The organism is Streptomyces sp. NPDC031474 (assembly GCF_055581185.1).
In genome coordinates, this window is record NZ_JBVIJX010000016.1 from 55,977 (window position 1) to 111,034 (window position 55,058).

At 70.3% G+C, this 55,058-nt stretch carries 54 protein-coding genes (2 of these 54 cut by a window edge); 21 read left to right on the forward strand and 33 right to left on the reverse strand.

The window, feature by feature from the left end; all coding sequences use genetic code 11:
* Positions 1 to 386: the 3' portion of a hypothetical protein gene (locus ACZ5SK_RS31820; RefSeq protein WP_334574170.1), read on the forward strand. It extends 100 nt beyond the left edge of the window; the window shows 386 of its 486 coding nt (coding positions 101–486); its start codon lies beyond the left edge, outside the window; it ends in the stop codon at positions 384 to 386.
* Between the two features lie 539 nt (positions 387 to 925).
* Here ACZ5SK_RS31820 and ACZ5SK_RS31825 read toward each other — a convergent pair.
* Positions 926 to 1,492, reverse strand: a complete 567-nt coding sequence (locus tag ACZ5SK_RS31825) for a TetR/AcrR family transcriptional regulator (RefSeq protein WP_334574171.1) — start codon at positions 1,490 to 1,492, stop codon at positions 926 to 928.
* Positions 1,493 to 1,592: 100 nt separating this feature from the next.
* Between ACZ5SK_RS31825 and ACZ5SK_RS31830 the strand changes: the two genes are divergently transcribed.
* Positions 1,593 to 2,489, forward strand: coding sequence for an alpha/beta fold hydrolase (locus ACZ5SK_RS31830; protein WP_334574173.1), 897 nt, complete (start codon positions 1,593 to 1,595; stop codon positions 2,487 to 2,489).
* A 98-nt stretch (positions 2,490 to 2,587) separates the two neighbouring features.
* Here ACZ5SK_RS31830 and ACZ5SK_RS31835 read toward each other — a convergent pair whose 3' ends face one another.
* The 5 genes from ACZ5SK_RS31835 to ACZ5SK_RS31855 all read right to left on the reverse strand — a co-directional run bounded on the left by ACZ5SK_RS31835 (position 2,588) and on the right by ACZ5SK_RS31855 (position 9,475).
* Positions 2,588 to 3,256, reverse strand: coding sequence for a glycoside hydrolase family 78 protein (locus ACZ5SK_RS31835; RefSeq protein ID WP_334574174.1), 669 nt, complete (start codon positions 3,254 to 3,256; stop codon positions 2,588 to 2,590).
* A gap of 64 nt (positions 3,257 to 3,320) precedes the next feature.
* The gene (locus ACZ5SK_RS31840; protein ID WP_468576760.1) at positions 3,321 to 6,482 is read right to left on the reverse strand and encodes an alpha-L-rhamnosidase; all 3,162 of its coding nucleotides are present in this window, start codon (positions 6,480 to 6,482) and stop codon (positions 3,321 to 3,323) included.
* A 31-nt stretch (positions 6,483 to 6,513) separates the two neighbouring features.
* Positions 6,514 to 7,782 (reverse strand): ABC transporter substrate-binding protein, encoded by a 1,269-nt coding sequence (locus ACZ5SK_RS31845; RefSeq protein WP_468576761.1) that lies wholly within the window; start codon positions 7,780 to 7,782, stop codon positions 6,514 to 6,516.
* A 32-nt stretch (positions 7,783 to 7,814) separates the two neighbouring features.
* Positions 7,815 to 8,636: a carbohydrate ABC transporter permease gene (locus ACZ5SK_RS31850; RefSeq protein WP_468576762.1), complete on the reverse strand. Its 822-nt coding sequence runs from the start codon at positions 8,634 to 8,636 to the stop codon at positions 7,815 to 7,817.
* On the reverse strand, positions 8,633 to 9,475 hold the full coding sequence (locus tag ACZ5SK_RS31855; RefSeq protein ID WP_334574178.1) for a carbohydrate ABC transporter permease: 843 nt from the start codon (positions 9,473 to 9,475) through the stop codon (positions 8,633 to 8,635). The genes ACZ5SK_RS31850 and ACZ5SK_RS31855 overlap by 4 nt, the downstream gene beginning before the upstream one ends.
* A gap of 435 nt (positions 9,476 to 9,910) precedes the next feature.
* Here ACZ5SK_RS31855 and ACZ5SK_RS31860 point away from each other — a divergent pair, with 435 nt between their 5' ends.
* On the forward strand, positions 9,911 to 10,948 hold the full coding sequence (locus ACZ5SK_RS31860; protein WP_334574179.1) for a LacI family DNA-binding transcriptional regulator: 1,038 nt from the start codon (positions 9,911 to 9,913) through the stop codon (positions 10,946 to 10,948).
* 388 nt (positions 10,949 to 11,336) lie between these two features.
* Here ACZ5SK_RS31860 and glpK read toward each other — a convergent pair whose 3' ends face one another.
* Both glpK and ACZ5SK_RS31870 read right to left on the reverse strand, forming a co-directional pair.
* Positions 11,337 to 12,854, reverse strand: coding sequence for a glycerol kinase GlpK (gene glpK, locus ACZ5SK_RS31865; RefSeq protein WP_099935141.1), 1,518 nt, complete (start codon positions 12,852 to 12,854; stop codon positions 11,337 to 11,339).
* Positions 12,855 to 13,072: 218 nt separating this feature from the next.
* Positions 13,073 to 13,969: an MIP/aquaporin family protein gene (locus tag ACZ5SK_RS31870; RefSeq protein ID WP_334574182.1), complete on the reverse strand. Its 897-nt coding sequence runs from the start codon at positions 13,967 to 13,969 to the stop codon at positions 13,073 to 13,075.
* A gap of 354 nt (positions 13,970 to 14,323) precedes the next feature.
* Between ACZ5SK_RS31870 and ACZ5SK_RS31875 the strand changes: the two genes are divergently transcribed.
* The 3 genes from ACZ5SK_RS31875 to ACZ5SK_RS31885 all read left to right on the forward strand — a co-directional run bounded on the left by ACZ5SK_RS31875 (position 14,324) and on the right by ACZ5SK_RS31885 (position 15,520).
* Positions 14,324 to 14,539 (forward strand): NAD(P)-binding domain-containing protein, encoded by a 216-nt coding sequence (locus ACZ5SK_RS31875; RefSeq protein WP_334574183.1) that lies wholly within the window; start codon positions 14,324 to 14,326, stop codon positions 14,537 to 14,539.
* Positions 14,540 to 14,680: 141 nt separating this feature from the next.
* Positions 14,681 to 15,142 (forward strand): pyridoxamine 5'-phosphate oxidase family protein, encoded by a 462-nt coding sequence (locus ACZ5SK_RS31880; protein ID WP_334574185.1) that lies wholly within the window; start codon positions 14,681 to 14,683, stop codon positions 15,140 to 15,142.
* 222 nt (positions 15,143 to 15,364) lie between these two features.
* Complete coding sequence (locus ACZ5SK_RS31885) at positions 15,365 to 15,520, forward strand: response regulator transcription factor (RefSeq protein WP_443041182.1); 156 nt, start codon at positions 15,365 to 15,367, stop codon at positions 15,518 to 15,520.
* Between the two features lie 380 nt (positions 15,521 to 15,900).
* Here ACZ5SK_RS31885 and ACZ5SK_RS31890 read toward each other — a convergent pair whose 3' ends face one another.
* The 3 genes from ACZ5SK_RS31890 to ACZ5SK_RS31900 all read right to left on the reverse strand — a co-directional run bounded on the left by ACZ5SK_RS31890 (position 15,901) and on the right by ACZ5SK_RS31900 (position 17,667).
* Entirely contained in the window at positions 15,901 to 16,590 is a 690-nt protein-coding gene (locus ACZ5SK_RS31890; RefSeq protein ID WP_334574186.1) for a hypothetical protein, read from the reverse strand.
* On the reverse strand, positions 16,583 to 17,179 hold the full coding sequence (locus tag ACZ5SK_RS31895; protein WP_457495331.1) for a SigE family RNA polymerase sigma factor: 597 nt from the start codon (positions 17,177 to 17,179) through the stop codon (positions 16,583 to 16,585). The genes ACZ5SK_RS31890 and ACZ5SK_RS31895 overlap by 8 nt, the downstream gene beginning before the upstream one ends.
* A gap of 248 nt (positions 17,180 to 17,427) precedes the next feature.
* Positions 17,428 to 17,667, reverse strand: a complete 240-nt coding sequence (locus tag ACZ5SK_RS31900) for a hypothetical protein (protein ID WP_468576763.1) — start codon at positions 17,665 to 17,667, stop codon at positions 17,428 to 17,430.
* Positions 17,668 to 17,986: 319 nt separating this feature from the next.
* Here ACZ5SK_RS31900 and ACZ5SK_RS31905 point away from each other — a divergent pair, with 319 nt between their 5' ends.
* The 6 genes from ACZ5SK_RS31905 to ACZ5SK_RS31930 all read left to right on the forward strand — a co-directional run bounded on the left by ACZ5SK_RS31905 (position 17,987) and on the right by ACZ5SK_RS31930 (position 24,585).
* The gene (locus ACZ5SK_RS31905) at positions 17,987 to 18,328 is read left to right on the forward strand and encodes an ArsR/SmtB family transcription factor (RefSeq protein WP_334574191.1); all 342 of its coding nucleotides are present in this window, start codon (positions 17,987 to 17,989) and stop codon (positions 18,326 to 18,328) included.
* A gap of 3 nt (positions 18,329 to 18,331) precedes the next feature.
* Positions 18,332 to 18,838 carry an SRPBCC family protein gene (locus ACZ5SK_RS31910; protein WP_334574193.1) on the forward strand — a complete coding sequence of 169 codons (507 nt, stop codon included), beginning with the start codon at positions 18,332 to 18,334 and terminating at the stop codon, positions 18,836 to 18,838.
* Positions 18,838 to 19,473: a dihydrofolate reductase family protein gene (locus tag ACZ5SK_RS31915; protein WP_334574195.1), complete on the forward strand. Its 636-nt coding sequence runs from the start codon at positions 18,838 to 18,840 to the stop codon at positions 19,471 to 19,473. The genes ACZ5SK_RS31910 and ACZ5SK_RS31915 overlap by 1 nt, the downstream gene beginning before the upstream one ends.
* Positions 19,474 to 19,778: 305 nt before the next feature.
* Complete coding sequence (locus ACZ5SK_RS31920; protein ID WP_468157389.1) at positions 19,779 to 22,181, forward strand: Orn/Lys/Arg family decarboxylase; 2,403 nt, start codon at positions 19,779 to 19,781, stop codon at positions 22,179 to 22,181.
* Positions 22,182 to 22,609: 428 nt separating this feature from the next.
* The gene (locus ACZ5SK_RS31925) at positions 22,610 to 23,488 is read left to right on the forward strand and encodes a methyltransferase domain-containing protein (RefSeq protein ID WP_334574198.1); all 879 of its coding nucleotides are present in this window, start codon (positions 22,610 to 22,612) and stop codon (positions 23,486 to 23,488) included.
* A 464-nt stretch (positions 23,489 to 23,952) separates the two neighbouring features.
* Positions 23,953 to 24,585 carry a hypothetical protein gene (locus ACZ5SK_RS31930; protein WP_334574199.1) on the forward strand — a complete coding sequence of 211 codons (633 nt, stop codon included), beginning with the start codon at positions 23,953 to 23,955 and terminating at the stop codon, positions 24,583 to 24,585.
* A 218-nt stretch (positions 24,586 to 24,803) separates the two neighbouring features.
* On the opposite strand, the gene ACZ5SK_RS31935 is transcribed toward ACZ5SK_RS31930, so the two are convergent.
* Together ACZ5SK_RS31935 and ACZ5SK_RS31940 are read right to left on the reverse strand one after the other, a co-directional pair.
* On the reverse strand, positions 24,804 to 25,664 hold the full coding sequence (locus ACZ5SK_RS31935; RefSeq protein WP_334574200.1) for a thermonuclease family protein: 861 nt from the start codon (positions 25,662 to 25,664) through the stop codon (positions 24,804 to 24,806).
* A 229-nt stretch (positions 25,665 to 25,893) separates the two neighbouring features.
* Positions 25,894 to 26,316, reverse strand: coding sequence for a VOC family protein (locus tag ACZ5SK_RS31940; RefSeq protein ID WP_334574202.1), 423 nt, complete (start codon positions 26,314 to 26,316; stop codon positions 25,894 to 25,896).
* A 160-nt stretch (positions 26,317 to 26,476) separates the two neighbouring features.
* Between ACZ5SK_RS31940 and ACZ5SK_RS31945 the strand changes: the two genes are divergently transcribed.
* A complete protein-coding gene (locus ACZ5SK_RS31945) occupies positions 26,477 to 27,475 on the forward strand; it encodes a helix-turn-helix transcriptional regulator (protein ID WP_468576764.1) in 999 nt (332 codons plus the stop codon).
* A gap of 89 nt (positions 27,476 to 27,564) precedes the next feature.
* Here ACZ5SK_RS31945 and ACZ5SK_RS31950 read toward each other — a convergent pair whose 3' ends face one another.
* Complete coding sequence (locus tag ACZ5SK_RS31950) at positions 27,565 to 28,350, reverse strand: SDR family NAD(P)-dependent oxidoreductase (RefSeq protein WP_457494839.1); 786 nt, start codon at positions 28,348 to 28,350, stop codon at positions 27,565 to 27,567.
* Between the two features lie 85 nt (positions 28,351 to 28,435).
* Between ACZ5SK_RS31950 and ACZ5SK_RS31955 the strand changes: the two genes are divergently transcribed.
* Positions 28,436 to 29,287, forward strand: coding sequence for a helix-turn-helix transcriptional regulator (locus ACZ5SK_RS31955; protein ID WP_334574207.1), 852 nt, complete (start codon positions 28,436 to 28,438; stop codon positions 29,285 to 29,287).
* Positions 29,288 to 29,480: 193 nt separating this feature from the next.
* Here ACZ5SK_RS31955 and ACZ5SK_RS31960 read toward each other — a convergent pair whose 3' ends face one another.
* Positions 29,481 to 31,169 carry a glycosyltransferase gene (locus tag ACZ5SK_RS31960; protein ID WP_468576765.1) on the reverse strand — a complete coding sequence of 563 codons (1,689 nt, stop codon included), beginning with the start codon at positions 31,167 to 31,169 and terminating at the stop codon, positions 29,481 to 29,483.
* 68 nt (positions 31,170 to 31,237) lie between these two features.
* On the opposite strand from ACZ5SK_RS31960, the gene ACZ5SK_RS31965 reads away from it, so the two are divergent.
* On the forward strand, positions 31,238 to 32,437 hold the full coding sequence (locus ACZ5SK_RS31965) for a helix-turn-helix transcriptional regulator (protein WP_361703764.1): 1,200 nt from the start codon (positions 31,238 to 31,240) through the stop codon (positions 32,435 to 32,437).
* Positions 32,438 to 32,718: 281 nt separating this feature from the next.
* Here ACZ5SK_RS31965 and ACZ5SK_RS31970 read toward each other — a convergent pair whose 3' ends face one another.
* A complete protein-coding gene (locus tag ACZ5SK_RS31970) occupies positions 32,719 to 33,258 on the reverse strand; it encodes a MarR family winged helix-turn-helix transcriptional regulator (protein ID WP_334574213.1) in 540 nt (179 codons plus the stop codon).
* Positions 33,259 to 33,432: 174 nt separating this feature from the next.
* On the opposite strand from ACZ5SK_RS31970, the gene ACZ5SK_RS31975 reads away from it, so the two are divergent.
* Both ACZ5SK_RS31975 and ACZ5SK_RS31980 read left to right on the forward strand, forming a co-directional pair.
* Entirely contained in the window at positions 33,433 to 34,233 is an 801-nt protein-coding gene (locus ACZ5SK_RS31975) for an SDR family NAD(P)-dependent oxidoreductase (protein ID WP_361703767.1), read from the forward strand.
* Between the two features lie 46 nt (positions 34,234 to 34,279).
* Positions 34,280 to 35,029, forward strand: a complete 750-nt coding sequence (locus ACZ5SK_RS31980) for an SDR family NAD(P)-dependent oxidoreductase (RefSeq protein WP_334574217.1) — start codon at positions 34,280 to 34,282, stop codon at positions 35,027 to 35,029.
* Positions 35,030 to 35,100: 71 nt separating this feature from the next.
* Here ACZ5SK_RS31980 and ACZ5SK_RS31985 read toward each other — a convergent pair whose 3' ends face one another.
* The 17 genes from ACZ5SK_RS31985 to ACZ5SK_RS32065 form a co-directional block, all read right to left on the reverse strand.
* On the reverse strand, positions 35,101 to 36,153 hold the full coding sequence (locus tag ACZ5SK_RS31985; RefSeq protein ID WP_361703771.1) for an MBL fold metallo-hydrolase: 1,053 nt from the start codon (positions 36,151 to 36,153) through the stop codon (positions 35,101 to 35,103).
* Positions 36,150 to 37,682 carry a class I adenylate-forming enzyme family protein gene (locus ACZ5SK_RS31990; protein ID WP_361703774.1) on the reverse strand — a complete coding sequence of 511 codons (1,533 nt, stop codon included), beginning with the start codon at positions 37,680 to 37,682 and terminating at the stop codon, positions 36,150 to 36,152. Before ACZ5SK_RS31990 ends, ACZ5SK_RS31985 begins: the two co-directional genes overlap by 4 nt.
* 56 nt (positions 37,683 to 37,738) lie before the next feature.
* Positions 37,739 to 38,059, reverse strand: coding sequence for an EthD family reductase (locus tag ACZ5SK_RS31995; protein WP_334574223.1), 321 nt, complete (start codon positions 38,057 to 38,059; stop codon positions 37,739 to 37,741).
* 26 nt (positions 38,060 to 38,085) lie between these two features.
* Complete coding sequence (locus ACZ5SK_RS32000; RefSeq protein WP_361703777.1) at positions 38,086 to 38,466, reverse strand: hypothetical protein; 381 nt, start codon at positions 38,464 to 38,466, stop codon at positions 38,086 to 38,088.
* Positions 38,463 to 38,813 (reverse strand): nuclear transport factor 2 family protein, encoded by a 351-nt coding sequence (locus ACZ5SK_RS32005; protein WP_361703780.1) that lies wholly within the window; start codon positions 38,811 to 38,813, stop codon positions 38,463 to 38,465. Before ACZ5SK_RS32005 ends, ACZ5SK_RS32000 begins: the two co-directional genes overlap by 4 nt.
* A gap of 131 nt (positions 38,814 to 38,944) precedes the next feature.
* Positions 38,945 to 39,574, reverse strand: coding sequence for a TetR/AcrR family transcriptional regulator (locus ACZ5SK_RS32010; RefSeq protein ID WP_361703783.1), 630 nt, complete (start codon positions 39,572 to 39,574; stop codon positions 38,945 to 38,947).
* Positions 39,575 to 39,674: 100 nt separating this feature from the next.
* Positions 39,675 to 40,508, reverse strand: coding sequence for an enoyl-CoA hydratase/isomerase family protein (locus tag ACZ5SK_RS32015; RefSeq protein ID WP_361703786.1), 834 nt, complete (start codon positions 40,506 to 40,508; stop codon positions 39,675 to 39,677).
* Positions 40,505 to 41,284, reverse strand: coding sequence for an SDR family NAD(P)-dependent oxidoreductase (locus ACZ5SK_RS32020; protein ID WP_361703788.1), 780 nt, complete (start codon positions 41,282 to 41,284; stop codon positions 40,505 to 40,507). The genes ACZ5SK_RS32015 and ACZ5SK_RS32020 overlap by 4 nt, the downstream gene beginning before the upstream one ends.
* Positions 41,281 to 42,057: an SDR family oxidoreductase gene (locus ACZ5SK_RS32025; RefSeq protein ID WP_334574235.1), complete on the reverse strand. Its 777-nt coding sequence runs from the start codon at positions 42,055 to 42,057 to the stop codon at positions 41,281 to 41,283. Before ACZ5SK_RS32025 ends, ACZ5SK_RS32020 begins: the two co-directional genes overlap by 4 nt.
* Positions 42,054 to 43,268: an acyl-CoA dehydrogenase family protein gene (locus ACZ5SK_RS32030; protein WP_361703792.1), complete on the reverse strand. Its 1,215-nt coding sequence runs from the start codon at positions 43,266 to 43,268 to the stop codon at positions 42,054 to 42,056. Before ACZ5SK_RS32030 ends, ACZ5SK_RS32025 begins: the two co-directional genes overlap by 4 nt.
* Positions 43,269 to 43,280: 12 nt before the next feature.
* Entirely contained in the window at positions 43,281 to 44,252 is a 972-nt protein-coding gene (locus ACZ5SK_RS32035) for a phosphotransferase family protein (RefSeq protein ID WP_361703795.1), read from the reverse strand.
* Positions 44,249 to 45,460 (reverse strand): acyl-CoA dehydrogenase family protein, encoded by a 1,212-nt coding sequence (locus tag ACZ5SK_RS32040; RefSeq protein WP_334574241.1) that lies wholly within the window; start codon positions 45,458 to 45,460, stop codon positions 44,249 to 44,251. The genes ACZ5SK_RS32035 and ACZ5SK_RS32040 overlap by 4 nt, the downstream gene beginning before the upstream one ends.
* 44 nt (positions 45,461 to 45,504) lie before the next feature.
* Positions 45,505 to 46,653, reverse strand: a complete 1,149-nt coding sequence (locus ACZ5SK_RS32045; RefSeq protein WP_334574243.1) for a thiolase family protein — start codon at positions 46,651 to 46,653, stop codon at positions 45,505 to 45,507.
* Positions 46,650 to 47,021, reverse strand: a complete 372-nt coding sequence (locus ACZ5SK_RS32050) for a Zn-ribbon domain-containing OB-fold protein (RefSeq protein ID WP_334574245.1) — start codon at positions 47,019 to 47,021, stop codon at positions 46,650 to 46,652. Before ACZ5SK_RS32050 ends, ACZ5SK_RS32045 begins: the two co-directional genes overlap by 4 nt.
* Positions 47,006 to 47,794, reverse strand: coding sequence for an enoyl-CoA hydratase/isomerase family protein (locus ACZ5SK_RS32055; RefSeq protein WP_334574247.1), 789 nt, complete (start codon positions 47,792 to 47,794; stop codon positions 47,006 to 47,008). The genes ACZ5SK_RS32050 and ACZ5SK_RS32055 overlap by 16 nt, the downstream gene beginning before the upstream one ends.
* 103 nt (positions 47,795 to 47,897) lie before the next feature.
* Positions 47,898 to 49,031 carry an acyl-CoA dehydrogenase family protein gene (locus tag ACZ5SK_RS32060; protein WP_468576766.1) on the reverse strand — a complete coding sequence of 378 codons (1,134 nt, stop codon included), beginning with the start codon at positions 49,029 to 49,031 and terminating at the stop codon, positions 47,898 to 47,900.
* 134 nt (positions 49,032 to 49,165) lie between these two features.
* On the reverse strand, positions 49,166 to 49,963 hold the full coding sequence (locus tag ACZ5SK_RS32065) for an SDR family NAD(P)-dependent oxidoreductase (RefSeq protein WP_334574250.1): 798 nt from the start codon (positions 49,961 to 49,963) through the stop codon (positions 49,166 to 49,168).
* Positions 49,964 to 50,024: 61 nt separating this feature from the next.
* On the opposite strand from ACZ5SK_RS32065, the gene ACZ5SK_RS32070 reads away from it, so the two are divergent.
* The 4 genes from ACZ5SK_RS32070 to ACZ5SK_RS32085 form a co-directional block, all read left to right on the forward strand.
* Entirely contained in the window at positions 50,025 to 51,122 is a 1,098-nt protein-coding gene (locus ACZ5SK_RS32070; protein WP_361703802.1) for an NAD(P)-dependent alcohol dehydrogenase, read from the forward strand.
* 118 nt (positions 51,123 to 51,240) lie between these two features.
* The gene (locus tag ACZ5SK_RS32075) at positions 51,241 to 52,683 is read left to right on the forward strand and encodes an FAD-dependent oxidoreductase (RefSeq protein WP_457494832.1); all 1,443 of its coding nucleotides are present in this window, start codon (positions 51,241 to 51,243) and stop codon (positions 52,681 to 52,683) included.
* Between the two features lie 161 nt (positions 52,684 to 52,844).
* Positions 52,845 to 53,714, forward strand: a complete 870-nt coding sequence (locus tag ACZ5SK_RS32080; RefSeq protein ID WP_334574256.1) for a branched-chain amino acid ABC transporter permease — start codon at positions 52,845 to 52,847, stop codon at positions 53,712 to 53,714.
* A 12-nt stretch (positions 53,715 to 53,726) separates the two neighbouring features.
* Positions 53,727 to 55,058: the 5' portion of an ATP-binding cassette domain-containing protein gene (locus ACZ5SK_RS32085; RefSeq protein WP_361703809.1), read on the forward strand. Its footprint extends 1,224 nt past the window's final position; only the first 1,332 of its 2,556 coding nucleotides appear in the window; it begins with the start codon at positions 53,727 to 53,729; its stop codon lies off the right edge, out of view.

The following is a 55,058-nucleotide window of genomic DNA, read 5'->3' on the forward strand; positions in this document are numbered from 1 at the left end:
TCCCTTACTCCGCACGCCTGCTGAATGACGATTGGGACAACGAGCGCGCCTGGCTGTGGGTTTTCGGACTGCTGTTGACGGCGAAGCACGTCAGTATGTGGCCTGCCTACGCGCACAGTACCGGCTTGCATGCACGCAAGGTGCTGCAGTCGGCGGACAGGGTCTTTGGCTCCCGCCCCTGCGCACACGACGTGCACCCCTACGAGTCAGGGCTCAACGAGGACCTGGAGCGACTTGCCTCGTATCTGCCTTTGCTGGGCAATGGCCTTCCGACCGGCCAGGATCTGCATTGGTCGCACAGCGCGTCCAAGGAAGCCTGGCTGTGCCCACGTAACCTCGCAGGCTGTGCCCGCGAGGCGGTCAGCATCCTCACACCACGTCGGTGATCCCAGCCTCGGCCCGTAGCCCATCCCACACCGGCACGCCCCCGGTCGGCATGCCGGCTGCAGCAGCAGGTCCTGAGCGAGGGCCATAACCGGCCTCGAAGAAGGCCGCAGTGACTCCCGAAGCCGCGTACAAACGCCTCGCGTTCTCGGTTCTGGCACACATTCCGTGGGAGCAGTGGACGGGTCTTTCCTGGTCGGCAGACTGGAGCGATGCGGATAGAGAGCGTGCTCGGGATCCAGACAGTCCGGCTCGCCGTGACGGTCGGTGCAGTCGTCGTTGCTCCGGTTCTGTTGGTCGCTGGGACTCCGTTGCGGCGCCGCATGTTGAGCCCCTACTACCACGAGGTCGGTCGGCGGACGCCCTGCCTCAGAAAGTGCTCCGGGAGCTGCTGGCACGCGCCTGGCGTGGCGAGACACCGGTTCTCGTCCCGCTCACCAGAGCAGCGATCAGGCTCGGCGGGAACGCCAGGTGACGGACCAGGTCGTCGCGAGCTTCGAGACGGCTGAAGTGCGTGGGGCGTGGGGTCTGTCGGCAGGGTTCAGGTGTGCAGGCCGTGGAGCATGACGCTCAGGTAGCGGCGGCCGGATTCGAGGCGGGCTTTCTGGTGGTCGGCATGGATGGTGGCGGCGTAGGCGACCCCGCACATGAGCGGCAGCAGGCCCTCCCAGGTCACCACACCGCGCACGACCCCGGCAGCGTGCGCACGCTCGAGTAGTCGCCCGGCGAAGGCATCCATCGCACCGGCAAGTTCCGCGGTGCGAGGCAGGACGTGGTCCGGCGCGGAGCGCACGGCGGTTATGGAGGGATCGGTCAGCTGCGCCTCCAGGGTGGTGTGCAGGAAGTCCGTCAGGGCCTGCCACGGGTCGTCGTCGGCCAGCGCCGCTTCCGCCCGGCCGACCAGCGCTTCCAGGCCGGGGGCGGCCACGGTCTCCATCAGGGCTTCCGGCGTCGGGAAATGCCGGTAGACGGTGGCCACCCCCACCTTGGCGAGGCGGGCAACCTCGTTGAGCTGCAGCGGAGTGCCGTCGTCGACGAGCTGCCGGCCCACGTCGACGATGCGCTGCCAGTTACGGGCAGCGTCCTTGCGCATCGGTGCTGTGGTCATACCCACAGCATAACCGGATAGGTCATCCACTTGTGCTACGGTGAAATGGATACATCATCCGTTTCGATGCTGCGGCTCCGCGCCGCGAGGAGAAACCACCATGACGTTCACCGTCACCGACGTGCCCGGGCTGGCCGCCGGGTTCACCGACACATTCACCAGCCGCACCGTCAAGACCCGGGAGCTGACCCTGCACGCCGTGGTCGGCGGCGACGGGCCGCCGCTGCTGCTCCTGCCCGGCTGGCCCCAGTTCTGGTACAGCTGGCGCCTGGCCATGCCCGCCCTCGCCGAGCACTTCACCGTCATCGCCCCCGACCTGCGCGGCATGGGCGCCAGCGACAAGCCCGCCAGCGGCCACGACGCCGCCACCCTCGCCGATGACATGGCCGAGCTGATGACCGCCCTGGGTCACGAACGCTTCGCCGTCGTCGGCTACGACCTGGGCATGCTGGTCGCCTACGCCCTGGCCGCGAACCACCGCGACCGCGTCACCCGCTTCGTCGGCGCCGAGTCGATCCTCCCCGGCCTCACTCCGTTCCCGCCGATGCTGACGGACCCGACCACCAACGAGGTGATGTCGCACTTCGTCATCAACCGACTCGCAGACCTCAACGAACGCCTGATCGCCGGCCGCGAGGAGATCTACTTCGGCCACCAGTTCGCGTCCAAGACCGCCACCCCCGACGCCATCCCGCAGTACGCCGTGGACCTGTACGTCGACCACCTGCGCGACCCGGCCGCCCGGCGCGCCAGCTTCGAGTACTACCGCACCCTCGACACCACCGCCGACGACGTCCAGCGCTGGCGCGACCAGGGACCGCTGACCATCCCGGTCCTGGCCATCGGCGGCCAGTACAGCACCGGCACCATGCCCGCGGAGACCATGCGCCTGGTGGCCACCGACGTCACCGAACTGGTCATCCCCGGAGCCGGCCACTTCCTGCCCGAAGAAACCCCGGAACAACTCACCACGGCAGTACTGAACTTCCTGCGCTGACCCGCAAGACAGAGACCGCCCCCCGCTAGCACCACCACGGATCGTGACCGCGGCCCACGCGCACTTCACGACCTAGCGGTGGAGACCGTCACCGCCACTCACAGGGTCGTGCTCTGCCCTGGCTCCAGTCGCAGGTGCTGCGCACCGCCGAAAGCGCCGATCCGGTCGCTGTAGACGGGGTGGGCGAGGTCGTTGATGAGGGCGTCGTGGACGTCGATGGTGCTGCGCGGTTCGACTTCGCGGACGTAGTCGATGACCTCGGAGATCTTGCTCCAGGGGGCCATGACCGGGACCAGCAGTGTGTGGACGGGCTGGTCGGGGACGGTGAGGGCGTCGCCGGGGTGGAAAACGCGGCCGTCGTCGACGAGGTAGCCGACGTTGGTGATGCGGGGGACGTCCGGGTGGATGACGGCGTGCAGTTCGCCGTTCATGGTACGGGCCGTGAGCGCGGCGGAGAAGGGGATGCCCGTGGACGCTGACGAGACGACCTTGCCCGTTCGCCAGACGTCTGCCCGGCCCTCGCGCAGCGCGTCCGCCGATGGGGCCGCCCTGATCTCATAGACGGTCCGCGGACTGCCCGCCGAACGCCAGGAGAGCAGGGGCGCGCGCTCGTCGATGCCGATCGGGTCGACCTTGTTCTCCGTCTTCAGGTCGACGGCGTACGGATGGGTGGATCTGTGCGTCCCGGGCGCGGCCTGGGCCACGCCGGAGACAGTGAGTGCCTGTGCGGCCGCGAGCACGGCGGCACTGGTGCGGCTGCCTCTCACAAGGGCTTCCCTTCGAGTGGTGTGAAGCGTTTCAGTCCGGCCGGTGGAAGAGGGCCGCACGGGGTCACCGCAGTCCGCTCGTCAGGCGGTACGTGCCGGAGGGCAGCAGGTAGGAGGCGATGCCGTCGGTGTGGCCGAGGAACCGCACGCCGCCCACCCGGGCCAGCGGGGTGCGTCCCTCGCGGACGGTGTCTGCGGAAGTCGCCGGAAGGCGCAGCGTGGCCTCGCTGTTCGCGGGCACGACCGCCTCGTACGTCAGCGAGGCGCCGTCGTCCGTCACCCGCCACTCGCTCCTGATCTCGCCGTAGGGCGACTCGTGCGAGCCGACCACGTGGGCGATCTTCCCGGTGGGGTCGATGTGCGGTTGCAGAAGGAAGTGCTTGAACCCGGGGCTGTCCGGGTCGCGGGCGATGCCGGCCATGTAGGCGTACATCCACTCCATGACCGCGCCGTAGGCGTAGTGGTTGAAGGAGTTCATGCCGACCGGGCCGAACCCGTCCGTCCTGGAGTAGGAGTTCCAGCGCTCCCAGACCGTGGTGGCGCCGCCTCGCACCGAGAACAGCCAGGAGGGCAGCGCGTCCTGGTGCAGCAGCTTGTACGCCAGGTCCGCGCGACCCTCGTCGCTCAAGACCGGGGCGAGGACGTTCACGCCGAGGAAGCCGACGGAAAGGGTGTTCTCTGCGTACTTGACCCGGCTGCTGTTCGGGTGGGCCGCCTTGTAGGCGGCGTCATTGCCGATGTTGTCTGCCAAGTGGCCCACGAGGGCGTGGCGTTGGGCCTCGGTGTCGTAGAGGCCGAGTTTGAGGACCCACAGCAGGGCGGTCTGGGTGTTGTCCTCGGTCTTCTGGTTGGGGTCGGAGCCGGGTTCGATCGGGGAGGCGTCGCCGAGGCTGGACCTGAGGGTGACCGTGCCGCCCTCGGTGCTGAGGTACTTGGTGATGAACGCCCTCTTGATGTCGGCGAACAGCTGCTCGTACGTCGGGGCCTCGGCGGGGCGGCCGACGGCTCGGGCCATGCGGCCCATGAGGTGGGCGACGTAGCCGTAGTAGACGTCGCTCATGAGCTGGGCGCTGGTCTTCTGCGGGGCGAGCCAGTCGCCGGTGAGGGAGCCCTGGCCGGCGTAGGTGTCGCCGGTCTGCCGGCGGATCCAGTCGAGGTAGCGGGTCATGGCGGGCCAGCTGCGCTCGATGACAGCCGGGTCGCCGGTCATCTGCCACAGCGTCCAGGGGAGGATGATCCCGCAGTCCGCCCAACCGCTGCCGCCGCCGGGGAAGTTGTAGCGGCCGCTCGGGGCGACGCCGGTGAACTGGGCCTGGTCCTGGCCGTAGATGGTCTGGGAGTCGATGACGGTGTCCTGGAAGTGCCCCAGGAAGGGCCCGGCGTCGGCGTTGTACAGGCCGGTGGTGGAGAAGACCTGGGTGTCGCCGGTCCAGCCGAGCCGCTCGTCGCGCTGGGGGCAGTCGGTGGGCACCCAGAGGTAGTTGCCGCGCTGGCCCCAACGGATGTTGCTGATCAGCTGGTTGGTGTCTGGGTCGTTCGTGGTGACGGTGCCGGTCTCGTGGATGGCGGAGGTGGCGACCTTGCCGGTCAGGCCGGCGATCGTGACCGTCTCGGTCGCGGTGACGGACGCGTAGCGGAACCCGTAGAAGGTGAGGGAGTCCTGGTGGGTCTCCCCGTCCCGGTCGCCCTTGAGGATGTAGGTGCTCGTGGCCTTGGCGCTGCGGAGGTTGGCTCGGTAGAGGGAGCCTTCGGGTCCGTCCGCTCCGGCGCTGCTGTCGTTGAGTATCTCGCCGAACTGGAAGGTGACTTGAGCGCCTGCCGGTCCGCGCAGGGTGTAGCGGGGTACGCCGACCATGTTCTGGCCCAGGTCGAAGACGGCGGTGTCGCCGGCGGCGAGCGTCGTGCGCGCGGTGGCCGCGCGGTGCGGGTCGGTCACCGTGCGGTCGGGATCGACGACGATGCGGCCCTTGCCGTCGCCGGTGACTTTGGTGTAGACGGTGATCGACTGCGGGCGTCGGTCCCAGCGGCTCATCAGGCGGGCGGTCTCGGCTGGATAGGCGAGGAGTTGGACGCCCTGGTACCTGGTCTCGAAGGGGACCTGCTCGGTGTCCGACCAGGCGGAGTCGTCGAAGCGGGAGGACGTCCAGCCGGGCAGTTCCTTACGGGCGTCGTAGGTCTGGCCGTCGTAGATGTCGTCGGCCCGGTAGGGGCCTGTGTCGGTGGCCTTCCAGGAGCCGTCCGGCCGGGTGACGACGGACTGGGCCGTCCCGTCGGTGTAGCGGATCAGCAGTCTGGCCTTGAGGGCGAGGGCGTTGCCGTCCTTGGAGTAGTACGAACTGCCGTCGGAGATACGGCCGTTGTACCAGCCGTTGCCGAGGACGGCCGCCAGGGTGACGACCGGTTCCCGGGCCACGAGATGGCTGACGTCGTAGGTGAGGTAGTTGACGCGCGCGTCGTAGTTCGTCCAGCCCGGCGGCAGGAGTTCGAGGGTGGCGTCGCCGTCCTGCGGTACGGTCACGCGCCGGCCGCTGACATAGGCCTCGTAGACCCCGAGGGCGGAGACATACAGTCGCGCCTCGCGGACCGGGCCCCGCAGCCGTGCCTCGGTGCGCAGCATCGGCGCGCCGGGCGAGTTCGGGGCCTTGCCCTTCATCCCGATCCACTGGGCGCCGTCCCAGCCGGTGACGCCGTCCATGCTCATCAGGCCGGTCTCGAACCAGGCCACCGGGCCTGTGCCGACCAGGCGGCCCTCGGTGTCCCAGACGGTGACGGTCCAGTAGTAGCGGGTCGAGGCCGTGAGCGGTGTGCCGCTGTAGCGGACGGCCACCGAGTCGGCCGAGCGGACCCGGCCGCTGCTCCAGACGTCGGCCCGGCCGCCGGTCAGTTTCCCCGGCGAGGTGGCGACGACGATCTCGTACGCCCCCTGGTTCCGCCCGCGTCCGGCGGCCCGCATCCGCCAGCCGAAGCGGGGGCGCGCGGCGTCCACGCCGAGCGGGTCGGTGCGGTGCTCCACCGTCAGTCCGAACACGGCGCCGTCCTCCACGGGGTGATTCGGTGCGGCCTGTGCCGTCGTGCCGCCGGTCAGGGTCGCCACTACCGGCACCGCCCCCGCGGTCGCCGCGAGCAGGGTCCGGCGGCGAAGTCCTGTCGTCCGCTGTCCGCCCTCGTCCCCGTTTGCTGTTCCGGCGGGCCGCCCGCCTCCCGTGTTCCGCTCGTCATGGCTCACTCCGTCGTCCTCTCGATCGCCGGCGCCGTGCTCACGAGCCGGCCTTGTAGTCGGTGTCCATCTCCTTGAGGACCTTGTCGGGCGTGGACTGCCCGCTGAAGATCTCCTGGAGGCCGCTGAGCATGGTCTGCTGCACCTTGGGGTTGGGCCACCGCTGGTCCATGAACGGCACGGTGCGGTTCGTCCGGATGAACTGCGACAGCTCGGTGAGCGAGGGATCGACCTGGAAGCCCGTGTCCGGGAGGGAGGGCAGACCGCCCTGCTTCTTGACGAACAGGTTCATCCCCTGCGGTGACATCACGAAGTTCACGAATTTGAGGGCCAGTTCGGGGTTCTTGGCCTTGGCGTTGACTCCGTAGCCGGCGCCCGCAGCGGCCGGGATGAGGGTCTGGGAGGGATCGTCGGTGGCGGGGAGGGGCTTGAGGGTGAACGTGCCCTGCGGGTTCTTCTGCTTGAGGAGGGCGATGACCCAGTTGCCCTGGATGATGCCGAGCGTCTTACCGGTGGCGGCGAGCTGCTGGCTGGCCTCGTAGTTGGTGCCGAGCGGGTTCTTCTGGAAGCAGCCGGTCTTCTGCATCGTCACGTACTTGTCCAGCGCGGTGGTCCACGGCGAGGACGCGAAGGTGGCTTTCCCGGCCTGCATCTTCGCGTCGAAGTCACGGTCGGGGCCGTAGACGGTCGTGGCGACCATCGAGTAGAGCACGAGCTGGGTGACCCAGTTGTCCTGGATGCCCAGCGCGAAGGCGGGGGTTCCCTCGGCCTTGGCGTCCTTGCAGAAGGCCAGCAGCTTGGTCCAGGTGTCGGGCGGGGTGAGACCGGCTTTCGCCAGGGCCTGCTCGTTGTAGACCGCGCCGATGCCGTTCTGGCCGAAGAGCGCGTTGTAGGTCTTCCCGTTGTACTGCGCGACGCTCTTGATCGCCGCGGGCGTCTTCGCGGCCCAGGGCTGGTCGGAGAGGTCGCGCAGATAGCCCGGCTTGGCGAGGACGTAGGTGGCGCCGGGGTTGCCGTTGCCCGGCCACACCGACATCACGTCCGGCGCCGTGCCGGAGGAGAGCTGGGTACGGATCTGCTGCTGGTACTGGTCGGCGCCGCTGGTGGTGTAGCGGACCTTGACGCCGGGGTTGGCCTTCTCGAACGCCTTGACGACGTCCTCGATGGAGCCCTGGTCGATCGAGGCCAGCGTCAGCGTCTTGGAGCCGCCGCCACCGGAGCCTGACGCCTTGGTCCCTCCGCTGCAGGCGGCCAGCAGGGCGGCGGCCGTCGTCGCGGCGACCACGGTCGTGAGCGTGCGTGTCTTCATGGTGTCTCCCTTGCGGGGAAAGGGGGCGGGGCTCATCCCCGCAGCCCTCCGGCGAAGCCGTTGATGATGCTGCGCTGCAGCAGGAAGTAGACGAGCAGGACGGGCAGGATGCTGATCACCAGGGCGGCGAAGATGAGGTTCCAGTCGGTGACGTACTGGCCGACGAAGCCCGCGATGGCGACCGGCATGGTCTGCTGGGCGCTGCCGCTGAGGTACAGCAGCGGGGTGAAGAAGTCGTTCCAGACCGCGACCGCGTTGAGCACGAGCGCGGTCACCGTGACGGGTTTGAGCATGGGCAGGACGACGTACCGGAAACCCTGCAGCGGGGTGCAGCCGTCGATGAGCGCGGCGTCCTCGAAGTCGCGGGGCAGCGCGCGCAGGAAGCCGACGTAGAGGAAGACGGTGAACGGCACTTGCAGGCCCGCGTAGAAGAGGACGAGGGCCCAGGGGGTGCCGAGCAGGCCGAGGTCGCGCATGGTCTGGTACAGCGGGAGGGAGGCGAGCTGGAAGGGCAGCACCAGGCCGAGGAGGACGAGCAGGTAGGTGCTGCGTGACCAGCGGGCCGTGATGCGGGCCAGCGGGTAGGCGGCGAGGGAGGAGACGGCCAGCACGATCACCACGCTGCACGCGGTCACCAGCGCGCTGTTGGCCAACGCCCCGCCGAGGGCGCCCTGTTGCCAGGCGTGGGTGAAGTTGCCGAGGGTCGGCGAGGTGGTGGGGTGGAGCGGGGACGAGGTGTCCGAGGCGGGTCGTACGGCGAGGTTGACCAGGACGTACACCGGGAAGCCGACGACCAACGCGACGGCGATCATGACGAGTTCGAGGGCGAGGGTGCGCGGACGGTAGCGGTTCACGAGGCGGCCCTCTCGCTGCGGGACAGCACGACATACTGTGCGGTGGACGCGATGGCGACGATGATCGTCAGGACCACCGCGAGGGCGATGCTGTAGCCGAACTCGCCCAGGGTGAAGGCGTCTTTGTAGATGAGGGTCGACAGGGTGTCGGTCGCGTGCCCGGGGCCGCCGCCGGTCAGCGCGTAGACCTGGTCGAAGAGTTTGATCCCGCCGATGATCGACAGCATCAGGTTGATGGTGAAGGCCGGGGCCAGCAGGGGCCTGGTCACCGACCAGAAGCGCCGCACCGGACCGGCGCCGTCGAGTGCCGCCGCCTCGTGGACCTCCTGGGGCACCGACTGCAGTCCCGCGAGGAAGATGACCATCGAGTAGCCCGCGAACTGCCACACGATGACTGCGACCACCGCCCAGAGGGCCAGGTTCGGACTGCCCAGCCAGTCCTGCCGCCAGCCGCCGAGCCCGACGGCCTCGAGCAGGCTGTTGACCGCCCCGTCCGGACCGAGCAGGTTGCGCCACAGATAGGCGGTCACGATCGGGGTGATCACGGCGGGGGCGAACAGCAACACCCGGAGCAGGTTGCGGGACTTGATGGCCGAGTTGACGCCGAGGGCCAGCAGCAGGCCCACCGCGTTCTGCACGACCGTGATCGACACGGCGATCAGCAGTGTGTGCCAGACGGCCTGCGTCGCGTCCGCGTCGCGGAACATGTCGGCGAAGTTGTCCAGGCCGATGAAGCGGAAGTGCGGGTCGAGGCCGTCCCAGTCGGTGAAGGCGTAGTACACGCCACGTGCGCTCGGGACGAGGACGACGAAGGCGAACAGGAGCAGAGCCGGCGCCATGAACCACCACGGGGGCGCGGTACGTGGACGGCGAACGGAAGTGACGGGCCTGGAGTCCGGAAAGTCGTCGCGATCCGGGAGTTGGGCGTTCGGGGCGAGGGTCACGGGCGGACCTGCTTCCTTGAAACGTTTCAAAGAGAGCCCGGTGATGGGTGCACCGGCCAGACAGGGTCAGGCACCTGCCGATTCTTGGGTTGTGGAGTGCGGACGACGTCGAAGGGGAGCCTCCGGCGGACCAGTGGGTAACGTTTCCCACGGGTGTTGCCAGACCCTAGAGAGCGCTCTGCGTGACGTCAAGATGCCGCGCACGCTGCACGAATGTTACGGAAAGGCCTCGAACCGGCCCGCCCTCCGCCCGTGATCACCCCTTACCGAACCGGAGGTTCATCCGTACACTTTCCGCCAACGTTGCCCACGACGTCGAAGGAGAGCCGCATGGAGCCGCCCGTCTCGCCCCGTCGCGTCACCATCGTCGACGTCGCCCGGCACGCCCAGGTGTCCACCACCGCCGTGTCGAAGGTGCTGCGCAACGCCTACGGGGCGAGCCCGGAGATGCGGGCCAGGGTGCGCCGCGCGATCGACGAGCTGGGCTACCGGCCTCTGGCGGCGGCGCGGGGGCTGCGCGGGCAGACGTACACGATCGGTGTGATGCTGCCCGACATCCGCAACCCGTTCTTCCCGGAAATCCTCGACGGCGTCACCAGCTGCCTGGCCGACACGGACTACCAGGTCCTCCTCGGTCCGGGGTGCGGCGTGAACGAGGAGGCCGGTGTCATCGAGGCCATGATCGACCGCGGGATGGACGGCCTCGTCCTGGTCGCCCCCGTCTCGCCGCGCGCTCGCCTCGAACGGGTCGCCGCCGACGTACCGACCGTCGTGGTCGGCCGTCACGGACACTCCCCCGCCTACGACACCGTCGCGGACGACGACGTCGCCGGCGCGGCCCTCGTCGTGGGCCACCTGGCAGGGCTCGGCCACCGCCGGATCGCCCACATCGAACACCACGAGGCCGACCCCACGCGCAGGGTCGAAATGCCCAACGCGCAGCGCGCCGACGGCTACCGGCAGGCCATGCGCGGCCTCGGCCTCGAGGCGGAGATCGACGTCGTCTCCACCAGCTACACCCAAGAGGGGGGGTACAAGGGCGCACAGCAGCTGCTCGCACGCCCGACCAGGCCCACGGCCGTCTTCGCCGGAGCGGACATCGTTGCCATGGGCGTGCTGGAGGCGGTGGCCGAGGCCGGGCTGTCGGTACCCGGGGACGTGTCCGTGGCGGGATACGACAACACCACGTTCGCCGCGCTCGGCCCGATCTCCCTGACGAGCGTCGACCAGGCGGGGCGCGAGATCGGCAGGAACGCGGCCCGCCTGCTGCTGGAACGGATCGCGGACCGCGGCAAGACCTCGGTCCAGATCAAGCTCTCCCCCACGCTGGTCCCGCGCCGCACCACCGCTGCCCCGCCGTCGGCGTAGGCCCGGACCCCCTCGCCCCTGGCGGGAACCGGCGCGATCGACTTGTACGGCCCTGCGCGAAGAAGCGTGGCTCCAAGTTCGGATACGCGGCCGCCGGCCTGGGCGTGGCACTCGTCCCCTCGCTGGCCGCCTGGGCGGTCCCGGCCGAACTCGCGCTGTGCCGGCTCACCGACCCGCTCTGCGACGGACGCTCCACCTGGCCCTGCCCGCCGCCCCACTGCCGGCGGGACTCACACTGCAGTGCTTTCGACCGCCCTCCTTCGGAAGGCGTCATGGAACATGCGCGCGACCCCCTGGGCCGGCGATGCCCCGAAGCCGATGAGGCGCTGTTCCCGGTCTCTGCCGTAACCGGGGGAAGGTGCCCTTCGAGGGAAGCAGGTACCGGTCATCAGGTGACCTTGACCCAGTCCAGGGTGCGCTCCACGGCACGCTTCCAGCCCTCATAGCCGTCCTGGCGCTGCTCCTCGCTCCACTCCGGGCTCCAGCGCTTCGACTCCTGCCAGTGGGAGCGCAGTTCGTCGGTGTCGCGCCAGAAACCCGTGGCGAGGCCGGCCGCGTAGGCGGCGCCCAGCGCAGTGGTCTCGGCGACCACCGGTCGGCTGACGGGCACGCCCAGCACGTCGGCCTGGATCTGCATGCACAGGTCGTTCGCGGTCACACCGCCGTCGACCTTGAGTACGTCCAAGTGCACGCCCGAGTCCTGCTCCATGGCGTCGACGACGTCGCGGCTCTGGTAGCAGATGGCCTCCAGTGTGGCCCGGGCCAAATGCCCGTTGGTGTTGTAACGGGCGAGACCGACCATCGCGCCACGAGCGTCGGAGCGCCAGTACGGGGCGAACAGACCGGAGAAGGCCGGGACAAAGTACATGCCGCCGTTGTCGTCCACCGAGCGGGCGAGTTGCTCACTCTCCGCGGCGGTCCTGATCACCTTCAGCTGGTCGCGCAGCCACTGCACGGCCGCGCCGGTGACAGCGATGGACCCCTCCAGCGCGTAGACGGCGGGGCTGCCCGCGAACTGGTACGCCACTGTGGTCAGCAGACCGTGCTGTGAACGCACCAACTCCGTACCGGTGTTGAGGACCAGGAAGTTGCCGGTGCCGTAGGTGTTCTTCGCTTCGCCAGGGGCGAAGCAGACCTGCCCGACGGTCGCCGCCTGCTGGTCGCCGAGGACACCGGCGATCGGGACGGCGGCGTTCAACGGCCGGGACGTGCGAGCCTGGCCGAACGCCTCAGGATCGGACGAGGGGTGGATGGCCGGCAGCATCGCGCGTGGGATGTTGAAGATTCCCAGCAGTTCGTCGTCCCAGTCCAGGGTCTCCAGATTCATCAGCATGGTGCGGCTGGCATTGGTGACGTCGGTGGCGTGCACACCGCCGTTGGGGCCGCCGGTGAGGTTCCACAGCACCCAGGCGTCCGTGTTGCCGAACAGGGCATGGCCCGCTTCGGCGGCCTCGCGCAGGCCGTCCACGTTCTCCAGCAGCCATTTGATCTTGCCGCCGGAGAAGTAGGTGGCCGGCGGCAGGCCTGCCTTGTGGCGGATGGTCTCGCCGTGGCCGTCGCGTTCGAGGGCGGCGGCGATGCTGTCGGTGCGGACGTCCTGCCAGACGATGGCGTTGTAGTAGGGGCGGCCGGTGCGCGGGTCCCAGACCACGGTCGTCTCACGCTGGTTGGTGATGCCGATCGCTTTCAGATCGGTGGCCGAGAGCCCTCCGCTTCGCAGGGCACTCTGGATCACCGTGTTGGTGCGCTCCCAGATCTCCACCGGGTCGTGCTCGACCCAACCGGACCGCGGCAGGATCTGATGGTGTTCGAGCTGGTGCTTCGCCACCTCGTTGCCTGCGTGATCGAAGATCATGAACCGTGTGCTGGTGGTCCCCTGGTCCACCGCTCCGACGAATTCGGGCATCGTTGCCGCCTCTTCTCCTGGTCCTGGTGTCATGACGCTCTGGGGGTGACGTTCCGGGTCGGGCAGTGCTGTCGCCCGCCCCGAATCATCAGGTCAAGCTGGTCCGTACGCCTGCGGAGCACGGTCATCCGGGAGGGCCGGGGCGCGGAGTGCGCAGGCGTCGTTCCCTCAGCGGGCAACTGCCACTGCCGGATGCGTGACGGAGCCTGCTGCTGCGTCTAGGGCTCTTCGGTGGCGGGGCCTTCTTCGGCGGCCTCCCCGGCCCCGGCCCTGGCCTTGACCAGCGGAGTGATCAGCAGGTCATACACGCCCACGCCGACGACTCCGCCGATGAGCGGGCCGACGATGGGGATCCACCAGTAGCCGCTGAACCACCCGAACGTACCGGGCAGAGCAATGGAGCCCCAGCCTTCGAAGAAGGTGAACAATCGGGGGCCGAAGTCACGTGCGGGATTGATCGCGTACCCGGCGTTCGTCCCGAAAGTAAGGCCGATCGCGACGACCACCAGGCCGATGATGAACGGGCCGAGGTTGGACAGCGGAGCCGTATTGCGGGTGTCGGTGAGTGCGCAGATCAGCAGAAGCAGGATCCCGGTACCCACGATCTGGTCAAGCAAGGGACCCCACCAGGAGTCTCCGAAGTATTCGGCAGGGAATGTGGCGAAGATCGAGTATGTTCCCAGCGATTTGTCTCGCGGAGTACCCGTCTTTGTGTTGGCCGCGTCGATGGCCCACCTGTAGGTCGCGTAGACGAGAGCGGCCGCGACGAAAGCGCCCACAACCTGTGCCAGCCAGTAGGGCAGGACCTTCCGCCAGGGGAAAAGCCGTCGAACCGCGAAGGCGAGGGTGACCGCGGGATTGAGGTGGGCGCCGCTGATGCCGCCGGCCACATAGACGCCGAACACTACGGCGAGGCCCCATCCCCACGAGATGATGAGCCAGTTGGCGGGCCCGAACTCCACGACTTGTCGACCTGATCCCGGCAGACCGACGACTGCGACAGCCACCGACCCGATACCCAGCAGAAGCAGTACGAACGTTCCCAGGAACTCGGCAATCATCTCACCGCCGAGACCTTCGCGATAGCCGCGTCGACGCACAGTGCTTTCAGCCATTGTTCCTCCTTGATTAGAAAGTAACGGAACTTTCCATTCCTTGCCCGAAACGTACGCGGAGGGAAGCGCATCTGGGTGAACGTGTACGTGTATCCGCAGCTTTTCCCCTCTATGGAGCAATCCACAGCGCCACTGAACCTGAATGTGTGCTATCGGTCCGACGTCCACGAAAACAGACCACTTCGGCAAGCCGGCGCTCTCCCGTGTGTGGGGCAACGAGATCCCCGCGGACACGTGCGACTGAGCACTTCCGCGGGGTGTGACCGCGCTTCCGTGATGGTTACGGCTGACACGTCGTCGGGCCGTACCTCAATTACTTCGAAGAAGCCGGTCAGCGCCTGTCAGGGGTCCTCGGTGGCGGTGGCTTGCTACCCGATGCGCGACCGGCACATCGAGGCCCTCGACTCGGGCAGGACCACCACCAGCGAACTCGTCCAGGAACACCTGACCGTCGCGAAACTCATCAAGGCGTTCAACAACATCAGCGACTTCCACATCCCCGCACTCGCCCGCCCCACAGACGCCGCCGACCGCACCGCCCTGCCCATCGCCGACCACGTGGTCGCCTGACCCCCCTGACGAGTCCTCACCGCTCCGGCGCACCCGCTCCGCCCTGGACAGAACCCGGCCGAGCACGGACCTCATCGGTCGCTGGGAGTAGGTCCTCAGCCTCAGGCGCGCTTCGCGCCTGCTTGGCTAGGGTCGGTCCTCATGGAGACCACGGGAATCGTTGGCCGCCGCACGGCGGAGCGTATGCGCGACGCTCTGGCGCGGCTCGTCACCGAGCGGGATGTATGGGTGTCGACGGCTCACCCTGATCACGGGCCGCACCAGGTGCCACTGTGGTTCTTGTGGGATGGGTGTGCGGTGTGGCTGTGCACCGGCGCCACTTCCGTGACCGCGCGGAACGTCCGCGAAGAGCCGCGCGTGCGCCTGTCGCTACCGGACACCTTCGACGTGGTGCTCCTCCAGGGGGAGGCGGAGTGCTTCCCGGACCAGGAGGTTCCCTCAGGCGCAGCGGAGGCGTTCGCCGACAAGTTCGGGTGGGATCCACGCGTGGAAGAGGGTTCCTTTCTGTATGTACGTGTGGTCCCGAGGACTGTGCGCGCTTGGCGCGGCGAGCCGGAACTACGCGGGAGAGTCATCATGCGCGACGGGGTGTGGCTGGGATAACGGAGTCCCCGTCCAGCCGGTCCCGCGACTCGACGCCTACTGGGCCCGCATCCGGTCGACTCTCACATACGGCGTCCGACTCGGCGACCCCTGCCATCTGTTTCCCGCCTGGGAATCGGTGCCCGGCAGCGAGAAGTCGTTCCGGTATGCGGAGCCGACGGCGGTGGAGCCCAGTGTGATGGCAGCCACGACGGCCACCCAGAGCACGATGGCGGCCCAGCGATGAGGGAAATCGCCGCACGACTGGTGGTCTCCCCGCTGACCGCGAAGACGCATGTCAGCCGCATCATGGCCAAACTCGGCGCCCGGGACAGATCGCAAGTCGTGGTCATGGCCTACGAGTACCGCATGGTCAGCCCCGGCCGGCTCACGGACTGACCCCCGGCTGCTGCTGCCGGGTTTGCATGCGAGGGTGAGACTGGCCGGTGGGCTCAACGTGTGTGGCGTCGGTCGCTGTTGGCCTCGTCCCACGGCGTCCTCAGTGGCTCATCGTGGGTGTCGGCCGGTCAGCCGCGTTGTGGGCGAGCACGCAAGGCAGCCCAGTGGCGCAGGTGCGCCGTGATCTGGGCCTCGTAGCCGTTGCGGACGGCGCCGGAGAAGCCGTCGGCGGTGTCGGGCTAGGCCGAGCCGGCCGGGCAGCCTGCCGCGCCTCCGGCTGCGTCGTACGGGCGGACGGGCTCGAAGTGGCCCATGCCGCTCAAGGCCATCAGGATCGAGTCCAACTCACCGGCGCAGGGGCGTGGCGCCTTCTGGCGGGGTCAGGGCCGGGCCAGGCAGTCACCCCACAGTGGGGCCAGCCCTGCCGGGATCTCCGGGATGGCAGCGCAGCCCCGGGGACTGCGTGGGAACCCGTCACTGGCCACATAGGTCCAACCGCCGTCTCGGGCCTTCATGAAGTACTTCTCCGCACTCCCCTCGTCCTGAAGCTGGACCAGCTCGTTTCCGGTGGCGTCGGCCGTCGCTGTGAAGGAGGCTCCCGCGTAGAAATCGCTGTCGCACTGGCCGTAGTAGAAGGTGCCCTTCACGGGGGTGATGTGCACCAGCCCCGGCTGCGATCGACGGTAGGCCTGAGTCACGGCGTCCTTGATCTGCTGGGGCACCACCAGGGAACGGCACGTGGGTGAAGAGCTTGATGGGGGTTTGGTCTCCGGGTCCGGCACCGCGGTGTGGGATTTCGGGGTCGCGGTCGGTGGGGACGCGGACGTCGCAGGTGTGGCCGGGCTCACGGCCCCTTCGGGCGGGGAGGCATGGCGGGACGGGCCGGTGACGGCGAGGGCACCGCCGCCGACCGCGGCGACCAGGGCGACGGCCAGCGCGGCGGTGGTCATCCGGTGACGTCGACGCAGCTCGTCGCCGCGAGCCCGGACGGCCGCGACGGGCCGGACGCCGGTTCGTGCGGCGAGTTCCTCAGACCCTGCCTTGAGGACGGCCTCGAAGTCCTCAGTCATGGTGGTGCACCTCCTGGTCGGTCGAGCCGAGGACGTCGGTGGCAGCAGCGGGAGCGATGCCGGGCGCCGCGAGGGCCGACCGCAAGCCGCTCGGCGGGGCGGGACCGTCGCCCGCGCTGTCGGACAGATACGGTGCCATCGCCTGGCGCCCACGCGAGAGCCGGGCCTTGACCGTTCCCGGCGCGACATCGGTTTCACGTGCGGTCTCCTCGACGGACAACCCGACCAGGTGATGCAGCACGATCGCCCGCCGTTGCTCGTAGGGGATGCGCCGCAACGCCGCGACGATCGCGACGTAGTCAGGGCTGACGCCGGGCACCTCGTCGGGTACGCCGTGGCGGCGGTGGGCCGTGAGCCGGTTGACCGCCTTCCGCCAGACACTCACCCGGATACGGCAAGCCACCGAACGCACCCAGGCCTCCGGGTCGGCATAGCCGGACACCTTCTCCCAGTTCTGCCAGGCCCGGGCGAAGGCCTCCTGCACCAGGTCCTCGGCTTCGGCGAGGCTGCCTGTCATCGCGTATATCTGGCTGGTCAGCCGGCGTACATGGCCGGCGTAGAAATCGTCGAAGACGCGTGGGTCGCGCATTGCCCCCTCCACATCACGGGTTGAGGGGTCGTGCCCTCACCACCTTGTCACGCCCGAAGAGGGTGCGAGGTTGCACGGCAGCAGGCACGCGATGTCAAAGAGGCAACCGCCAACCCGTCTCCTACGACGCCGATACGTATACGCCGCTCGAGGAATCCAACACCAGTAATGCTTGGTCAGGTTGGTATCGCCGTGGGTACGTCACGGTGACAGCTGGGGCAGGCGCCGGTGGATGCCGAACTCTCAGATTAGTGCTGCCGAGCCTTGCTCGTGGCCACGACTTCGATGGCGACTTGTAGGGGTGTCTCCGCATTCCCCAGTAGTGCCCGGGTGATGACGATCGCCTGGATGATGCTCATGCCGCGCTCGACCAGGAGGGCTTGGACCGCCTCCATTCCATCGCGCTCGAGGACTGGCCGGGACTCCTCGACCAGCGCGGCCCAAAGTGCGGCTTGTTCGGGACGTAGTCCCGTCATGTAGTCAAACACGACTGCTTCCTTCCCGTGCCGAGCCGATGGGTTGTGCTCCCGTGAGTGGGATCGCGTCGATACACGGGACGACTTCGAGCACGCCACGATCAGCGTGGCGTCGGCACTCGAAGCGGAACTCATGGCTGATCATATTCTGATCGTCGCAGCTCAGTCCCTCACTGCAGCTGATCGCCCTGTCCTCGACTCCGGCTGTACATCTGCCGTCTCCGGGATACGTGTTTCCGCCGCCGCTCACAAAGGTCACCCTCGTCATCGGTCCGGACCCGCCTGATTCCTCTCGGGTTGACGTATGCCCATATCGGAATACGATGGTCCCATGGCACGAGCAGCGACGACGTCGGACGTCTTCAACGCGATCGCCGAGCCGCAGCGCCGGGAGATCCTGATGCTGCTGCGGGCGGGCGAGCGGCCGGTGACCGAATTGGCCCAGGAGCTGGGGATGACCCAGCCGGGGGCATCCAAACACCTGCGGGTGCTCCGCGAGGTCGGACTGGTGCGGGACCGCAAAGCAGGCAAGCAACGCCTGTACGGCCTTGACGCCCGCGGGCTGCGACCGGTTCACGAGTGGACCGGCGGGTTCGAGCGGTTCTGGAACGAGAGCTTCGACCGGCTGGACGAGTACGTCCAGGACCTCAAGCAGGCAAGTCAGGAGGAGTAGCCGATGAGCGCGACGGGACAAGGAGCGGCGGCACAGTCCGCGGCGGCCGACCGCGAGATCGTGATCTCCCGGGTCATCAGTGCCCCACGGAAGCTGGTGTTCGAGGCGTTCACCGAGGTGCGGCACCTGTCGCGGTGGTGGGGACCGGAGGGGTTCACCACCACCACGCGGGCGTTCGAGTTCCGCGTCGGCGGGGTGTGGGACTTCGTCATGCACGGACCGGACGGGACGGACTACCAGGAGTGGATCTCCTGGACCGAGATCGCCCCGCCGGAGCGGATCGCGCTGCTCCACGGTGAGTCCCGCGACGACCCGAACGCCTTCGAGTCGGTCTTGACGTTCGCGCCCGACGGCGCGGCCACCCGGATCGAGATGCGCACGGTGTTCCCCACCAGGGAACTGCGCGACGAAGCGGTCGAGAAGTACCACGCGATCGAGGGCGGCCGGCAGACACTGAGCAATCTGGCTGCCTACGTCGCCGACATCGTTCGGAAGGGAGGTGAGGACTGATGGCCGGGAAGGTTTTCTTCAGCGTGACGATGTCGCTGGACGGGTTCGTCGCGCCCGAGGAGCGCGGGGACGACCCGGGTGCGCAGCGCTGGATGGCGCTGTGGATGGAGCTGCAGCAGTGGATATTCCCGCAGCGGTTCTTCCGGGAGAACCTGAAGCTCGGCGAGGGCGGCGAGGAAGGGCGCGAGAACGACATCGTGCGCGAGACGTTCGAGCGCACCGGCGCGAGTGTGATGGGCAAGCGCATGTTCGACCTCGGCGAGCAGGCGTGGCCGGAGGAGGCGCCGTTCCACACCCCGGTCTTCATCGTGACGCACGAGAAGCGTGACCCCTGGGAGCGGCCGGGCGGGACCACCTTTCACTTCGTCAACGACGGCATCGAGCCCGCGCTCGACCAGGCCCGCGAGGCCGCCGGCGACCGGGACGTCCGCATCGCGGGCGGCGGCGCAACGATCCTGGAGTACGTGAACGCCGGCCTGATCGACGAGTTCACGATCGGCCTGTCACCCGTGCTGTTCGGCTCCGGAATCCCCCTGTTCGAGGGCGTGGACGCGGGCCGCGTGGCCTTGGAGCCGGTCCGCGCGGAGCCGACGCAGCGGGTGACCCACCTGACCTACACCGTCCACGAGCGCTAGCCGCACGGCGTACACGAAGGAGCACCCGCGCGGTGGGCACGGGAAGAGCCCGCGTGCGGCGTACGTCCGCGTTCCACGCCGTCGGCCGGTGAAGAAGAGGGTCGGCCGGTTCAGCGGTCCGGATCCCGCAGCGGCCGGGCCTTTGGCCGGCTCTCCCCCTCCCCTGCGAACCTCTGTTGTCACGTCAACGAGCGGTCCGGGCTGTGCGCCGATGGGGTGGTTTGGCCGGCTGTCGGCCGATCGTGCGTGCGGAGTCCGCGAACACTGGTCGGGGGTGGCGCGGGCCACCGGGGAAGGGGGACGGTATGGCCGAGGGCACGGTTCTGGTGGCGGTGGCGGAACATCCGGAGGACGGGGGCGCCGCCGCTGAGCAGTTGGCGCGCATCGCCGAGGGTATCCGGGCGCGCGGCTTACCGGTCCGGTGGGTGGTGAGCGCCGGTGACGCCGAGGCGGTGCTCAGGACGGAGGCCGGTTTGGCCGCAGCGGTGGTCGCCTGGGACCTTCCGCCCCGAGCCGAGGACGGGCCGGGCGGCGCTACGGTGCTGCGCCGGATCGGGCACCGGTTCCAAAACCTGCCGGTGTTCCTGGTCATGGCGGACGAGGGGCTGCGTGAGCTGCCGCTGTGGGTGTCGCAGTCGGTGGTGGGCTATGTGTGGCCGCTGGAGGACACGCCGGCGTTCATCGCGGGGCGCATCACCACCGCCGCGCGCGCCTATCAGGACGCCCTGCTGCCGCCGTTCTTCAAGGCGCTGCGGCGCTTCGAGGACGCGCACGAGTACTCATGGCACACCCCGGCGCACTCCGGCGGTGTCGCCTTCCTCAAGTCGCCCGTGGGCCGGGCGTTCCACGACTACTTCGGGGAGCGGCTGCTGCGCAGCGACCTGTCGATCTCGGTGGAGGAGCTCGGCTCGCTGTTCGAGCACACCGGCCCGATCGGCGAGGCGGAGCGCAACGCCGCGCGGGTCTTCGGCTCCGACCACACGTACTTCGTCCTGCACGGCGACTCCACCTGCAACCGTCTGGTCGGCCACTTCAGCGTGACCCGCGACGAGATCGCCCTGGTGGACCGCAACTGCCACAAGTCGGTGCTGCACGGCTTGGTCGTCTCCGGCGCCCGGCCGGTGTACCTGGTGCCCACCCGCAACGGCTACGGCCTCGCCGGACCGCTGCCGCCGGCCGAGATCGCGGCGGACTCGGTGGCGGCGCGGATCGCGGAGAGCTCCCTCACACAGGACGCGGTGTCCTCGCGTGCCCAGTACGCGGTGTTCACCAACTCCACGTACGACGGGCTGTGTTACGACGCGGTGACGGCGGCCCGGGCCTTCGCGGCCGGCGCACCCCGGCTGCACTTCGACGAGGCGTGGTTCGCATACGCCCGCTTCCATCCGCTCTACGCGGGGCGCTACGGAATGTCGGTGGACGAGGATGCCTTCCCCGGCCCCGACCGGCCGACGGTCTTCGCGACCCAGTCCACCCACAAGCTGCTGGCCGCGTTGTCCCAGGGCGCCATGGTGCACGTCCGGTCCGCGCCGCGGGCGCCGGTGGAGCATGAGCGGTTCAACGAGGCGCTGATGATGCACGGCACGACGTCGCCGCTGTATCCGATGATCGCCTCGTTGGACGTGGCCACGGCGATGATGGACGGTCCGCAGGGGCGGTGGCTGGTCGACGAGGCGGTGACGGAGGCGGTCCGGTTCCGCCAGGAGATGGTGCGGATCGGGCGGCGGATCGAGGCCGCCGGGGACCGGCCGCCCTGGTTCTTCGGGGTGTGGCAGCCGGGCGAGGTGACTGACCCTGCGAGCGGGGCGCGGCTGCCGTTCGACGAGGCTCCGGCGGACCTGCTGCGGACCGAGCCGTCCTGCTGGCACCTCGCACCCGACGCGGACTGGCACGGCTTCCCCGGTCTGACCGACGGCTACTGCATGCTCGACCCGATCAAGGTCACCCTGACCTGCCCGGGGCTCGGCGCGACCGGTGTGATGTCCGACTGGGGCGTCCCGGCGCGGGTGCTCACCGCCTATCTGACCACGCGTGGCATCGTCGTGGAGAAGACCGACAGCTACACCGCGCTGGTGCTGTTCTCCATGGGCATCACCAAGGGCAAGTGGGGCACGCTGCTGGACGCCCTGATGGACTTCAAGGAGCTCTACGACGGCGACGCCCCGCTGGAGCGGGTGCTGCCCGCGCTGATCGCCGAGCACCCACGGCGCTACGCCGGACTGACGCTGCGCGACCTGTGCCAGGAGATGCACGATCACTTGCGCGAGGCCCGTCTGGTCGAACTGCTCGACACGGCCTTCCAGCAACTCCCGCAGCCGGTCGCCCCGCCCCAGGCGTGCTATCAGAGCCTGATCCGTGGCGGCACGGAACGGATCCGTCTGAGGGACGCACCGGGCCGCATCGCGGCGGCGATGGTCACGGTGACGCCGCCCGGCATCCCGGTCCTCATGCCGGGCGAGAGCGTCGGCGAGGAAGAGGGCCCTCTCCTGCGCTACCTCAGCGCCCTGGAGTCCTTCGACCGCCATTTCCCGGGCTTCGGCAGCGAGACCCACGGCGTGACCCGTTCCCCCGACACCGGCCACTACCTGATCGAGTGCCTGCGTCCGGACGAGCAGGAGGGCCTCGCCGGTGCCCTGACACCGGCGCAGCGGCAGGGGCGAAGGGCGCCAGATCGGGGAGTTGAGTCCGAGGGGGAGCGGGTGGGGTGACGGTGGGGCGGCCGGGGCCGGAGATGGTCGGCCCCGGCGGAAGTACGCGCGTCACGGCGAGTTCAGACCCACGGGGTGCGGTTGGCCAAACCATGCCTGCCTGCCGGCCGGTAGAGGTCGCCGCTGATGACTGCTCCGTCAGGCCCGCTGCGGGGCCGACCGATGGAGATGGCCCTATGGCCCTATGGCCCTATGGGACGGGCTTCGCCCATGCTCGTAAACTCATGACATGGCATTCATGAGCACCCCGCACTGCTGCTTCCTGTGATCGGAAGGTGTTGAGGGCGATGCCGGACGGCGTCGCCCTCCTTGGTGTGCCTGCTGCGTGAACCTCATTCCCTACGCTGCCCGTTCCTTCCTGAGGCAGTGACGTTCTGAGCGCGCGTGCAGGCACGGTCTCTTCCCTTCGCCCTTGCCAGGAGTGCCTCGTGCCCGTGTCGCTTCCCCCTGCCCTCGAACTGTCCCTCGACCTGCTGTGCTGCCCGACGTGCCGCACGCCCCACCTGCACCCCGACCGCGGCGCACTGCGCTGCCCGGTGGGCCACACCTTCGACATCGCCCGCCACGGCTACGCCGGCCTGCTGACGGGCACCCGCGCCACCAGCGGCGACGACGCAGCCATGGTCCAGGCCCGGGACCGATTCCTGTCCACCGGCGCCTACACGCCCATCCGCGAAGTCGGGGCCCGCCTGGCGGCCGGCGCCATGGCCGAACGGGCCACGGTTGTGGACGTGGGATGCGGCACGGGCTACTACTTGGCCGGCGTACTCGACCAACTGCCCGGCGCCCGTGGTCTGGGCCTGGACACATCGGTACGTGCCTTGCGCTCGGCAGCCCGAGCCCACGACCGGGCCGCCGCGGTTGCCTGGGACGTCTTCCGTCCCTTCCCGCTGGCCGATGGAGTGGCCGACGTCGTGCTGAACGTGTTCGCCCCGCGCAACCCGGCGGAGTTCCACCGCGTGCTGCGCCCGACCGGCCGGTTGATCGTGGTCCGTCCCACCAGCCGGCACCTGGCCGAGTTGCGCGGCCGGGTGTCTGCGATGGTCACGATCGACCCGGCCAAGGAACAGCGCCTGCACCGGGCGCTGGATCCCTACTTCGAGGCAGCCGTCACCGAACAGGTGGAGTACCGCGCGACCCTGGCCGGGCCGGATGCCCTGGACCTGGTGGTGATGACGCCGAGCGCACGCCACGTAAGCCGTGCAGACCTCTACGATGACGGCCTCCTGCCCGATCAGGTCACCGTTTCCGTGCTGGCCACCGCCTACCGGCCTCGGCGACCACGAGCGGACGCATGCGCCTGCTGACCGACGAGCAGTGGGCACACCGGGCGCCCTGCCCTCCCAGCGGGCCGGCGAACGAACACGGTCTCCGTGCTGACGTCTTGCCCATCACCGTCCCGACCCTTCACCCGCCTCGAACAGGTGAATCCGGTCGGCCGGAATCCCGGGCTCGTATCCTGCTCCTGCTGCACACGGACCGACATCCACGGGTCCGCTGCACCCGGCCGTCCGGCATCGTTCACTGGCTGGCGGGCGCCGTCACCCGTCGGGCACCGTGCATGATGACAGTCCTGAGACCGGCTCCGGGCAAGAGAGGACATCCCAGGGCTGGAACAAACAGCGCTGTTTGTCCGTACCATCTGTACGCCAAGGCATCTTGCGGCACATGCCGCGTCCCTACCGGGCGCCGGTATCTCGCCCAAGAGGGGCCTCACCCTCATCGGTGCAGCCCCGTAGCACGGTCATTCGCCGAGGAAAGGTCAGCATCCATGCCCGAGACAACAACCCCCGTCACCGAACTGACATCGCAGTACGTCGCTCAGGTGACCGGTGATCTCGAACGCAACGTCAAGGAGCAGGAACGCATCACGGCGGAAATCGCCTTGCTGCAGGGACAGCTCACCGCCCTGCAGCACGACCACGGCGTGCTGGTGAACATGCGGCAGGCGCTCGGCATCGCCGAAGCCTCGGCCGAGCCTGCGGAAGAGTCCGAGAGCGCCGCGGTGCCCGCTCCCCGGCGGAAGGCCGGTGCCGCGCGCGGCGGGAAGCGGAGCACACGACAGCCCGGCGCCACGCCGGGAGAGGCAGCAGCCAAGAAGCCCGCGCCCGAGACGGCGACTGTCACGAAGGGGGCCCAGCCCACCCTGGTCGAGCTCATTCGCCGCCACCTTACCGAGCTGAAGGAACCGCGCTCCGCCGCGGAGATCTCTGCGGCGCTCGGCCAGGCACACCCCGAGCGCCAGATCGCGACCAAGGTCGTGCGGGTCACCCTCGAGGGGCTCGTGGCCAAGAGCCAGGCTGAGCGCAGCAAGCAGGGCAAGTCCGTCTTCTACAGCGCCCCCGCACCCGAGCCGACCACTACGTCCGAGGCCGAGACGCAGCCCGAAGCCGCTGACCACTGACCGCTGACCGCCTGTGTGGGTGGCGCTGTCCCCCGCGCTGTCAGCGGGGGCGCCGGGTGCGGGCCCCGAGGTGGCTGATCTGAGCGTCGGGCCGGATGCGCCCGGTCTCGAGCAGCCAACTGGTGCACGGCGGCGGTGACGTCGCCGCGCGCGGCGTCCACCCACGGGCGAAGTCGCCACGAACTGGCCCACGCTGACAGCGGGTCGGCCGCCCGCCGTCATCCCTCGTCGAAGACGAGGTCTTCGGCGGGGTGCGTCATCCGGACGGTGTGCCCGTTGGTGATCTTGACGACGTAGTCCAGGCCGATGGTGGCGTGGCCGGTGGACAGGATGAAGAAGCGATCCTGCTTCTGGGCGAGGAAGGCGGGGAACCCGGTCAGCGACGGGTCGCCGAGGCGCAGGTAGTCGACGAGGCGGCGGAACAGCTTGGGCAGGATCACCACCTGGTCGGTGATCGACGTCATCCCGTTGACCTTCGCGCCCTTGGTGGTCACGTCCTGCGGCCACAGCCCCTTGCCGCCCTTCTGCGCCTTGTGGGCCACGTCGGTCAGTTCGTTGCGCAGGTCGGGGAAGAGGTTGCGGTAGTACGTGGGGTAGGCCAGGCCGGTGGCCAGCAGGTGGTGGTTGGCCGTTTTCCGCAGCAGTGCCACGTCGACGTTGACCCACGATCCGCTGGCCTTCGGGGCCTTGCCCTTGCCGACCAGGGCGATGCAGCGGCCGTAGAGGTCGGCGCCCCTGGTGAGGATGAAACCGGGTACCTCGTCGGGTGTCGCTGCGGTGACGGTCTCGTCCGGGTCGCGCTGCACCTTCTTGAAACCGAGCCACTTGAGCAGTTCTGCTGATGCGGCGTGCGCGAACTCCAGGGGCTGGTGCACCCGCGGCGCGGTGCCGTAGTGGGTTTCCAGGGCGTCGATGGCGTCGAGCCGTAGTTGGTTGCTGCCCAGGTGGTTGTGCTGGACCGGGTGGGTGCCGTGGAGGAGGCCCCACTCGGTCGGGTCGTCCGGGGTGAAGTGGAGGGAGTCCCCGTCCGGCTGGGCGTGGAGAGCATGGAACGACCCCTGGATCAGCAGCATCGTCATGTGGGCCCCAAAGGGTGAGGAGGGGGCGCCGCATGTCGCTACATGCAGCGCATAGCGGTGCAAACCTACGCATTGCATGTGATTGCGGCAATTTCTGATACTCCGCTGAGCCAGGGGCGACGGCGTCTGCCGCTCCTTGAGTTCGTGCTGCTTCCCGGGCGAATAGCCCGCGGGGAGCTGCTCGAAGCGCTGGCCGCGATCCGTTGTCCGTGGATCGCGGCCAGCGGACTCAGCTGTCGTACGGGGTGGTGACGTCCAGGACCCAGGTCACGCCGAAGCGGTCGGTGAGCATCCCGTACAGCGGCGCCCACTGCGCGGGCTCCAGCGGACGGACGATGGTGGAGTCGTCGGCGAGCTTGCCCCACAGGGCGCTGATCTCCGCGGCGTCGTCACCGCGTACGGAGACGAAGAACGGGTTCTCGCCCTGGTTCCAGGGCAGTTGCGAGGGGACGTCGTAGGCCATGACATGGAAGCCGTTGTCGCCGGCCACCTCGCCCCACATCACCCAGTCCGCCTCGCTCTCGTTCTGCACGGCGCCCGCGTCCTTGTAGGTGATGGCGACGGTACGTCCGCCGAAGACGGACTGGTAGAAGTCCAGCGCCTCCCGCGCGGTGCCCCGGAAGTTCAGGTGAGTGGTGGTCGTGACGGACATGGCTGCTCCTTGCCTCGATCGAGTGGTGAATGCGCCGTCGGCCGTCCAGGCCCGATGCGGCGGCCGTGACCAGGAGCGATGCGCTCCCGAACGGCTCGAAGGCCACGATGGCGGAGGTAGCGGACAGGATGGGTCCTGTACTTCGGTGAAGATGGATCCCATGCAGAAAACGTCCTCCCGGCTGCTCTCGCTGCTCTCGCTGCTTCAGACGCACCGGGACTGGTCCGGCGACGATCTCGCCGGGCGTCTCGCCGTCACCTCGCGCACCGTGCGCCGTGACATCGACCGCCTGCGCGAACTCGGCTACCTGATCAGGACGGTCAAAGGACCGGGCGGCGGCTACTGCCTGGAGGCCGGCGCTCAGCTGCCGCCCATGCTGTTCGACGACGGCCAGGCCGTCGCCCTGGCCGTCGCGCTGCAGACCGCGGCCGCCGGCACCACCGTCGCCGAAGACGCCGCCCGTGCCCTGGCGACCCTCCGTCAGGTCATGCCACCGCGCCTGCGTCACCGCATCGACCTGCTGCGCATCATCGCCGTCCCCGCGCCCACGGCCTGCGACACCCCTGAAGTGGACGCTCAGGTCCTGCTGGAGTTGAGCCGCGCCATTCACGCCCGCGAGGAACTGCGCTTCGACTACCCGCCAGGCCCGGCCGCCTCAGCCGATGACCCCCGCCGCGTGCAGCCCCACCACCTCGTCAGCTGGCGGCACTGCTGGTATCTCGTGGCCTGGGACCTCGACCGCGAGGACTGGCGCACCTTCCGCGTCGACCGCATCCGGCCCCGCACACCCACCGGCCCCCGCTTCACCCCGCGCGAACTCCCCGGCGGCAGCGTCTCCACTTTCGTCACCAGCCGATTCCGCGGCAACGACGGCACCACCACCGACTGGCCCTGCCAAGGCGAAGTCGTCCTCCACCTCCCGGCCGCCGACGTCGCGCCCTTCGCCCAGGACGCAACCGTCGAGGAACTCGGCCCCCAGCACTGCCGGCTCACCCTCGGCTCGTGGTCATGGACGGGACTTGCCGCCGCCCTCGGCCGCTTCGACGCCGACATCGAAGTCATCGGCCCACCCCAACTCGCCACGGCATTCGCCGACCTCGCCGCCCGCTACGGCCGCGCCGCACCCACCGCAAGACCACAGACCGGCCCGACGCCGTGAGAACGAAACACACCGCCCCCTCAGCCATCCGTGGACCCCGGTTCACCAACAGGCACGGAAGAGCATCGGAGCGAAGGCCGGCGTTCCTGTCAGGCGCCGGCGCCGCCGTCGACCGGCAGGATCGCGCCGGTCACGTACGAGGCCCGGTCGCTGAGCAGCCACGCGGCCGCCTCGGCGATCTGGCGGGGCTCGGCCATCCGACGGAGCGGGATCGTTGCGGTCATCTGCTCGACGATGCCGGGAGTCGCCGTCTCCCAGGTGTCGATCATCTCCGTTGAAGTGCCGCCGGGGGTGATGCCGTTGACCCGGATTCGGTCACCGGCCCAGTTCACCGCGGCGGTCTCGGTGAGGCTGTTGAGCGCGCGCTTCATGGCGCCGTATGCGGGCAGGGCGGGGTTCGCGCGGCGGCTGCCGATGCTGGAGGTGTTGACGATCGCTCCGCCGCCGCCCTGCCGCATGAGGGCGGCCTCGGCGGTCATGGCGGTCCAGTGCGCGCGGAAGTTGACGGCGAACTGCTCGTCGATGTCCTCGTCGCTGGTGGTGTCGACCGGGCCGAACTGCTGCTGGGGCACCGCGCCGTTGTTGAAGGCGCCGTCTAGTCGTCCGTGCAGCTTTTCGACGCGGTCGACGGCGGCGCGGATGCTGATCCGGTCGGCGAGGTCCAGGGGGACGGCGTCGGCGACGCCGCCGTCGGCGCGGATCTCGGTGACGATGCGGTCGAGGGCGTCGGTGCTGCGGGCGGCGAGCACGACGGCGGCGCCCTCGGAGGCGAAAAGCCGGGCCGCGGCCGCCCCGATGCCGCGGCTGGCGCCGGTGATGAACACGACCTTGCCGGTGAGCAGGCCGATGGGTGCGCTGTCGGTGTTGTTCGTCATGACGCCAGTGTCAGACCGGTCCCAGACCGGATGGAGGCACAAGCTGTACCAGGATCCCTCGCCGCGCAGCGTGCAGACTTGGGGTATGGACAAGCAGGAGTTCGGGGCGTTCCTCCGTAGCCGTCGCGAGCGGCTGCGGCCGGAGGACGTCGGCCTTTCCTCCGGACCACGACGCCGGACACCGGGGCTGCGCCGCGAGGAGGCCGCGGTCCTCGCGCACATCTCCACGGAGTACTACGTCCGGCTAGAGCAGGGCAGGGCGCCCAGGCCGTCGGGCGAAGTCCTCGCCGGGATCGCGGGCGCGCTGCGGCTCACCGACGCCGAGTGCGACCATCTCCACGTTCTCGCGGGTACCGCGCCGACCCGTCGTCGGCTGCACCGGCGCGACGTCCGCCCGAGCATCCTCGCGCTTCTCGAACGGCTGCCGCAGACGGCCGCCTTCGTGATGTCCGCCGCGTTCGAGGTCCTCGCGTGGAACGCCCTCGCGGCCGCGCTCATGGAGGACTTCGCCCAGCGGACCCCCGAAGACCGCAATCTCGCGCGCCGGGCCTTCCTGGGGCCGGAACGCGGCGATACGACGCTGTACGGGATCTCCGACGCCGCCGAGTTTCGCCACCAGGTGGTCATGGAACTGCGCGCCGCCCTCGCCCGCTACCCGACGGATCCCGCGGTGGCCGGCCTCGTGGACGAACTCCGCAACGCCGGCCCCGACTTCGCCCGGCTCTGGGAGCGGCATGACGTGCAGGCCGCCCCGATGCTCACGAAGACCTTCCGTCACCCGGTCGTCGGGGAACTCACCGTCGACTGCGACTCGCTCAAGCTCACGGACCGCGACCAGCACCTCGTGCTCTACAGCGCGCCGCCAGGATCCCCCAGCGCCGACGCGCTGGCTCTTCTCAACGTACTGGAAGCCGAGGCTGGTGCAGTGACGGCATAGCCACCTCACGATGCGAGCGACGGCCATGTGGACGGACCCGGCCGTCGGCATCCTCGTCTTCGGCGCCTCACCGGCGTGGCCTTCGTCCGGTTCGTGAAGCGGTAGCGGTAGCGGTAGCGGTAGCGGCTACGACTTGTCCGCGCGAGCCCCCGAGCAACCGCCCTGCGGCCGGGGGCTCGCCCGTTCGGTCAGGTCACACCGGCTCGGGGACGCGTGCGGGCGCCTGGTGCTTGCGTATCTCGCGCTCCGCCAGGTACGACAGCGCAGGTGCCGCGCTGAAGCTGATCGCCTGGTACAGGAGGGTGAGTGCCATGGCCACCGAGACGACGCCGAAGGGCAGCGCGGTGACCGCCAGGACGGCGAAGCCGAGGAAGAGCACGGCGAGGACGGTCTCCGCACCGGCGCTGTTGAACACCTGGATCCTGGATTGCAGTCGGCGGAACTTGCAGGTCCTGTTCCACCTGGCCGGCCGGTTCAACATCGCGATGAGCGCCGCTTTCCCGATCACGTAGAAGAGAGCGCGCTGGGCCATGACGGCTCCGGCGAATTCGCGTGCGGTGAAGCCCATGACCTTGCGGTACACCGTCCACTGCAGCAGCCGCCTGCCCGCCATCACAAAGAGGAACGGCACGTACCAGGTCACCGGCACCGGCCACACGTCATCGTGCGCGATCATGGACAGCAGCATGGCCGGGGGCACCGCCAGCCCGGCGAACCGGATGCCGCGGAGGGCGTTTATCAGACCGTGGTTGGCGTGGTGTATCCGCTGCGCGGCATTCAGGTGCGAGGAGGTCCGCCCCGCCCCGGGGCGGAACATGTGCGCATGGGCGCGGATCTCCTGCACCGGACCGTAGGTCCAGCGGAACCGCTGCTTCTTGTATCCGTTCCAGGTCTCCGGCACGAGCCCCCGGCCGTGCGGGTGCTTGAGGTAGACCGACTTGTACCCACTCGAGTGGATGCGGATGGCGAGCTCGGAGCCCTCGGTCAGGCACCATTCCGCCCACCCGCCGGCCTTGTCGAGGGCGGCCAGGCGGATGGCGGACATCGTGCCGACGGTGAGGCCTGCCCCGTTCTCGTCGAGCGCGACCATGTGTGCGGCGAAGAAAAGGGCGTACTCCGCGTTGGCGATCCTGGTGAAGGCCGACGACTCGTAGTCGCGATAGGCGTGAGGGCACTGCACGAAGCCTGTCTCGCGGTCTTCGAAGTACCCCACGGTGTTCGCCAGCCAGTTCGGTTCGACGATGTAGTCGGCGTCGACCACGCCCACCACTTCCGCGCGAGGGTCGATGTGGGGCCGTGCCCAGTTCAGCGCGCCGGCCTTCGCGCCGGTGATCCCCTCCACGTGCAGGAACCGGAACCGCGGTCCCAGCCGGGCGCAATGCTCTTCCACGGGCCACCAGAGGCTTTCGTCCATGGTGTTGTTGTCGATGACGATCACTTCGTAGTCGGGGTAGTCGAGCCGGCTCAGCGCGTCGAGCGTGTCTATGACCACCTCGGGCGGCTCGGCGTGGATCGGGAGCTGCACGGAGACCATCGGCGCGAATCCGGCCGGACGAGGGCGCACCGTCGCTCCGGCCCTGCGCCATCGGGAGCGCAGGAGCACTTCGGCGCCCGTGATCTCGTCGAGCAGGTCGGAGGGGAGGCACACGATGGTCAGTATGGAGCTGATCGTGACGAACACGACGGTCACCGTGCTCACCCCTGAGTTGACCGCTTTTGTCGCGAACGGCACCAGCCACACCACCGGCAGGACACTCAGGAACGCGCAGGTCACGACGAATAGGATGCCGACGGGCCGGAAGGCGGACAGCCGTCGGCGGGCCACGAAGCTGAGCGCCGTCAAGGAGAGCGCGGTAACCAGGCCCCACTTCAGGGACGCCACGGCCGACAACGGTGATCCCCTTTACCCCGGACACCGATCCCGGGCACCGGCCCACACTGCCCACACCGTTGCCCTCACCCGGTGAACTGCGCTTGGTGGCCGCCGCCGTGGGCAGCCACACCGAACTGAGCCGAGCACGACAGAACCTGTCCCCGGACGCCATCACTGACCAGGCACTGGACCGGCTGCGCCACGCCGCCGCCTACGCAGACCTGGCCGGCGCGCTCGCCGCCGTCCTCGGCGACCGGTACACCGCGGCGCCCGACGGCATCGCCGTCCAGTACCGGGGCATGGTGCGCGACTACCTGGCGGGGAACTGGGACGCCGCGCTGGCAGCCGCCCGCCGCATCGAAGTACGCAGCCGCACCCACGGCACGGCGGGCGTCCCGCACCTGCCGCGGGCGCTGGCCGCAGAGATCCACTGCACGCGCGGGGAGATCGCACACGCGACAGCGTGGCTCGGCCTGGTCCCCGACACCCTCACTCACCCCCTGGCCGCGCGGGCGCGGCTGGCCGTCCGGTACTGGTCGGGCCGAACGGAGGAGGCGTTCGAGGAGGCCTGGCACGACGCGCAGCAGGCACGCAAGAGCGGCCTGCTGGCCGGTGTCGAACGGCTGCTGCTGCGCATCCTGTCGCTCGCCGCCCTTCACGACCGGCCGCAGACAGTCCAGCAGGCCATGGAAGAACTGGAAACCCTGCACGAGGAGGCAGTCACACCCATGACCCACGAGGTCCTCCTCATCGCACGCGGCATCGCCCACGAGGACGCCGACAGCGCACTGATTGCCCACCGGTCGATCCAGCGCCGAGGCGACGTCCACCTGAGCGTCGTCTCCGGCCTCCTCCTGACACACATCGCCGACGACCCCCGGCGCCGGCTGACCGAGGCCATGCACAACGCCCACACCCTCGGCCTGGGACGCCCCTTCCGCACCGCCGTCACCCGTGCCGCACGGCGACGCGAAATCCCCATACCGAGACTCCGCCACGACCAGGCGAAGCTGACCGAACTCGACATCAGACTGGTGCGCATGGTCAGTGACGGCGCGACCAACCGGCAGATCGCCACAGAACTCGCCTGCAGTCAAAAGACCGTGGAACAGCGCCTGACACGACTGTTCCAGCGCACCGGCTCCCGCTCCCGGGCAGAACTCGCCGCCGCCTGGCTCAACGGAGGCCTCGGCCGCCCCGGCGCCGCCCCCACCCCTCCCCGCCCGGGCACCGACCCCGCGGCCACAACCCCACGCACGCGAGCCGACCCACACTGAGCCTGCGCCGACTTGAACTCGCTCTGACCTGCTTTTCGACTGGTTCGCGTATGAGCCGCTGGAGCGGACCGCGATGGCCGAGAAGTGCCTCACCGCCGTTCGGGGGGGATGTACCGTCAAGCACGCGCCCGCAGGCACCACACAGGCGTGGGCCGGAGGAAGGTTGGCCCACACCGTCATGACCTGGTCCACTGCGGCGTGCCGACGCGACTCGGCTCGCGATGCCGTCAGGAACAGCCGGCTTTCGTCACGATCGTGGACGATGACGCAGCCGGGGCGTCTCAGGCGCCGAGGTCGGCCGTGGCTCCGTTGAGCGAATCCGAGCAGGTGGTGTCGTCGGCCGCGGGAGCGCTCGCCTCGGCGGGTCCCGCAGTCATACGACGGCTCGCTTCACCGAGGCCGTCGGCGAGGGCCCCTACCTGCTCGGGGGTGAGCGCGTCGAAGAGCAGTTCCCTGACCAGCTCCACATGACCGGGCGCCGCCCGCTCGAGCAGCGCCATGCCCGTGTCGGTGAGTACGGCGAAGACCGCGCGTTCGTCACTCGGGCACGAACGACGACGCACCAGACCGGACTTCTCCATCTGGCCGATCTGATAGGTCAGCCCGCTCTTGGAGTTGACCAGGGCGCCGGCCAGCTCGGCCATCCGCAGTTCCCTGTCGGGGGCGCCGCTGAGCCGGGCGAGGATCTCGTACTGCAACCCGGAGAGACCGAAGTCGCGCTTGAGCCGCTGTTCCAGTCGGCGGTACAGCAGCGCGTGCGCGTTGGTGAAGGCACTCCAGGCGCGCTTCTCCTCATCGTTCAGCCACCGTGTACGACCCATACGACCAGCCTACAGGTTGTTCAAATTGGCCCCCCGAACCGATCTTCCCAGAACTGACCAGAACTGGGTTCAGTATCTATCGGAGCCTTGTCCCCCTCGCCTCGCGAATCTAGACTCGACCAAAGTGAAGCCAATTCAATTCAGGTGTCGCGACATGCACTCGGGAGCAGACACATGAGGGGTTCCCTGGACGGCAGGACCGTGCTCGTCACCGGTGCGGGGCAGGGCATCGGGCGGGCGATCGCCGTGGAGACGGCCCGGCAGGGCGCGTCCGCGGTGGCCGTCGCCGACCGGAACGAGAAGACCGCCGCCGAGACCGCGGAGCTGGTGCGCGCCGCCGGGGCGCGGGCCGAGGCGATCGTCTGCGATCTGCGCGTCCGCGACAGCATCGCCGAGATGGTCGCGCGTACCGCGGAGCACTTCGACGGGCTCGACGTCCTGGTCAACAACGCCGGGGTGATCGAGACCGCGTTCACGACCGAACCGGACCGCGGCGTCGACTCGCTCTCCGAGGACGTATGGGACGCGGTCTACGAGGTCAACCTCAAGGCGGTGTGGCTGACGACGAAGTTCGCCGCGCCGCATCTGCGCCGCTCGACGCGCGGGCCCGCCATCGTCAACACCGCCTCCGTCTCCGGCCTCACCGGCTTCCCCAACGCCCCCGCCTACGGAGTCACCAAGGCCGGCGTCGTTCATCTGACCAAGGTCACCGCGGTCGACCTGGCACCGGTGCGCTGCAACTGTCTCTGCCCCGGGGTCATCGACACACCGCTCGCCCAGGACTTCTTCGCCGCCGGGGACCGTGCCGCCATGGAACACGAGCTCACCGCACCGCAGTTGGTGGAGCGGCTCGGACGCCCGGAGGAGGTCGCGAGGCTGGCGTGCTTCCTGGCCTGCGACGACGCCGCGTTCATCACGGGATCGTCGTACGTGATCGACGGCGGCGCTCTGGCCTGGCTCGGCGTACGGGACTGAGGAGCATCCGAAAGCACCCAGGACCGGCAACACGTGAGGGGATCCGATGCAGTCGAGGCTGGCGGGGAAGACCGCGCTGGTGACCGGTGCCACGGGAGGCATCGGTGACGCCGTCGTACGACGGCTGGCGGCCGAGGGCGCGGCGGTCGTGGTGACCGATCTCGACGCCGATCGCTGCGAGAAGCTCGCCCAGGAGGTCGGGGGCGGTGCCCTGGGGCTCGCCCTGGACGTCTCGGACGAGGAGGCCTGGCGCGAGGTCGTCGCCACGGCGACCGCCGCACTCGGCGATCTGTCCGTACTGGTCAACAACGCGGGGATCGCCACGATGCACACGGTCGAGACCGAGACCATGGAGTCCTGGGAGCAGGTCCTCGGCGTGACCCAGACCGGTGTCTGGCTCGGCATGAAGTACGGCGGCCCGTCCATCGAGCGCTCCGGCGGCGGCTCGATCGTCAACGTCGCGTCGATCTTCGGCACGGTCGGCGGCTTCGGCGCCCAGTTCTCCTACCACGCGGCCAAGGGCGCCGTACGTCTGATGACCAAGAACGCCGCGCTGCACTGGGCGAAGCGCCAAGTCCGGGTGAACTCCCTGCACCCCGGTTTCATCGAGACACCCCGCTCCCGTCAACTGTGGCGCGGCACACCCCGGTTGACCGCGATGGTCGAGGGCACGCCGCTCGGCCGGCTCGGCACACCTGAGGAGGTGGCGGCCGCCGTGGCCTTCCTCGCCTCCGACGACGCAAGCTTCATGACCGGCTCCGAGCTCTACGTCGACGGAGGCTGGACGGCGCGGTGAGGCCGTGAGGCCGTGAGCCCTCAGACCGCCGTCCGCCGCGCCGCACCCCGTAAGGGCTTCGGGCCGGAGCCCTAACCGGCCATGGCTGTGTACCAGTGGACCCCGTCGGTCTGTGTGCGCCCGGCCCGTCCGCGGGCGGCGAGGACATCCAGGTGGGCCGCCGTCTCGTTGACTGCGAGCATCTGGTCGAAGGGCCCGAGGTCCGCGAAGGCGACCCTGCGCCGGGTCCAGCCCAACTCCCCCGCCACCTCGTACGCGGTGCGGGCACGCTCGCCGAGGGCGGCCAGCGTGTCGGCGAGCCGGTCGTCGTGGTGTGCCAGGAGTTCGCCGACCCGGGCGTGCACGCTGTCGCCGACCGGGCCGTGCGCGGGCAGCAAACGCGCGTCGGAGAGGGTGGTCATCAGGTGCAGTGAGTCTAGGTAGTCACCCAACGGCAGGGCGGGGCCGCCGAGTTCGAAGCCGATGGACGGGGTGATGTGCGGCAGGACGTGGTCCCCGGAGAACAGCAGGCCCCGCGCCTGGTCGAGGTAGACGACATGCCCCTGGGTGTGTCCGGGCGTCGGAACGACGGTCAACCGCGTGTCCCCGAAGTGGAGTTCCTCCGCGGTCAGCCAGCGGTCCGGCGCCTCCCAGACGGCGGCGTCGAAGTCGCCGTCGTACATCGCGGCGACGCGCTCGGCGAGGTCGTGGGCCCCGGCCCGGCGGAGTGTGTCGAGCGAGGCGGTCGGCTCGTCCGTGCGCAGCTCTCCCAGGAGTTCCAGACCACGCCGCTCGCCCGCGCCGAGATGGACCCGCGAGCCCAGCAGCCTGCGCAGTTCGACGGCCTGGGTGTAGTGGTCGCGGTGGATGTGGGTCACCAGGACATCGGTGATCTCGCCCAGATCGTGGCCCAGTTCGCCCAGCGCGTCCTCAAGTGCCTTGCGGGACTCGGGAATCGACCATCCGCCGTCGATCAGGACCAGCCCCTGCGTCAGGCCTTCCAGCGCGTAGACGTTGACGGCGCGCAGTCCGTCGTCCGGCAGCGGGAGCGGAATGCGGTGGACGCCGGGTCGTACCGTCTCGGGTCCGGGCCGCGCCCAACGGCCGCGGTCGAAACGGGGGGTGCGGGTCGTGGGGGTGGTCATGCATCTCCTTGCCGGTGCTGTTCGGGGTGAACGGTGAGCCCCGCGTGCAGGTCGTGGGCGAGTCTGCGGGCTCCCGACCGGTCGAGCTTGCCGACGGTCGTCTGTGGCAACTCGCCGACCGTGAAAGCGAATTCGGGCCACTTGGCCTTGGACAGCCCGGTCCGGGCGAGGTGTGCGGTGATCTCGTCGAGGCCGAGTCGGCCGCTGCCGTCCTCGACCACGACGAGCACGGCGGCGCGTTCGCCGAGGAGCGGGTCCGGTACGGGGGTCACGCAGGCGCGGGCGACCGCCGGATGGGCGGCGACGGCGCGCTCGATCTCGGTGATGTCCAGGTTGCGTCCGCCGCGGATGATGACGTCCTTCTCCCGGCCCATGACGGTGACCGTGCCGTCCTCGCCGGTCACCAGCAGGTCGCCGGTGGGGAAGAAGCCGTCCGGGGTGAGGGCCGGCGGCTCGACCTTGCCGTCGCGGGCGTAGCCGAGGAAGAGGGAGGGGCCGCGGACCTGGGCGCGGCCGGTCGTGCCGGGCCCGAGGACGGTGCCGTCGGCGGCGACGGCCCTGAGGTCGGTGCCGGGGAAGGGCCGTCCGTCGTGGCCGAGGCGGATCTCCTCCGGGTCGTCGGGGCGGGGGGAGGTGTGTCCGAGGCACTCGGACATGCCGAAGACGCGCAGGATCGTCGTCCCCAGGGAGCGTTCGGCCCGGGCGAGGGCTCCGCGATCCATGGGGCCGCCGCCGACGGTGATCGAGCGGACCTTGTCGAGCACCTTCGAGCCGGCCGCGGCGGAGCCCATCTGCAGGGCCATGGTCGGCACGCACATGGTCCACCGGACGTCGTGGGCGGCCATCCGCGCGAGTGCTTCCTCGCGGTCCCAGCGGCCGGACAGGACGAGCGGTCCGCCCAGCATGAACGCGAGACACACCCCGAAGCAGTAGGCGGCGGTCGAGGAGAGCGGAACGACGGCGGCCACGGCGTCCCCCTCGCGCAGGCCGTTGACGTCGATCGTGCAAGAGCACGCGTACCGCAGGGCGCTCTCGGACTGGACGACGCCCTTGGGGCGCCCGGTGGAGCCGGAGGTGAGGCCGATGACGGTGCCGCCGGACCAGCGGGAGACATCGCGCGGGCCGCGGCCGGCGCGGACCGTCCAGCCGTCCAGGGCCTCGGCCGTCCGCGCGTCCGGCAGACCACGGGCAGCCCCCCACTCCTCGATCGCGGACGGTTCGGCGATCAGGACGTCCGGCCGGATGTCCTCCAGGGCGGCGGCGAACTCGGCCCGGGTCGTGTGCCGGTTCACCAGCGCCAGGACACCGCCGGTCAGCCCGACGGCGAGGGTCGCGGCGACGGTCCGCCACGAGTTGTCGGCCTGGAGGAGCGCGGTGCCGCCCGGCGTGCCGTCCGGGGCCATCGCCTCGGCCAGGTCGGTTGCCCGCTGTAGGAGATCGCGTGCACCGTGGCGTCCGTGGTCGTCGACGACGGCTGTGAAGTCGTCACGTTCGGACCGCTCGTAGAACTCCCGCACTGTCTGTCGCATCCGTTCCTCGCCTCTTTGCGAAGCCTCGTCACGAAGGGGGTGGCAAGATCCACCGTTCAGCTGTCGTACATCTCCGTCTCGCCGCCCATGACGGCGATCCGGCGGCCGCGCATGTCGCCCACCTGTGCGACGGCGGCCGCCCACTCCGCGCTCTGCAGGGCCTTGCGCAGGTCCTCGGCAGTGTCGAAGCTCAGCACGGAGAGGCCGTCCCAGCCCTCCGAGCGCGGTTCGAGGGCCGCGTCGATGTCGGTGTGCCGCCAGGACCTGAGTCCGGGCAGGCGCCGGGTGAGTTCTGCGTGTTCGCCGCGCCACCACGCGATGAACCGCTCGTGGGTCCACTCGGGCGGCCGGGCGGCCAGCAGGACGAGGTTGTACATCGCGCCTCCTCGGGCAACGCATGGCCTCAGGTGAACAGGACCGCGGGCGAGCGCCCGATCAGCAGCCGCCGTACCCTTCCGCCGTCGTCGAGCCGGGCCGACGCCACGAAGGTCGCTTCCGGTACGCCCGATCTGCGCACCTCGCCGAGGTAGAGCTCGTCCCGGCCGACGGTGGAGGCGGTGAGCAGGTGGTGGGTGCGGACGCCGACCTCGCGCTGGGCGAGGTAGCCCTCCATCTCGGCCCGGCCGCCGTGGAAGTCGGTGCCGGCCGCGCCCCCGGTGGAGAACAGGATGGAGAAGGAGAAGTCGTCGCTGATCAGGTCGAGGATGCGGTCCGCGTCGTCACCGTCCAGGATCCCGAACCAGGTGGTCAGGAACGGGGCGGCCGAGGTGGCGGGCGCGCTCACGGCCGGTCCACGAGGTCGAAGTCGGGAGTGAAGAAGGACTGGTAGCGGGCCATCAGCCCGGCGGGTGAGACCTGTACGGCGGACAGGAAGGCGCCCGTGGTCACACCCTGGTCGACGACGAAGCCGTACGCCGTCTCGACGTCCTTGTCGACGCTGTACCGCACGATCTCGTGCCTGCGGTCCACGGCGTCGCGACCGGCGATGTAGGCGGCGAAGTCCGCACGGGACGCACCGCTGTGTTGACCGCCCGGGAGGGCGATGAGGAACCGGAAGCCGGGTTCCAGGAGTTCGAGGGCCTTTTCCGGGTCCTGGCCGTCCATTCTGGCCATGTATTCGCGAAGCACCATCGCCGATCGCTCTCCCTCAGCGCCATGAAACAACCTGAGTTCAGTTCAGTTTGACTGTAAGGCAGCCGCCCCGACGGCGACAAGGGGCGGGACGTCGCCGGACGGGGCCGGTCCGCAGCCGGACCGAGGGGCTACTGCGCGACCATCCGCACGACGCACCCCTCGATGGTGTCGCTGATCTCCGTCAGGGGAATCGCTCCGGTCGGGCGGTACCACCGCCAGACACTGACGATCATGCCGAGCACGGCGAGGCCCAGAGTGTGCGCGTCACGGACGGGGAAGGCGCCCTTCGCCATGCCGCGCATCAGCAGGCTCGTCCAGTCCCGCTCGACCATCTGGACCAGTTGGCGGGCCGCGACGCGCTCGGTCTCCTCGCGCTTGGACTTGCGCGGGTTGGCGAGCAGGGACATGTTGGCCTGCAGGATGCGCATCTGGCGGATCTCCTGGTCGGTGACCGCGAAGGCGGCACGGACCGCCGCGCGCAGTTCCTCCACCGGTTCCGACGCGCCGCCCGTGGCCTCGACGAACTGGTCGTGGGAGCGCTGGAGTTCCAGGCGCATGATGGTGAGCAGACAGTGGGCCTTGGATTCGAAGTAGTGGTAGAGGGCGGTCTGCCCGATGCCGACGCGGTCGGCCACCTCCGACCACTTGGTGTTCTCGTAGCCGTCCTCCCCGAACCGCTCCACGGCGGCCACGAGGATCGCGCCGCGCTTCGACCTGGGCCCCTCCTCCGGATCCACGATCCGCGCCCTTGCCATCATCTCTCCCTCTCCCTCACGGCCGGCGCCGATCACCGTCCGGTCGTCCGAGAGTAGACCCAAGTTCAAGTCGGCTACGAATCGCAGGCCGGCCGGCTCCCGGTCATCTGTCGTCCGGCCGCGCGGAGCCAGGCCCCGCGAAGTCGGGTCGCGTGAAGTCGGGTCGCGGGAAGTCGGGTCGGCGGCCGGCGAGGAATGCCGCCACGCCCTCCCGGCCCTCCGCGGACACCGCGGCGGCGGCCAGCCGGCGGGCCTCCGCGTCGAGGTGTTCGTCGAGGCCGGCGCAGAGCGCCCCACCGACCAGCCGCCGGGTCGCCCCGTACGCCGCCGTCGCTCCGCGCGCCAGCACGCCCGCGGCCTGCGCGGCTTCCTCGTTCAGCCGCTCCGGTGCGACGACCCGGCTCACCAGGCCCATCCGCAGGGCCTCGGCGGCCGTCACGCGCCGATTGGTCAGCAACAGGTCCAGGGCCCGCCGCGGCCCGACGAGCCGGGGCAGCGACCAGCTGACCCCGGCGTCCGGCGTGTACCCGACGGCGGTGTAAGCGGCCGTGAAGCTCGCGTCGGTCGCCGCCAGGCTCACGTCCGCCGCCGCCACGAGCCCCAGCCCGGCGCCCGCGACGGCCCCCCGTACGGCGACCACGAGCACAGCGTCCAGCCCGGCGAGGATCCGCAGCGCCCCGTGGAGCGAGTCGGTGACCTCGGTGAGATGTCCTGCCAGGCGTTCTGCGGGCAGCGCGGCGAACTCCTTCAGATCGCCGCCGACGCAGAAGGACGGTCCCCGCGCGGTGAGCAGCACCGCCCGGGCCCGTGCCGTCTCGCATTCCCCGGCGGCGTCCAGCAGTGCCCGGGCCATCGCCAGGTCGATGGCGTTGCCCGACCCGCGACACAGCTCGACCCGCGCCAGCCCGTCCCCGTCGACCTCGACCGTGACCCTCATCGCGCCGTCCACCCGCCGTCCACGGTGAGCACGTGCCCGGTGCAGTACGAGGACGCGTCCGAGGCCAGATAGAGCAGGGCCCCGTCCAGTTCGCCCGGCTCGCCGCCGCGCCCCAGCATCGTGCCGCGATCGACCCAGCGCCGGGAGCGCTCGTCGGCGAACAGCCCGTCGGTCATCTCGGAGCGGAACCAGCCGGGCGCGAGCGCGTTGACCCGCACCCCCGACCTTCCCCACTGTCCGGCAAGTTCCCGGGTGAGTCCGACGAGTCCGGCCTTGGACGCGGCATAGGCCGCGCCGCCGAGGGGCGCGCCGGAGACCAGTGCGAGTACGGACGAGACGTTCACCACCGCTCGCATGCGGCCGGACGACGGCGCCTCGGCCAACAGCCGCGCGAGGTGGAAGGGCGCCACCAGGTTCACGTCCAGTACGCGGGCGAAATCCTCGGCGCTCTCGTCCTCGGCGCGTACTGCGCCGGGCGCGCCGGCGTTGTTGACGAGGACGTCGATCCGGCCGCTCTCGTCGAGCGCCGTCCTCATCAGCCGGGCACGGTCCTGCGCCCGCGAGACGTCGCAGACGACCGGATGGATGCGCGGGTCGTCGCCGGCGAGCTCCTTGAGCCGGTCCGAGCGCCGGGCGGCGGCCAGGACGGTGGCGCCGGCCGACGCGAGCACCGTGGCGAACCGGGCTCCGAGCCCGGACGACGCCCCGGTGACCACGGCGGTCCGCCCGCGCAGCGAGAACAGCTCCGCCACCGGGTCCCCCACGGCGGTGCTCATCCCTCCACCCCGATCGGTAGTACGGTCGCGCCGCCGTCCAGGACCAGGGTCTGCCCCGTCATCCAGGACGATGCCTCCGATGCCAGGAAGAGCGCGGCGTGCGCCACGTCCTCCACGGTCCCGAGTCGGCGCAGCGGCAGCTTCGCGATCAGGATCGCCTCCCTCGGCTCCCAGACGGCCCGGGCCAGCTCGGTCTTGATCAGGCCGGGCGCGATCGCGTTCACGCGGGCCATCGGACCGAGTTCGTAGGCGAGTTGGCGGGTCATGTGGAGCATGGCCGCTTTGGTGGCGTTGTACCAGCCGATGTGCGGGTCGACGATCAGTCCGCCGACGGACGCGATGTTGACGACCGCTCCCCCGTGCTCCCGTATCCACGCGCCCCAGGCGTACCGGGTCCAGGCGACCATGGCGTACTGGTTGACCCGTACGGTCTTCTCCGCGCGCGGCAGGTCGAGGTCGAGAAGGTCGCCCAGGTACGGGTTGGTGGCCGCGTTGTTGACCAGGACGTCGAGCCTGCCGAAGCGGGACACGGTCTCCTGGACGCAGCGCTCGGCGTCCTCGGGGTTCCCGGCGTTGGCGACCACCTCGTGGATCTCGCCGTCCCCCTTGACCCGCAGCAGCTCCTCGCGCGCCGCGGCCAGGCCGTCGGCCTTCCGGGCGGCGATGACGACATGGGCGCCCGCCTCCCGGTAGGCCTTGGCGATGCCGAGTCCGATGCCCCTGGAGCCGCCGGTGATCACGGCGACCCGTCCGCCCAGTTCCTGTGCGTTCACGCCGACTCCTTCGGGTACTTGGCCAGTTCACGCCGCGCGACCGTCCGCAGGTGCACCTCGTCCGGGCCGTCCGCGATCCGTAGCGCCCGGGTGATGGCGTACAGCCGGGCCAGTACGGTGTCGTCGCTGACCCCGGCCGCCCCGTGGGCCTGGACCGCCCGGTCGACGACGTGGTGGGCGACCTCCAGCGCGGCCACCTTGATCGCGGCGACCTCGGTGCGTGCCGCCGCGTTGCCCGAGGTGTCCATCAGCCAGGCCGACTTGAGGACCAGCAACCGCAGTTGCTCGATCTCGATGCGGCTGCGGGCGATCCACTCCCGCACGACGCCCCGTTCGGCGAGCGGGCCGCCGAAGGCGGTGCGGGTCAGGGTCCGGCGGCACATCAGCTCCAGTGCCCGTTCGGCGAATCCGACCGCCCGCATGGCGTAGTGCATACGCCCGGGCCCCAACCGCCCCTGTGCCAGGGCGAATCCGTCGCCTTCGCCGCCCAGCAGCGCCGAGACCGGCACGCGGACGTTCTCGAAGAGCACGTCGCCGTGGCCGCAGCGGTCGGTGTAGCCGAACATCGGCAGATCGCGGAGGATCGTGATGCCCGGGGTGTCGCGTGGGATCAGGAGCATGCTCTGCTGCCGGTACGTCGGCGCGTCCGGGTCGGTGACCCCCATCAGGATGATCAGCCGGCAGTCCGGGTCGAGGATCCCGGAGGTGTACCACTTGTGGCCGTCGACGACGTACTCGCCGCCGTCACGGGTGATGCGGGTGCGGATGTTGCGCGCGTCGGAGCTGGCGACCTCGGGCTCGGTCATGGCGAAGCAGGACCGGATCTCGGCGGCCAGCAGCGGTCGCAGCCAGCGGTCCTGCTGCTCGGGGGTGCCGAAGAGGGCGAGCAGCTCCATGTTGCCGGTGTCGGGGGCGGAGCAGTTGAACACCTCCGGTCCGATCACCGACCGTCCTGCCAGCTCGGCCAGCGGCGCGTACTCCAGGTTGCTGAGGCCGGCGCCCCAGTCGCCGTGTGCGAGGAAGAGGTTCCACAGACCCTCGGCACGTGCCTTCTCCTTCAACTCCCGCATCACAGGCGGTAGTTCGTGGTGGTCGGCGGCATCGGCGAGCTGCCGGTCGTAGTCGGGCTCGGCGGGCAGGACGTACTCCTGCATGAACGCGGCCATGCGCGAGCGGAGTTCATCGGCCCTCGGGGAGAGTGCGAAATCCATGGGCTGGCTCCTTCAGGGCCGTCGAGCGAGGAGGTCGCGGGCCGTGCGGATCATCGCCGCGATGGTCGGCGGCAGCCGTTCCTGGTCGGGGTCGTGGTGCTCACCCTCGCGGTGCCGGCGCAGGTTGTGGCCCATGATCGCGGCCATCTTGGTGCGGGCCAGGGCACGGAACCAGTCGAAGGCCGCAGGTTCGGGGTGTCCGTCGAGGTAGGCGGTGAGCAGCTCTTCCTCGATGGGCAGGCCGGGGACGGCACGGCCGAGCCGGGGGAAGTTGCGGTGGTCGGCGAAGAGGAGGAACCAGGCGAGGTCGATGCGCGGATCGCCGTACGCCCAGATCTCCCAGTCGACGACGGCGGCCGGTCGTGCGCCCTGGCACAGGACGTTGCCGAGGCGGAAGTCGCCGTGGATGAGGGTGGGGGGAATTCCTGCGGGGATGCGTGAGGCCAGGGCGTCCATCACCTCGTCGGCTCCGGAGCGGAGTTCGGGCGGCACCGCGCGCATGGTGCGGCTCCATCGGTCCAACTCCCCTGCGGGGTCGAGCGGTTCGGCGCTGCTTGTGGTCGTCGTGCCGTGCAGGTCTCGCAGGACGTCGGCAAGGGCCGACATCCGGGTGCGGCACAGGCCCGGGTCGAGGCGGTGCTCGTCGAGGACGGGCTCGATCGCCTCGCCGTCGACGAACTCCATGGCGAACCAGGCCGGTTCGCTCTCGTCGAGTGCGACCACGCCCGGCACGGGCACCGGTGATCCGGCGAGCGCGCGCAGGATCCGGGCCTGGCGGAGCACGTCGTTGCGGCCGACGGGGCGCCGGCCCGGCGGCACCGCCTTGACGACGTAGGAGACCGGCCCCGCCGTGAGGGAGTAGGTGAGCCCCGAGTGGCCGCCCGGCAGGGTGCGCAGGTCACCGAAGGCGTCGTCGGGGTGCCGTTCGGCCAGCTGCTCACGGACCCGGCGCGCGAGTTCGCTCACCTCGGTCGTCGTGCTCAACGTCCCGCTCCCTTCGGCTCCTTGGGCAGTCCCAGCACCCGTTCGGCGAGGATGTTGCGCTGGATCTCGTCGCTGCCGCCGGCGATGCGGTAGCCGGGAGCGCCGAGGAGGTGCTCGGTCCAGGCGAAGGTGCCCCACTCCCCCGTGTCGGCGGCCAGCCGTGGTCCGAGGAGTTGCTGGACGAGGTCGGTGGTGGCGCGCATGGTCGCGGTGGCATGGAGCTTGCCGACCGAGGCCTCGGCGCCCGGTTCGCGGCCGGCCGCCAGCGCCGACGTCACGCGCAGCCCGGTGAGCCGCTGGACGAGCGCGCGGACGGCGAGGTCGGCCGCCTGCTGCTGTTCGCCGCCGGTGAGCGGGCGGGGCAGGTGCCGGGCGAGGTCGAGGGCGCGGTCGGCGTTGTCCAGGCCGAGTCCGCCGGAGTCGAGGCGTTCGGCGGCGAGCACGGTGAGGGTGACCCGCCAGCCCTCGCCGACGGGGCCGAGCCGGTCGGTGTCGGGCACCCGGACGTCGTCCAGGTAGACCTCGTTGAAGCTGGCGCCGCCGGTCATCTGCCGGATGGGCCGTACGGTCACGCCCGGCGTGTCCATCCTGACCAGGAAGACCGTGATGCCCGCGTGCTTGGGCGCGTCGGGATCGGTGCGGCAGACGGCCACCCCCCAGGTGGCGACCCGGGCACCGGACGTCCAGATCTTGTGGCCGCGCAGGATCCAGCCGTCGCCCTCGCGCACGGCGCGGGTGCGGACGGCGGCGAGGTCCGAGCCGGCTTCCGTCTCCGAGAACAGCTGACAGGCGAGTTCGTCGGTGCGGAGCATGGGGCGCAGCCAGCGGCGCTGCTGCTCCTGCGTCCCCCAGATGCGGACGGCGGGCGCGACGAGCTGCTGGGTGACGGGGAAGATCTCGGTGCGTCGTGGAACGTCGAAGGCGGACTCCTCGGACCGGTACAACTGCTCGTAGTGGGCGGGAAGTTCGCGGCCGCCGTACTCCGCGGGCCAGGCGAGGGCGCCCCAGCCCTGGTCGTATCGGGTGCGTTCCCAGTCCCTTGTCCGGTCCGTGTGCGTGCGTTCCTCGGCCTCCGTCCAGTTCTCGAAGACGGCCACCGAGTCGTCGCCGCGGCCCCACTCGTGATGTGCGGCGCGAGCTGCCGCCACGCCCTTCAGCCACTGCCGGGCCTCGGCGCGGAAGTCGTCCGGGTCGGGTATGCCGTCCATGATCCTCCTCTCTGGGGTGCCTCGAAGGACTCTCGACGGGCCCCTCAACGGGTCAGCACGGTGCAGGCGCTGACCCCCGGCGCCCCGTACACATGGGTGAAGCCGGTCGACGGATCCCCCGGCACCTGTCGCTCCCCCGCCCGGCCGCGCAGTTGCTGCACGACCTCGTGGACCTGGCGCAGTCCGGAGGCGCCGATGGGCTCGCCGTTGGCGATGCATCCGCCGTCCGTGTTGACCGGCAGCGAGCCGTCGATCCCGGTCGCCCCGAACGGGATGAGCGACTCCTGCTCGCCGTGCTCGCAGAACCCGCACTCGGCCAGATGCATCACCTCGGCGCCGCTCTCGGTGTCCTGCAACTGACACACGTCGATGTCGCGCGGCCCCAACCCCGCTTCTTCGAAGGCGCGTTGGGCGGCGTCCGTGCTGACACTCGTCGGGGTACCCGGCGGCGCCCAGGGGCTGAACACCTCGAAGGAGCCGAACCGCCGGGTCCGTACGACCGCCGCCCGCAGCGCCACCGGTGCCGCCCCGATCTCGCGGGCCACCGTCCGGTTGCACAGGATCAGGGCGACCGCGCCCTGGCCGGGCGAGCAGAACATGTACCGGGTCAGGGGGTCGTTGACCATGCCGGACGCCAGGATCTCGTCCGCGTCGAGCGGCTTGCGGCGCCATGCGTGCGGGTTGAGGCCTGCGTTGCCGTAGGCCTTCTCGGCGACCTGTGCGAGGGTGCGGGGGCTGATGCCGTGGTCGTACATGTACCGCTGGACCTTCATGGCGAAGAACTGTGTGGTCACCATCAGCCCGTCGCGGCCGTAGGCGTCGTCGAGCCCCCAGTCCGCGGGCCGCGGGTCGAAGGCGCCGCGCGGGTGCTTGTCGAAGCCGACGGCGAGGGCCACGTCCGCCGCCCCGGAGCGGATCGCGTGGGTGGCCGCGACCAGCGCGCTGCCGCCGGTCGCACAGCCGTTGCGGACATTGGTGAACGGCACGCCGGTCAGGCCGAGTTCGGCGACCAGTGTGTCGGCGTTGCCGGCCGCGTCGCTGCCACCGTACGCGGCCCGCACCCGGGACCACGGCAGTCCGGCGTCGGCCAGCGCGGCGCGGACGGCCTGCACGGCGAGCTGCCGGCCACTCGCCTGCGTGCGGGCGAAGGAGGTGATCCCGGCGCCGCAGACGAATACGTCCTCGCCGCTCATCCGGCGGCTCCCGTGGCCCTGGGCACGCCGCCTGCCGCGCCGATCGTCACCGGCATGCCGATCTCCGCGTCCTCGGGCCGGATGTCGAGGGCCGCCAACACGCGGACGCCTTCCGGCAGTTCGACGTATCCGACGGTGAACGGGGTGAATCCGGCGGCTGGTGGAACGTAGGGCGGCGACTTGGGCGCGTACCGCTGTACGGTCCAGGTCCACAGGGTGCCGGTGCCGGAGAGGAGGACCGGTTCGGCCGGTCCTCCGCAGCGCGGACACGTCGGCTGGGCCGGGTGGGCGGCCACCGCGCAGTCGGCGCACCGGGAACCGCGCAGCCGGCTCCCGGGCTCCGGGGTGTCGCTCAGCGGCCCTTCCACTGCGGCTCCCGCTTCTCCAGGAACGCCGCCACGCCTTCCGCCGCGTCCTCGGAGTTGAGCATCACGCCGACCGCGAGGTGCTCCATGACCATCAGCGACTGGATGTCGGCGTCGAGGCTGCGGTCGATGGTCATCTTGGTGATCCACATGGTGAACGGGCTCTTGTCGATGAGCTGATCGGCGAACTCCTCGACCGTGGCGTCGAGCTTGTCGGCGGGCGCCGAGGAGTTGATGAGGCCGAACTCGGCGGCCTCGACCCCGGTGAGCAGCTTGCCGGTGAGCATCAGCTCCTTGGTCTTGCGGACGCCGATCATGCGCGGCACCCGGTAGATCGGTCCGGCGCCGCCGAACAGCGCGCGCCGGATGTGGAAGTCCCCGATCAGGGCGTCGTCCGCGGCGATCGCGAAGTCGCAGGAGATCATCAACTCGAAGCCGCCCGCGGTGACATGGCCTTCGAGGACGGCGATCGACGGCGTCCTCATCGAGTAGAGCCGGTCGCAGACCTTCGCCGAGAGCACGGCGACGTCGATCGCGTTGGACCTGCCGACGAAGTCGGCCTTGAGGCTGTCCAGGTCGAACCCGGAGCAGAAGGTGTTGCCACGCCCGCGCAGCACCAGTACACGCAGTTCGGGGTCCGCGTCGACCTCGGTGATGATCTCGTCCAGCCGGTTCAGGATCGGCACGGTCACGCAGTTCTTCTTGTGCGGGCGGTTGAGCCAGACCCGCGCGACCTGACCGTCCCGCTCGAACTGGATGTCGTCCTCGACTGCCATGAGCTCCTCCAAACTGAACTGAATTGAGTTCGATTCTGTGGGCGATGGGTGGCCCTGTCAATGGATCGGGAAGCGGTGACCGCTCAGGGCGGGCGGCGCGCGCTCAGTCGGTACGGCCGGTGAGGCCGAGCAGGCCGGCCAGGCGCAGGCGATGGTCGTCACCCGTCCCGAACAGCGCCTCGTCGGCCCGGGCCCGGCGTACATACAGATGGGCCGGATGCTCCCAGGTGAAGCCGATCCCGCCGTGGAGCTGGACGTATTCCGTGGTGGCGAGCCGGTAGGCGCCGGTGCAGGCCACCGCCGCCGTACTCGCCGCCACGGGCAGTTCCCGCGCCCGCGCGGCGAGGCAGGCGCCCGCATAGGCCGCCGCCGACCTCGCGCCCTCGACTTCGACGAGCAGGTCGGCGAGCCGGTGCTTGACCGCCTGGAACGAGCCGATGACACGGCCGAACTGGGTCCGCCGGGACACGTGGGCGAGTACGGCGTCCAGGGCGTGCGCGCTGCCGCCGACATGCTCGGCCGCCAGAGCCGCGCGTGCGGCGTCGCGGACGGCGTCGACGACCTCCGCCGCCCGTCCGGGCTCACCGACCGGCTCGGCCGGGGCTCCCCGGAAACGGACGAGCGCCTGGCGGCGGGTGGGGTCGAGGACCCGCCGAGCCGTACGGTCGCAGGTCCCGCCGTCCGGCTCGCAGGCGAACAGCCGCTCCCCGTCCGGTGCGCGCGCCGCCACCACCAGCAGATCGGCGTCCGCCCCGTCGGGCACGAAACCGGCCTCACCGCGCAGCGCCCAGCCGTCCCGGCCGCGCTCGGCCGTCACAACGGCGGGGTGCAGGAATCCGGCGACCGTCGCCGTGCGCGCACCGGCGGCGAGGCCCGGCAGCCAGCGCGCGCAGGCCCGTCGGTCGCCGCTGTCCAGCAGGGCGTGGCCGGCGAGGACGAGGGTGCTCAGCAGTGGCGCGGGGCACAGCACCCGCCCGGCCTCCTCCAGCGCCACGGCGAGTTCGGCGAAGGTGTAGCCGGCGCCGCCGTACTCTTCGGGCACCGCGAGGCCGTGCACACCGATCTCGCCGGCGAGCCGCTCCCACAGCGCCCGGTCGTGCCCGCGCGGGCTCTCCGTCTGCCTGCGGATCTCCTCGGGCCCGCAGGTCTCGGCGAGCAAGTCCCTGAGCACCGCTCGCAGTTGGCCCTGCTCCTCGGTTTCCAGCAGCATCGCGGGATCGGCGTCGAGCCGGAACATGGGAACCTCCTTCGGCCGCACCCGTCCAGGGGCGCGGGACTGTGTCGTCGTGCGGCTCCGCCGCGCGGGCACGACCGTGCGGGACGGCCACGCCGGGCCGCAGCCGTCCCGACGGCCGTGCCCGCGGCGCGCTCTCACACCGTGAACCGTCCGCCGTTGGCCAGCAGCACCGCCCCGACGAGGTTCGCCGCCTCCTCGCTCGCCAGGAACAGGGCGATGTCGGCGATCTCCTCCGGCGTGGCGTACGGGCGCACACGCGGATCGGCGAAACCCCTGCGCAGCGCCTCGGGGGTCCGGGCGGCCATGCCGGTGTCGGTCGGCCCGGGCGCCACGGTGTTGACGCGGACGCCGAACGCGATCGCCTCCTTGGCGGCGGACTGGCTCAGCGCATGGACGCCGGCCTTCGAGGCCGCGTAGTGCGGATAGCCGGCCTGGGCGTCGAAGGCCGAGGAGGAGCCGACGGTGACGACGGCTCCCGACCGGTGCGGCGTCATGACCCGCAGGGCGGCGCGCAGCACGTGGAAGGTGCCGTCCAGATTGACGCGCATGACGCGCCGCCAGGCGTCGTCACCGAGCCGGCCCGTCACCTCCGGCGGCCGCTGTGCGAGCAGGGCCTCGGCGATCCACTCCTTGGCCGCGGGGTCGTCCACTCCGGCCGCGTGCACCACGACGTCGAGCCGTCCGTGCCGCCGTACGACCTCGTCGAAGGCCCGGTCGACCTGCGCCGGTTCGGCCACGTCGACGGTCAGGGGGTGCACTCGCGGCATCTCCTTCGCGAGGGCGGCCTGCACCGCCGGGCCGTCGACGTCCGCGGCGAAGACCTCGGCGCCCTGCGCGCACAGTCGCCGGGCGACCGCCGCACCGATGCCGGATCCCGCGCCGGTGACGAGCGCGATCCGCCCGACGAAGCGCCTCGTGTGCTCACCGTCCATGCACGGCCACCACCCCATCGTCATCTACTGAACTGACTTCATTTTTGTTACTGTCTCAGGTATGTCAACAGACAGGACGCGAGCGGTCCGACTGACCCGCTGGGGCGGTCCACCGATCCTCACCGAGGTGACGCGGCCCACCCCCACGGGCGAAGAGGTCCTGCTCCGGGTCGAGGCGGCGGGCCTGTGCCGTTCGGACCTCCACGTCATCGACGCGCGGCCGGCCGATCTCCCCTACCGGATCCCCTTCACCCTCGGGCACGAGGTCGCGGGCCGGGTGGTGGAACGCGGCCCGCTGGCCACGGGGCCGGCGGTCGGCGAGCGCGTGGTCGTCTACGGCCCCTGGGGCTGCGGAAGTTGCGCACGCTGCGTGATCGGAGCGGAGAACTACTGCGACCGGCGTGCGGCCCTGGACGCGGACCGCGTCGGTACCGGTGCGGGACTCGGGCGCGACGGCGGGATGGCCGACCTGCTGCTCGTGCCGTCCGGGCGGTCACTGGTCCCGGTGGCCGACCTGGCCGCCGCACAGGCGGCGCCCCTGTCGGACGCCGGGCTCACCGCGTACCACGCCGTGGCCTCGGCCCGGCGCGCACTGGGTGACGGCGCGAGCGACGAAGCCGGCGACGACGCGGGCCCGGGCGTGGTCGTCCTCGGCATCGGCGGCCTGGGGCACCTGGCCGTCCAGATCCTGCGCGCCACGACGACCGCGCAGGTACTGGCCGTGGACGTGCGCGAGGAGGCGCTCGCCCTGGCCGACGAGTGCGGGGCGCACTTCGGCACGCTCCTGCGCCCCGACACCGCGACGGTCCTGCGGGGCCGCACGGGCGGGGTCGGGGCGGTGGCGGTGCTCGACTTCGTCGGCAGCCGGTCCAGTCTGGAACTGGGGGCGGCCGTACTGCGAGCGGGCGGCGAACTGGCCGTGGTGGGCAGCGGCGGCGGGGAGCTGACGGTCCGCAAGCCCGGCGCGCTCCCGCCCGGGACGCGGATCTCGCTGCCCTTCTGGGGGACCCGGCCCGAACTGGAAGCGGTGGTCGCCCTGGCGCGCGACGGCGTACTGAAGGCGGGGATCGAGCGGTTCGCGCTGTCGGGCGCGACGGAGGCGATCGCGAAGCTACGCTCCGGCGACGTCCGGGGCCGTGCGGTACTGATCCCCGACTGACCCGATCGGCCGAAAACGGTACTGCCGCACCCTCTGCCACCATCCTCTCGACTCCAGAAGTGAGTTCAATTAGCGTCTTCTGTCACTACTCGGCGACATGAAGGCGGTGGGACCCGCTATGACTGCGGAGACAGTGGATCTGCTGGTGATAGGCGGCGGCATGGCCGGTCTGACGGCCGCCGCCCACATGGCCGCCGAGGGCGGCTCCGTGGTGCTGGTCGAGAAGGCGGAACGCACCGGCGGCTCCGCACGCTTCGCCGGTTTCGTCTGGACGACCCCGACCGTCGAGGAGATGCGCCGGGTCAACCCCGACGGCGACCCGGCGTTGGCCGCCGCCCTCGTGGACGGGTTCGCCGACGGCGTGGAGTGGATACGGTCGCTCGGTGTGGAGTGCCGGCCGCCGGTGCCCGTGCTCGGCTTCGGCCGTGGGCACCAGCTCGACACCAACCACTACCTCGACACATGCGAGCGGCTGATTCGCCGCCGGGGCCAGGAAGTGCTGACCGCCACCGGGACCCGTTCGCTCGTGACGGAGAACGGCGCGGTCAAGGGGGCGGACTGTCTCCTGCCGGACGGATCCGTGCGCCGGATCGAGGCCAGCTGGACCCTGCTCGCGACCGGCGGATTCCAGGGGGATCCGAGCCTGTGCGCCGAGCACGTCCACCCCCGCGCCGCGGACATCGGACTGCGGGCGAACCCGCACAGCCGGGGCGACGGCCTCGCGCTCGGGCGCACCGCGGGCGCGGCGTTCGGCAAGAAGGACGCGGGCTTCTACGGACACCTCATGCCGGCGGGCGTCTCACTGGCCGACCCCGCGCGCTTCGTCGACCTGGCCCTCTACTACAGCGAGCACGCCCTGCTGTTCGACACGACGGGCGAACGCTTCGTCGACGAGACGCTCGGGGACCATCTCACCGCCATGGCGCTGCTGGAACGGCCGCAGGGCCGCGGCCTGCTGGTCGCCGACGCACGGGTGCACCGCGAGTGGATCAGCGCCTCGTACGTGGAGGGCATCCCCGGCGTGGACAAGTTCCAGCTCTGCCATCGCGCCGGCGCCCGCAGTGCGGTGGCCGACAGCCTGACGGACTTCGCGTCGATGCCCGAGGAATGGGGCTATCCCGGCGCCACGATCCGCGACCGCATCAAGGAGTTCAACGCCGGTGCGAGCGAGGGCGTCGCAGCGACGCCGGGGCGCCTGCTGGACCATCGGCCGCTCGACGAGCCGCCGTTCTACGTCGTCGAGGCCGCCCCGGCGATCACGTTCACCTTCGGGGGGCTGCTCATCGACGCCGGCGCGCACGTCCTGTCCGCGGACCCGGCCGGACTCACGGGCCCGTCCATGGGAACGGACTCGGACTCGGACTCAAGCATGAACATGGGCATGGGCCCGGGCGGGGACCGGGTCGGGCAAGGCGCCGTGCCCGGTCTGCTCGCGGCCGGAGCGGACGCGGGCGGGCTGTACCGGCGCGCCTACGCGGGCGGCCTCGCCCCCGCACTGGTCTTCGGCCTGACGGCGGCGCGGACCGCGCTCACCGAGTCACCGACGACCCTCGCACGCTGAGCCCGGTCGCCGCCCGGCACAAATCCCGTGCACGAGGCTTGCCCGTCCGGCGCCGCAGTGTCTAGCTTACTGAATTGAGTTCACTTTAACTCTGCGGTCGATGAGGTGATCATGCTTTCTGCATGCGTGGCGCGAACGCGCCCTTCCCCGAGGGAGGAGCTGTGAGTCAGTTCCTGCTTGTCCTGGTCAGCGGTGTGGCCAGTGGAGCCGTGTACGGCCTGATGGGTCTCGGGCTGGTCATCATCTATCGGGCCACGGACGTCGTGAACTTCGCGATGGCGTCGCTCGCGACCCTGGGCCTGTACGTTGCGGTCTCCCTCCACGACCGCGGTGTCGCCACGGTGGTCGGCGTCCTCGCCGCCGTCGCGATCACCGTCGCAGCGGGTCTCCTCGTCCGCGAGACGGTGATCCGGCCGCTGGGACAGGGGCAGTTGTTCTCCGCGCTCGTCGTGACGATGGGCGTGTCCCTGATCGCGGAAAGCGTGGCCGGATCGATCTGGGGCGATCAGCCGAAGGCGTTCCCCAGCCTGGTCGACGGGACGGTGCGCTGGTCGGGCGCCGCCGTGCCGGTCCAGAGCCTGCTGACGATCGCCGTCGCCGCCGTCGCGATGGCGCTGGTGGGCTATCTGTTCTCGCGCACCACCCTCGGCTCGGCCATGCGCGCCGTGGCCGAGTCCGCGGACACCGCCCGCGTGGTCGGGCTGAGCGCACAGCGCCTGGCCCGGATCTCCTGGGCACTCGGCCTGGGCCTCGCCGCACTCGCCGCCTGTCTGTACGCCCCGCGCTCCGGCCTGGTGCCCACCGCGCTCGTCGCGCCCCTGTTCCGCGCCTTCGCCGGAATCTTCCTGGGCGGTCTGACCAGCATGTACGGCGCCGTCCTCGGCGGGCTGACCATCGGTGTCCTGGACAACATGGCGGCGAACTACGTCTCCGCCAGCTTCCGGGACACGTTCGTGTTCTCGTTCACCGTGCTGGTGCTGCTGATCCGTCCCCAGGGCATGTTCGGCACCCGCACCTTCCAACGGGTCTGAGGGGTCGCATCCATGGTTTTCAACCGTTCCCTCCTGGCGAGGGCCGCCCTGGGCCCGGCCGCCGGCGCGGTCCTGATGGCGTTCATGGCCTCCGGCGCGATTCCCGCGTACCAGATGTACTCGGTGGGACTCGCCGCCGTGTACACGATCGTCGTGCTGTCGGTGGGCCTGCTCGCCGGCTGGTCCGGTATCTGGTCGGTGGGCCACCCCGCCTTCTTCGCCATCGGCGCCTACTTCGCGGCGTACGGCAGCGGCCACGACTGGCCCCTGGAAGCGGTGGCCCTCGGCGCCGTCGCCGCGGGCGGGGCCCTGGGCGCCTTCATGGGGTACGCCGGCGCCAGGTTCTCCGTGCTCTACATCGCCCTGCTGACCCTCGCCTTCACGACGGTCACCCTGGAGCTGATCAACCGCTGGAGCAGCGTGACCGGCGGTGACCAGGGAGTGCCGGTGATCGAGCTGCGCAGCGCGCTGGGCCTGGGCACCCTCACCGGCGGGGGGACCGATGCCCAGTACCTCGCGGTCGGAGCGGCCGCCGTGATCCTCGCGCTGGCCGTGCCGGCCGCCGCCTCGGGGCTGCGGATGCGGCTGGTGGCCGCCAAGTCGCACCCCTTGGCCGCCCGTACGATCGGCATCGCGCCGGAGGCGCAGTCGTCGCTGTCGTTCGCGGTGAGCGGGGCGTGCACATGCTTCGCGGGGGTGCTGCTCGGGCTGATCACCGGGTTCGTCAGCCCGGATCCGTTCTCACTGACCCTGGGCATCTCACTGATCGCGGCGTGTGTGCTGGGCGGGGTCGGCACCGTCCTCGGCGCGGTGGCCGGCGGCGTCTATCTGACCTGGAACCCCTCGCTGTCGTCCGCCGTGGGACTGCCTCAACCGGTCGTACAGGGTCTTGTGCTGATCGGGGTGCTCCTCTTCCTGCCGGGCGGAGTCGTGCCGTTCCTCGCCAGGCCTGTACGGAGCCTGGCGAGGCGTGTGCTGCGGGAACGGGACGCCGAAGTCCCGTTGCCGTTGCCCTTGTCGACGCCAGCCGAGGCGTCGGCGGAGCTCACGGCGGTCCAGCCGGCGTCCGCGGCCACGGGTGAGGGCCCCGTTCTGCTGGAGCTGGAGCACGTGTCGGTCTCCTACGGCGGACTCAAAGCCCTGTCGGACGCCTCGCTGACCCTGCGGCAGAACGAGATCCTGGCGGTCATCGGGCCCAACGGCGCCGGAAAGACGACCCTGTTGAACGCCCTGTCCGGGCTGACCGGCAACGGCCGGGTCACCGGGAGCGCCGACTTCGCCGGACGGCCCCTGCTCAACGCCAGGGCGACAGCACGACGGCGACTGGGCATCGGCCGCACATTC

Bases quoted from the DNA above. Each gene is read 5' to 3' on its own strand.
- ACZ5SK_RS31825 (WP_334574171.1), bottom strand. From the start codon at position 1,492: ATGACCACAGCACCGATGCGCAAGGACGCTGCCCGTAACTGGCAGCGC.
- ACZ5SK_RS31830 (WP_334574173.1), top strand. From the start codon at position 1,593: ATGACGTTCACCGTCACCGACGTGCCCGGGCTGGCCGCCGGGTTCACC.
- ACZ5SK_RS31845 (WP_468576761.1), bottom strand. From the start codon at position 7,782: ATGAAGACACGCACGCTCACGACCGTGGTCGCCGCGACGACGGCCGCC.
- ACZ5SK_RS31855 (WP_334574178.1), bottom strand. From the start codon at position 9,475: ATGGCGCCGGCTCTGCTCCTGTTCGCCTTCGTCGTCCTCGTCCCGAGC.
- ACZ5SK_RS31860 (WP_334574179.1), top strand. From the start codon at position 9,911: ATGGAGCCGCCCGTCTCGCCCCGTCGCGTCACCATCGTCGACGTCGCC.
- glpK (WP_099935141.1), bottom strand. From the start codon at position 12,854: ATGCCCGAATTCGTCGGAGCGGTGGACCAGGGGACCACCAGCACACGG.
- ACZ5SK_RS31870 (WP_334574182.1), bottom strand. From the start codon at position 13,969: ATGGCTGAAAGCACTGTGCGTCGACGCGGCTATCGCGAAGGTCTCGGC.
- ACZ5SK_RS31880 (WP_334574185.1), top strand. From the start codon at position 14,681: ATGGAGACCACGGGAATCGTTGGCCGCCGCACGGCGGAGCGTATGCGC.
- ACZ5SK_RS31885 (WP_443041182.1), top strand. From the start codon at position 15,365: ATGAGGGAAATCGCCGCACGACTGGTGGTCTCCCCGCTGACCGCGAAG.
- ACZ5SK_RS31890 (WP_334574186.1), bottom strand. From the start codon at position 16,590: ATGACTGAGGACTTCGAGGCCGTCCTCAAGGCAGGGTCTGAGGAACTC.
- ACZ5SK_RS31895 (WP_457495331.1), bottom strand. From the start codon at position 17,179: ATGCGCGACCCACGCGTCTTCGACGATTTCTACGCCGGCCATGTACGC.
- ACZ5SK_RS31905 (WP_334574191.1), top strand. From the start codon at position 17,987: ATGGCACGAGCAGCGACGACGTCGGACGTCTTCAACGCGATCGCCGAG.
- ACZ5SK_RS31910 (WP_334574193.1), top strand. From the start codon at position 18,332: ATGAGCGCGACGGGACAAGGAGCGGCGGCACAGTCCGCGGCGGCCGAC.
- ACZ5SK_RS31915 (WP_334574195.1), top strand. From the start codon at position 18,838: ATGGCCGGGAAGGTTTTCTTCAGCGTGACGATGTCGCTGGACGGGTTC.
- ACZ5SK_RS31920 (WP_468157389.1), top strand. From the start codon at position 19,779: ATGGCCGAGGGCACGGTTCTGGTGGCGGTGGCGGAACATCCGGAGGAC.
- ACZ5SK_RS31930 (WP_334574199.1), top strand. From the start codon at position 23,953: ATGCCCGAGACAACAACCCCCGTCACCGAACTGACATCGCAGTACGTC.
- ACZ5SK_RS31935 (WP_334574200.1), bottom strand. From the start codon at position 25,664: ATGACGATGCTGCTGATCCAGGGGTCGTTCCATGCTCTCCACGCCCAG.
- ACZ5SK_RS31940 (WP_334574202.1), bottom strand. From the start codon at position 26,316: ATGTCCGTCACGACCACCACTCACCTGAACTTCCGGGGCACCGCGCGG.
- ACZ5SK_RS31945 (WP_468576764.1), top strand. From the start codon at position 26,477: ATGCAGAAAACGTCCTCCCGGCTGCTCTCGCTGCTCTCGCTGCTTCAG.
- ACZ5SK_RS31950 (WP_457494839.1), bottom strand. From the start codon at position 28,350: ATGACGAACAACACCGACAGCGCACCCATCGGCCTGCTCACCGGCAAG.
- ACZ5SK_RS31955 (WP_334574207.1), top strand. From the start codon at position 28,436: ATGGACAAGCAGGAGTTCGGGGCGTTCCTCCGTAGCCGTCGCGAGCGG.
- ACZ5SK_RS31970 (WP_334574213.1), bottom strand. From the start codon at position 33,258: ATGGGTCGTACACGGTGGCTGAACGATGAGGAGAAGCGCGCCTGGAGT.
- ACZ5SK_RS31975 (WP_361703767.1), top strand. From the start codon at position 33,433: ATGAGGGGTTCCCTGGACGGCAGGACCGTGCTCGTCACCGGTGCGGGG.
- ACZ5SK_RS31980 (WP_334574217.1), top strand. From the start codon at position 34,280: ATGCAGTCGAGGCTGGCGGGGAAGACCGCGCTGGTGACCGGTGCCACG.
- ACZ5SK_RS31985 (WP_361703771.1), bottom strand. From the start codon at position 36,153: ATGACCACCCCCACGACCCGCACCCCCCGTTTCGACCGCGGCCGTTGG.
- ACZ5SK_RS31990 (WP_361703774.1), bottom strand. From the start codon at position 37,682: ATGCGACAGACAGTGCGGGAGTTCTACGAGCGGTCCGAACGTGACGAC.
- ACZ5SK_RS31995 (WP_334574223.1), bottom strand. From the start codon at position 38,059: ATGTACAACCTCGTCCTGCTGGCCGCCCGGCCGCCCGAGTGGACCCAC.
- ACZ5SK_RS32005 (WP_361703780.1), bottom strand. From the start codon at position 38,813: ATGGTGCTTCGCGAATACATGGCCAGAATGGACGGCCAGGACCCGGAA.
- ACZ5SK_RS32010 (WP_361703783.1), bottom strand. From the start codon at position 39,574: ATGATGGCAAGGGCGCGGATCGTGGATCCGGAGGAGGGGCCCAGGTCG.
- ACZ5SK_RS32015 (WP_361703786.1), bottom strand. From the start codon at position 40,508: ATGAGGGTCACGGTCGAGGTCGACGGGGACGGGCTGGCGCGGGTCGAG.
- ACZ5SK_RS32020 (WP_361703788.1), bottom strand. From the start codon at position 41,284: ATGAGCACCGCCGTGGGGGACCCGGTGGCGGAGCTGTTCTCGCTGCGC.
- ACZ5SK_RS32030 (WP_361703792.1), bottom strand. From the start codon at position 43,268: ATGGATTTCGCACTCTCCCCGAGGGCCGATGAACTCCGCTCGCGCATG.
- ACZ5SK_RS32040 (WP_334574241.1), bottom strand. From the start codon at position 45,460: ATGGACGGCATACCCGACCCGGACGACTTCCGCGCCGAGGCCCGGCAG.
- ACZ5SK_RS32045 (WP_334574243.1), bottom strand. From the start codon at position 46,653: ATGAGCGGCGAGGACGTATTCGTCTGCGGCGCCGGGATCACCTCCTTC.
- ACZ5SK_RS32055 (WP_334574247.1), bottom strand. From the start codon at position 47,794: ATGGCAGTCGAGGACGACATCCAGTTCGAGCGGGACGGTCAGGTCGCG.
- ACZ5SK_RS32060 (WP_468576766.1), bottom strand. From the start codon at position 49,031: ATGTTCCGGCTCGACGCCGATCCCGCGATGCTGCTGGAAACCGAGGAG.
- ACZ5SK_RS32065 (WP_334574250.1), bottom strand. From the start codon at position 49,963: ATGGACGGTGAGCACACGAGGCGCTTCGTCGGGCGGATCGCGCTCGTC.
- ACZ5SK_RS32070 (WP_361703802.1), top strand. From the start codon at position 50,025: ATGTCAACAGACAGGACGCGAGCGGTCCGACTGACCCGCTGGGGCGGT.
- ACZ5SK_RS32075 (WP_457494832.1), top strand. From the start codon at position 51,241: ATGACTGCGGAGACAGTGGATCTGCTGGTGATAGGCGGCGGCATGGCC.